The organism is Vescimonas sanitatis (genome assembly GCF_049060325.1).
GTDB lineage: Bacteria > Bacillota > Clostridia > Oscillospirales > Oscillospiraceae > Vescimonas > Vescimonas sanitatis.
In genome coordinates, this window is record NZ_JBMGPW010000002.1 from 114,213 (window position 1) to 170,122 (window position 55,910).

Consider the following 55,910-nt stretch of genomic DNA (forward strand, 5'->3'; position numbering starts at 1 on the left):
TTTATCGGTCCCTGCGCCGCCAAAAAGCTGGAGGCCAGCCGCCGCAGTGTCCGCAGTGATGTGGATTTTGTCATCACCTTCGAGGAGCTGAGGGGAATGTTTGAGGCCAAGGGAATCGATTTCAGCCAGATCCCCGATCTGCCCTCCCACTATGAGGCCAGTGCCCCCGGCGTAGGCTTTGCCGCCGGCGGCGGCGTGGCCAAGGCGGTGGAGGAGGTGATCCACCGCCTGCACCCGGAGGTGGCGGTCAAGACCGCCGCCGCGGAGGGGCTGAACGAGTGCCGGCGGATGCTGCGTATCGCCCGGACGGGCAAGTATGACGGCTATCTGCTGGAGGGCATGGCCTGCCCCGGCGGGTGTATTGCCGGTGCCGGCACTGTGCAGCCGCCGGAGAAATCCCGCCGTGCACTGGAGAAGTATAAGGCGGCGGTATCTATCAGTAACCCGATGGACTCCCAGTATCTGGAGGGGACCCGCCTTCTGTACGAAAACGAGGCGGACTGGGACCGCGTGGGTCGGCATTGACGAATTTGGTGTACAGAAAGAACGAAAGCGCTCCAGATGGGGCGCTTTCGCCCGTTGTGACGAAGATGGCGGCGGCAGCAGACGTGTTCCGCCGCGCTTCGACCGTATGCGGTGTTATAATGGCAGACAGCAGAGTGCCTACCGCCAGCCGGGCGGCGGAGAAATGGGGGTATAACAACGGAAATGGAACGGTATAAGCGTGAGCACAGGCGCTATATCCTGCGCCGCATGGTGTATGAGCTGTTCGGCGTTGGCGGTGAGAACGGTGGACGTCCCATATCTGCGGCGGCCGCGGCGAAGCCGGTATCCGGGGGAGATGCGAGATCCGGCGCGGAGACAACGGCGGGCGGCGCGGGCAGCCGCTGAGTACATAGGAAAACGAGCGCCGTCCGACAGGACGGCGCTCGCTGCTTATGTCTCCGGTTCTATGTAGTCCGGCTGCTCCAGTGTTTCCTCCGGCGTCATATCCTCCGCCGGGGTGGGGGTGGGGAGCTGCGGCGCGTTGGGGGCACGGTCTCCCAGGGCAATGGCGTAATAGTCATAGGTCACCAGCAGTTCCGCGTAGTAGTATTGCAGGGACACACGGTCGTTGATGGCGTTGACATAGCCCTCCGGCACCGTGACGCCGGGGTTGGCGGTGAAGGTGCGGGTAGAGGACTCATACACGCCGGCGGCGGTGGCCCAGCTGTTGCCGGCAGCAGTGGGCAAGATCACCAGCGGGATACTGCCGTAGGCATCGGCGGGGTCGTAGTCCTGATCCAGTACGTCCCGGCCGGACAGCAGACGGGAGTCATATTCCAGTCCGAACAGATTGCTCAGCGTGGGCACGATGTCCACGGCACTGCACGGTTCGGATACGGTAACAGCTTCCTCCATGCCGCCGCACCAGAGGATCAGCGCATTGCGGTAGCGGGAGGTGTCACGCTCCGAGTCTGTAAAGCCCCGCAGCTCGTTGTAATAGTCCGTGTCTGTCTCTGACAGCAGGTAGGGGTAGTGGTCGGCGGCCAGGCAGATGACGGTGTCGCCGGCAATACCGGCCTGCTCCAGCGCGTTTACCAGGTAGGTCAGTGCGTTCTCCAGCTCCAGGTTGGCGGCCACATAGGCCTGGACCTGGGGGGAGGCGTTGGGATAGGCGGCCTGAGCCTTGGCACGGTTTTTGGCGGCCATGGCGTGGCCCCATCCGTAGCCGCCGTGGCCGCTGACGGTCATGTAGTAGGTATGGAAGGGTGTGCCGTTCTGTACATAGGCGTCAATATACTGCGTGATGGTGTTCTGAATCATCTCCAGATCGGAGTAGGGCCAGCTGCCGTCCTCGGTCAGCTGCAGACCGTTGCCCTGACCTTGATAGTCGTAACCAAGGTTGGGATGGGTTTTGTCCCGGCGGTAGTAGTTGTAGATATTGTTGTGGTAGGCGGCGGTGGTGTAGCCCAGAGCCCGGAACTGATTGCCCAGGGCAAAGGGCATACTGTTGTTGGCTGTGGCGTAGAAGCTGACATTGCCGTTGACCCACGTGGGGAGCAGACCGGTCATCACCGCGTACTCGCCGCCGGTGGTAGATTGGCCCCAGCCGGGCTGATAGAAATTGTCGAACACGAAGCCCTCGTGGGTCAGACGGTAGAGGGTAGGCGTCAGCTCCTCACTGATGAACCAGGGAGAAAAGGACTCGGCGGTGAAAAGAATGAGGTTCTTGCCCTGGAACATACCGGTGTACGCGTTCTGCTTGGAGGGCGTCAGCGAGCCGAAGTAGTCGGACATACGGGCCACGGTGCTGCTGGAGGCGTTCTCTGCCAGGGCGGCAAAATCGATGTTCATGGTATTTTCGCCGTAGACCACCGGCGTTGTGACAACAGGGGTGTTATCCGGTACATCTGCGTTCGTGCCAGTGTCCGGCAGCCGGGGACTGGGGTGCCCGAAAATGGCGTAGGTGATCTCCAGACGGACACTGGCGTTGAGCCCGAAGTGGGTCACGCCGGTGTCGGTGGTGAAGTTGTAGGTGTAGGCGTCGTGATAGGTGCCCCAGCGGGCCAGGCCGCTGCCGATGCCGCCGAACAGCAGGCATACGACCAGCAGGAACAGCAGGGACCAGCGGCCCATGCGCTGCTCGGTGACGATGCGCCGGCGCAGCAGAATGCACAGTGCCAGCGGAACAAAGGCCAGCAGGATAAAGGGCAGGCGGGGCAGCACGACATCCGGCAGGACCGTGTCGCCGAAACCGCCCACTACATCGCTGGCCATGTTGCCGATGAACGCCAGGGCGAAGTAGGACTTGAAGTAACTGCGGCAGCAGTACTCCACGCACACCAGCACCGTCCACAGGGCGGTGGCGGCGATAGAGACGATGGTAGCCGCCTGGCGGTGACGGAACAGATTGATGAGCAGACTCCAGGACAGTCCTGCGCCCAGTGCGAACAGCACCACCAGCACAAGCGTCCCGGTAAAGAAGGTGCTCTGCCTGTCGAAGGCCCGCAGCAGCAGCTCGTGGTACAGCAGCGCCGCCGGGAAAAATACCCAGTTCAGCGGGCCGCGGGGCAGAGAACTGGTGTCCAGGCGGGAGGTGGCGGTATGTTTTTTTCTATCTCTCTCGTTCATACAACGTATACGTCCTTTAATGGAGCCCGAGGGGCGCCGTGGTAAGTGTTAGGGTAACACAACGCGCCGTGGATTGCAACCGGCCCGGAGTGCATTTCAGGTCCGCAGAGCAGCGTTTGCGGCAAAAAGCCCTCCTCACGGAGGGCTTTTTCATTCATCGGTTCTGCAAATAGCGCTGTAAGGCATTGCTCTTGTCCAGCCGCCACAGCAGCAGGCCGCCCAAGCCATAGCAGGCCACGGCCTCGCCCAGGCCCACGGTCAGGGCATTGAAGGCGTAGGTGGGCCAGAAAGCAGCGGAGGTACCCGCTTGCTCATAGGCCAGGACAAGGCCGATAAGCACGGTGTTGGCGATCACCGGCGGCAGAGGGGCCAGCCACTTCTTTTGGCACCGGGCGGTCAGCAGGGCGGCCAGCAGGGTGGCGGCGGAGCCGACCACGATGTCCAGCACGCCGTAGGGACTGAGCAGGTTGGCGATCAGGCAGCCCACGCCCAGACCCCAGGCCGTCTCCGGCAGGAAGAAGGGCAGGACGCACAGCGCCTCGGAAAAACGGCACTGGATAGGACCGTAGGTGATGCCGAAAATAGAGCCGAAATAGCTGAGAACGGCGTAGGCGGCGGCGGTCAGCGCCGCGAGGGTCAGTTGCTTGGTGTGTAGCTTCACGGGGTCGTTTCCTCCTGTTCCAACACATACCAGTCGCCCTCCAGCGCGAAACCGGAGGCCACCATGGCATTTTTCAGCAGGTCCGTATTGCCGGAGGGATGGGTGTCCGCATCGGCAATGGCCACCTGCACCGCATCATCCGCACGGGCCAGGACCTCCAGCGTACAGCCCTGCTGCTCCAGCAGCGCGGCCGCATGGTCCAGAGCGCTGTCCATCGGGTCAAAGGGTTGGTCGTGTGCGGAGTTGTTCTTTTGTGCCTGCTCGGTGTATCCGCCGGTGCCGTCAGACGGCGCGGCGCCATCTGGCACATCGCTGCGGTTTCCACCGTAGTAGCTGCTGACCATGTCGTTGTCGGCATTCGTATCGGCGGGGGCGGCGTCATCTGCAGCGTGATCGGTCCGGCCGGCGCGGCCTTGCAGCGCCAGGGGAAACGCCGCGCCCACGATGACCAGACATGCGGCGGCGGTCAGCAACCATTTCTTATAATTGCGTTTGGAATCGGAGGCGGCGCTGCCGCCCTGAGGCGTTCTCTCCACCTGTGCCATAATGCGGTCCGTCAGGTCGGAGGGCGGCAGGGCGTCGCTCGCCAGCGCTTCGCGAAGTAATTTGTCCATCGGGTCAAAGGGCTGCTGTGTCACGGCTGCTCCCTCCTTTCACTGATCTCTGTCTGTAAGACGGCCCCACCGTCAAAAAGGTTCCCGCTGCCGTCCAGCAATTCCCGCAGCCGCATCTTGGCCCGGCTGATGCGGGACTTCACGGTGCCCTCACTGATCTCCAGCGCCGCGGCGATCTCGGCATAGTCCAGCTCCTGCATATACCGCAGCAGCAGGACCTGCCGGTGCTCCTCTGACAGCCGGGACAGCGCACGGCGGACGGCCTGCTGTGCTTCCGCCTGCTCTGCCTGGTCCTGCGGGCTGGGACCATCGTCCGGCAGCTCCAGCTCGGTGACGTCGTCCATGCCCCGATGGCGCTTCTCCCGGCGGAGCCAGTCGATGGCGGCGTTGGTGGTCAGGCGATAGAGCCATGTGGAAAAGCGGCAGGTGCCGCGGAACTCCGGCAGTGCCCGCCACGCGGCAAGAAATACCTCCTGTGTCACGTCGTCTGCCGCCGCTTCGCCGCACATTCGCAGGGCAAGACGGTACACCTGCGTCTGATAGGCCTCCACCAGCAGGCGAAAAGCCTCGCTGTCGCCCTGCTGGGCGCGGCGCAGGATGTCCTGTTCATTGTTCATCGCAGATCCCTCCTGACACCCGCCGCCACCCGGTACAGTTCCTCCAGTGTGGTCAGGCGGACGATTTGTTCTTTGTAGTAATTGGCGTGGCTGACACCCTTAAGGTACCAGCACAGCTGCTTGCGGGCCTCCAGCAGGGCGATGTGCTCGCCCTTGTCCGCAACGGCCAGTTCGATCTGCCGCACGGCGGTGTCCCAGCGCTCCGCCAGCGGCGGCAGGGGAGGAATGGGACGGCCCTCCAGCGCTGCCTGGGCCTGTTGAAACAGCCACGGGTTGCCGAAGCAGCCCCGGCCGATCATGGCCATGTCCGCACCGGTGAACTGTAAAATGCGGACGGCGTCCTCTGCCGAAAAGATGTCGCCGTTGGCGATGACCGGCACGGATACCGCTTCCTTCACCTGGCGGATGGTGGTCCAGTCAGCCTGACCGCTGTACATTTGGGTGCGGGTGCGGCCGTGGACGGCAATGGCGCTGACGCCTGCCTGCTCCAGCATTTTGGACAACTCAACGGCGTTGATACTGCCTTTGTCCCAGCCCCGGCGCATTTTCACCGTCACGGGTACGGGGCTGGCCTTGACCACCGCCTCGGCCAGTCGGGCAGCCTTCTCTGGGTCCTTCATCAGGGCGGAGCCGTCACCGTTGGCCACTACCTTGCCCACCGGGCAGCCCATATTGATGTCGATAATGTCTGCGCCGGATATCTCGGCGGCGATGACGGCGGCTTCAGCCATGCAGGGGATATCGCTGCCGAAGATCTGGGCAGCGGCGGGCTTTTCGTTGGGGGCCAGCTTCAAAAGGCCCCGGCTTTTCTTGTCCTGATAGCACAGAGCCTTGGCACTGACCAGCTCTGTGCAGCTCATGCCTGCGCCCAGCTCACGGCAGATCTGGCGGAAGGCCAGATCCGTAACACCGGCCATGGGTGCCAGGTACAGTTTGGAGTGTATTTCTACGTTTCCGATATACATGAAGGGCTCCTTTGTGTGTACTGCGTTTCTGCCGGATATTGTACCACAGAAATTTGCTATTGACAATCGGAATTAACTGTGTATACTGTACATATACAGTTTGCACAAGGAGGCCTCTTATGCAGCTATACATCGACAACCGCAGCGGCGCGCCCATCTATGACCAGATATACAGCCAGATCAAGGATGCCATATTGTCCGGACAGGTGACCGAGGGCGAGGCGCTGCCCAGCATACGGGCGCTGGCCAAGGATCTGCGTATCAGTGTCATTACCACCAAGCGGGCCTATGACGAGCTGGAGAGCGAGGGGTTCATCTACACGCTGCCCGGCAAGGGGTGCTTCGTGGCGGAGCGCAGCACGGAACTGCTGCGGGAGGAGAATTTGAAGAAGATAGAGGGCCATATGCAGGAGGTCCGCCGTTTGGCGTCCGCCTGCCGGCTGACAGAGAATGAATTGGACGAGATGTGGCGCTTGCAGAAGGAGGAAGCAGAATGAATGCATTGGAGATACGCGGCCTGACGAAGCGGCGGGGTGATTTTGCCTTACAGGGGCTTGACCTGACGCTGCCCGCCGGCTGCATCATGGGTCTGATCGGCGAGAATGGCGCGGGCAAGTCCACCGCCATACGGCTGATACTGAACGGCCTGCGGCGGGATGGCGGTACCATCGCCGTTTACGGAAAGGACAACCGGGCGCTGACTGCATTGGAGCGGGAGGACATCGGCGTGGTGCTGGACGAGGTGGGACTGCCGGAGTACATGAACGCGCAGCAGATCGGCTGCATGATGGCGGGCATTTTCACCCGATGGCAGCCGGAGGTGTACAGAGACTATCTGCGGCGGCTGGCGCTGCCGGAGGATAAGCCCTTCAAGGACTTCTCCCGAGGCATGAGGATGCGGCTGGGGCTGGCTGCGGCGCTGAGCCATCAACCGAAGCTTCTGTTGCTGGACGAGGCCACCAGCGGCCTTGACCCGGTGGTGCGGGACGATATCCTGACCATTCTCTCGGACTTTACCCGGGATGAGGAGCATGCCGTGCTGATATCCAGCCACATCGTCAGCGATCTGGAGAAGATATGCGACTACATCGCATTTTTGCACAGGGGGCGTCTGCTGCTGTGCGAGGAAAAGGACCGGCTGACGGAGGAATACGGCATCCTGCGGGGTACCACAGAGGGCATCGAGCCGGCGGCGGTATGCGGACAGCGCGCCACACCCTACGGCACGGAGTATCTGCTGCGGCGTGATGCGGTGCCTGCCGGCATGGCGCTGGGACAGGTGAATATTGAGGATCTGTTCGTGTTCATGGCAAAGGAGGTGTGAGATGAAGGGATTGTTTTACAAGGAGGCGCGGAGCCTGTGGCACTTCGGCAAGACGTATTTGCTGATGCTGGTGATTTTTCTGGGGCTTGCCCTGTACCAGTCCACGGACAGCAACGGGGGCGCGGTGTGGATGCTGTATCCCATATTCTTCGCCGGGACGCTGCCGGCGTCGCTGATCGGCGACGATGAAAAGAGCGGCTGGTTCTCCTGCTGCGATACGCTGCCCGTGACCCGGCGGCAGATCGTGACGGTCAAGTACATCACCTGCCTTGTCACGGCGGCGGCAGTCTGCCTGCTGGCGGTGCCGGTGGTGCTGCTGCGGCACGATACCGCGGCGGCCATGCCGTTTCTGGCGATGATGGCTCCGGTGGGACTGATCGCCCCCTCGGTCATGCTGCCCACCACCTACAAGCTGGGCGCCACCAAGGGGCGCGTGGTGTATATCGTCATGCTGATGGTCGTGGCGGGGGTCTGTGCGCTGCTGGTAAACCTATCCAAGGAGTCCGGCGCGCCGGCCACGCTGTCTCCGCTGGCGACTATGGCCATCTCGCTGGCTGTGTTTATCGGCAGCTGGGCGCTGTCCGTGAAGTGGTTCAAGGCCCGGGAGCTGTAAATAGAGCAGAGGGCGGCGATTACCCGCCGCCCTCTGAAAAAATTGCAGGAAAAACAGGAAATGGGTGTTGACATTCTGCGCGGTACTTGCTATAATAAGCAAGCTTGAGTTCCAAGACGAAAGCGCACATGGCCAAGTAGTTCAGTTGGTTAGAACGCCAGCCTGTCACGCTGGAGGTCGAGGGTTCGAGCCCCTTCTTGGTCGCCATATATGCTGCTGTAGCTCAGTAGGTAGAGCGCATCCTTGGTAAGGATGAGGTCACCAGTTCAAATCTGGTCAGCAGCTCCAAAAAGTCCTGTTTTCGAGAGAAAACAGGACTTTTTCTTTACTTTTCGGTGGATTTGATTCGTGGGTCAGGGGGCGGGTCAACTTTGACCCACACCCTGACCCACACGCGGAAATGCGCAGAAAGGGCGAAAAAGGAGCGGAAAGGAAGTTCGGCAATCTATCAGATGGCTTTTGCTACTTTTAATGCACAATATGCGTATTCATTCATCTTTTAATCGCCTAAGTGGAACCTCAAACTGTTCTACCATTTGGTACATAGGTTCTTTCCCCTCAAGGAAGTCTTGATAGTCTGGATACTCTTCGTAAAGCTTCAGCTTTTGAAGGACTTCCCGCGCCGTTTTAGCGCCTACACTCCGACTCCAGCCAGCAAAACCTATTGAATAGTTAATTGTTTCGGGCTTAAATGGCCACGGCCTTTTTACTTCTCGCCGCAAATGAATTTTCCCATTCTCCAATTTTGTTGTAATGTTTGCCCCCTCCAGTGCGGCTATAAATTCTTTCATTGTTGGCGAAACATGATTGTCCCATGCCTGTCCAGCCGCCCTCTGTTTTGACGGTTACGGACAAATCACTTGAAAAATATTGCACTGCTATTATGCACCACTGTAACGAGAACGCATTGTATACTCCGTTCCGTTTCGTGTTAGTAGGAAACCAATGGGACTGCCTTGATAAAGGATGTCAATCCACCGCTGATCGGCACTCCCGATGGGGCTGATGACCCCTTCATATTGAAAGGAAACATCTATTTCCACAATCCAAGTATCTTTACTGATTTCAGATGGTCTAAGTACGTATATGTCCGCGCTTTCTCTGTCCATATCAGTCGTTGGCAGTAGGCGCACTTTGAGATCCCTGTACTCCGTAATCGTAAATGTTCGAGCATCGGAAGGAGTCATCAAGTCGTCGAGGAACGATTTTGCTAATTCGACAGCAGCTTCCTCGGGATAGGTAGTGCTTTCTTCAGAATCTAAGGCTCCCTCTCCGCTTACATAAACGTACAGTTTTGTATTCTCGATGGGAATGGAATACGGCGTTTTAGGTTGAGGATCACTGACGGGTACTTGAGGCAGCGGGACATTGGCAGGTATCTGAATTCTGCGCAACACAAGCAATGCAACCAGCGCACACAGCACTGCAGCAACCATCCAGTGGATATGCTTTCTGCGTATATATTGAGCGAATTTACCATCGTGTGCCATTTGCTAACCTCCTTACCTGTTTCTTCCTACCTTCAGAAACGTGATGACCTAGCGATCTCTTTTTTAGTCGATTCCCCTCACATTCATAAAGCGGTAGTTTTAAGCCCACCGCAAAGGACTGCCTTGCGGTGTAAAGAATACTGTGGATTGGATTTCTTTTCTGCACCTCATTATAATAATACAAACCGCGCGGAAGTAAAAGGGGATAAATACAAACAAGCCATTTATTTTCCGCCAAGGCTTTCACTACTTGTTTTGTAAACACACGAACACAAGCAATTAGGCTGAATATTTCATATGTCACCTCCCTACTGATATGCCAACGTGGATGCTCTATTAGTATAGTTGATTTAACATGGCCGATTATTACAACATTTCCCAATTAATTGAAATTTGTCCTGGTTCTCCTGCCCAGATGTCTCTATCAGAGTTAGGCTCTCCTTGGGCGAATATCCCTACAGCACCGAGTGCAGGGTGTGTCCATCTGACACGGAAGAAGATTTGGTTGCTGTTGTCCCGAGTGTGCTACCTGCAACACAGATATTTTTATTGTAACATGGACTGCCGCGCTTTGCAACGAGGGGGTTTGTTAAGTGCCAAGTCAGATTCTTGGCATACCCCGTGTGCTGGTGACCTCGCGGACGCTGCCGCCGCGCAGCTCGTTGTATTCCTCGCGTGTCATATCCACGTCGGCGGCCAGCAGATGGTTGGTGATATTGTGCTCCACGGTCAGGTTGAACAGCAGCTTGGACATGCGGTTTGCGAACACGCCCAGCGTTCCCTTCAGCACGTCAGCCACTGCGTGGGGCAGGAACGCACCGGCGTTCTGCACCTTCAGGTAGCCGTCGTAGAACCGAACAGCCTTCTCTACGAACTCACTTTGGCTGCCGCAGTTAGCCAGTGGCGCGTTTATTTCTATCATTTTCTTTGCTTCCGGCGTAAGCCCAAAAGCGTACTGTTCCTCCTTGAATTTTTTACCGTGACCCCGCAGTTTTTCCCGTAACTGCCGTCACTCCTGCCATACGGAAGGCAAAGGATACTCAGTACGGAGCTATCCTGCGTCATATCTCAAGCATCCCTTGCGATCCTGCGCTGGCGGCTTTTTTGTTCTTGCGTGGGTATAGATATCCAGCGTGGCGGAGAGCTGGCTGTGGCCGAGGATACCCGCTACCGTTGCCATATCCGCACCGCCCGCGATCATCAGGCTGGCAGCGGTGTGGCGCAGGCTGTGGATATTGAGCTGCTCTCGGTCGATATCCCGCCATTGCAGGGCGCAGCACTCGCCGCGCCGCATCCCCGTGGCAATGATAAGCTTGAAGTATGTCTCATACTTGATGCTCTCATTTTCCAGTGCGGCGATGATTTTCTGCGCCGTTTCTTCGTCGGCAATCTTTTTCCCTGTTTTCTTACCTGCGTAGCGCGACATGGAAGTGGTGACAGAACACCTATTTCCATGGAATATGTTTTCTGTTGTGAGCTACGAGTATCATTTATGGCCGGTAGTCTTGCATTACCGAGACTCGCTCTCGAGGAGGAAATAGACGTACCAATCACTGGAAATGTGCTTTCAGGCAATGGCTTTCCTGTTATGTCACGTTTTGGTTAACACAAGTCACTTTCCAACAATCCTTCCAACAAACGCCCCAAATCTACGCAAAACTTCTCGATACATATTAAAACACATCAACACGAGAAGATCCCCCAATCCCTTGCAGCACAGGGGATTGGGGGATCTTACTTGGCATAAATGGGTACACCGTAAACGCATCCACGGCTTTTTGCATAACTAACGTAGCGAATGTGTGCCCTTACGCAAAGTTCTTCCTATGGAACTTGTACGAACGCCATCCAAGTGATATACTTTTTGAAACGCCCCGGAAAGGACTGAGTGTATGGACCGCGCTGCCGACTTGTGGACCTTGGTCAGCAATTTAAAAAATGCCGCTTATGATGAACCGGTACATATTCTGCAAATGCTGGGCGATAAGCTTATCAATGATTGCCGCATCGAGGTCTTTGGCGTGACCATTGAGCCGCTATGGGTAGAGGCCTATTGCTATGACGAAACGCATTTTCCCGACTACAATACCCATCGCAGCCGCAAGCAAAAAAACCGGTTTGGACAGCTGTATTTCCATGAGCGAGGCTACGGCGGTGTGGATATTTGCTTATCAAATTCGGAGGATTTCTGCCTGTCCTTTCTGCTGAAGGCTACTCTCGCCAACGGGCACTTTCTGACACAGACGCAGCTTCCGCGCGTGCTGTTGAGCACCGGCAAAACGAAAGCGGACTTCGAGCATCTGGAGGACATACTCCGCCCTGCGGACGCCCGTCACACCATCTGCCACACGACCCGTGTGAACTTGACCAAACCCTGTTACAGCGACGCCCCGCTGACCTCATTTGCGCTGGACGCAATTCCCAAGTATGATTTCCGGTTTGCCCGGAAAAACCTTCGAGAGAATGTACGGGCGTACCTGCTGGCCTATATGGCCGCGCATCCAGACTGTACCGAACAAGAATGCAGGGCAGAGTGCCGCCGTGTGTTCGGATGGGTGCCCGACCTGGTGCGGACATGGGTGCACAACTGATGCGCAGCTTGTTATTGCTCCGGTTGCCGCAGGAACAGCACACCCAGGGTGCCGGGGCCGCAGTGTGAGGACACAGTACAGCCAGCCTGGGTGACGAATACCTCCTGAAAGGGTGCCAACTCCCGTACCAGCTTCGTCAGCTCCTGTAGGGTGGTCTCCGCCACCTCGCCGGAGTGGGTGATGAAAGCGTGATCAGCCACAACTGTCTTATCCGCCAGCCGTTCGGCGACATACTGGCGGTACACCTTTTCCATGGCGCCGCGGTACTTTTTGCAGACTGCCAGCTTGCCCTCCCGCATTTCAAGGCAGGGCTTCAGCTTCAGCATATTGGCGCCCAGCGCCGTCACACCGCTGCAGCGGCCGCCCTTCCACATAAACTCCAGCGTGTCCAGTACGAAGCTGGTGTCGCTGCAGGGTGCCAGGCGGCGCAGCTCCGCGGCGATGTCCGCCGCCGCCATACCGCTGTCCCGTAGCTTGGCCCCCTGTAGTGCCAGCAGCCCGCCGCCGGTGGAGAGCTGGCGGCTGTCCACCACGTGGATCTGTCCCTGGTCCGTCAGCTCCTGTGCCGCCAGTACCGCGTTCTGGCAGGTGCAGGACAGCTCCGAGCTGATGTCGATGTGGACGATGTCATAGCCCTCCGCTAAAAGCGGGGAGAAAAATGCCTTGAACGCCTCTGGACTGATCGCTGTTGTTTTGGGCAGGGTGCCGTTCCGGCGGTAATCGGTGTACAGCTCCGCCGAGGTGTAGTTTCCGTCATCAGGGAAGACACGCCCGCCACTCTGGATAGTCAGGGGTATGGTGCGGATATGGAAGCGCTCCAGCAGCTGGGGCGTCAGGTCACAGGTGCTGTCGTAGGTGATGCAGACAGGTCTGGGCATGGGGTGTTCCTCCTATTTTTCCTATGGTAACGGCAGTATACCGAAGAAACCTCAACGTAAGCTCAAAAAATCTCGATTTTTGAGAACAGGTGTGATAAAATCCAAAAAAACACAAGGGAGGGACAGCCATGTTCCGCATTTTGGTGGCCGAGGACGATGACAACGCCAGATTTCTGATGTGCGAGGTGCTGCGGCGTGCCGGGTACGAGCCGTGCCCTGCGCGGGACGGTGTGGAGGCGCTGGAGGTGATGGAACACTACCAGTGCGATCTGGCGGTGGTGGATATCACTATGCCGCGGATGGATGGCATTACCTTCACCCAGACGCTGCGGGAGGGGAACTGCGATCTGCCGGTGCTGATGGTGACGGCCCGCGTGACCCAGGAGGACAAGCGCCGGGGGTTCCGGGCGGGGACGGATGACTATATGGTCAAGCCAGTGGACGAGGAGGAGATGCTTTGGCGTATCGAGGCCCTGCTGCGGCGGTATTGCAGCCGGGCAGACCGACGCTTGACGGTGGGCACCACGGTGCTGGACCGCGGCTCCCTGCAGGTCATCACTCCGCAGAGTACGTGGCAGCTGTCCGCTAAGGAGTTTTTGCTGCTGTATAAGCTGCTGTCTTACCCCCGGACGCTTTTCACAAAACGGCAGCTTATCGACGACATATGGGATCTGGACAGTGATGTGGACGAGCACACTGTGGAGGTTTACATCTCCCGACTGCGAGAGAAATTCCGGGACAACCCGGATTTCGAGCTGCGGACGATTCGGGGATTTGGCTATATGGGGATGCCCCGGGAGGACGGCAATGGCCAGAAATAAGGTGAAAAAAGAAAAGCCGCCTGTCCGGCTGCTGGGCACCATGTTCCTGCTGGTGCTGGGGCTGGTGGCGGTGTATGTGGGGATGGCGTTGGGGATATTTACACTGGTGCAGCGGCTGGTGCATCTGGAGGACGCCAGCTATACGCTGCTGTGGCCTATCCTCATCCTTTCGGTCAGCGCCATCCTGGGCGTACTGCTGGCCATATTCATTTTCCGTGGGTATCTGGCGCCGCTGTCACGGTTGATGCAGGCCACGCAGTCGGTGGCGGAGGGCGATTATACCGTGCGGGTGGATATGCGGGGCGCCCGGGGCGAGGTGGCGGAATATATCCGCAGCTTTAATAAAATGGCGGAGGAACTGTCCAGCGTGGCGCTGCTGCGAATGGACTTTGTGAATACCTTTTCCCACGAGTTCAAAACGCCGCTTATCTCCATCCGGGGATTTGCCAAGCTGCTGCAAAACGACGACCTGACACCGGAGCAGCGGCGGACCTATACAGACACCGTGGTGCAGCAGTCCGAACGGCTGGCTGCCATGAGCACCCACGTTCTGGAGCTGGCCCGGTACGAAAACACCGAGATCGTGTCCGACAAGACGCTGTACAGCCTGGATGAACAGCTCCGCCGGTGTGTGCGCCAGCAGGAGAGGGAGTGGCTGAAAAAGAGCCTGACCGTGGAGGGAGACCTGGATCCGGTGGACTATTACGGCAATGAGGAGCTGGTGGAGCACATCTGGTCTAACCTGCTTTCCAACGCTATCCGGTTCACGCCCGCCGGCGGGCAGATCACCGTGGTGCTGCGGCGGGGTGAGGGAGAGGTCACCGTGTCTGTCTCCGATACGGGTATCGGTATGGACGAGGAGACACAGCGGCACATTTTCGACAGGTTCTACCGGGCTGCGCCATACCCGGATGACCGGGGCAACGGCCTGGGCCTCTCCATTGTCCGCCGGGTGGTAACGCTGTGCGGCGGGAGGGTGACGGTGTTCTCCCGCCTTGGAAATGGCTCCACATTTACCGTGACGCTGCCCGCAGAGGAATAACGGTGCGATCCGCCGGATAGTGATGTGTATAAAAAGGCACCTTTGGTTAAACAAGCACCCGCCGCACAAAAGGGAACGACCGCCCATTCGGCGGTCGTTCCCTTTTATCGTGGGGTGGGACAGGCCCCCTGAAATACCGGAAGCCCGGCCCGGCACAAGGTCGGACCGGGCCCCGGCGCTGGAGGGGACCAGCACCCTTCGCTGAGAGGTCCAGGGGGGGTAAACGCACAAAACGCGGGGAATGTCAGTACAGGGGAATTACGTTATCACTGTGTTATGCTGTGTCAGCCGTTACTTGGCAGCCTTCTTGGCTTCCTTGGCGGCCTTGTCAGCCAGGTAGTACATACCGGGAGTGTTGTAGTACTCCTTCTGCAGGTCCTTCACCTGCTTGCACATCAGCAGCAGGCCGATCATGTTCAGAATGACGATAATAGCCATGAAGCCGTCGGTGATCATGTACATGGTGGTCACGTTGGAGAACGCGCAGGCGATGCCGATGAACAGGGGATACATAAACACCCAGATCTTGGAGAACTTACGGCCGAACAGGATCTCAGCCTGGATCTGGCCGAAGAAGCCGGCGGAAATGATCGTGGAGAACACGAACAGGAACACCGTAATGGCGACGAAGATAGCACCGAAGCTGCCGAACACGGACTGGAAAGCAGCCAGGGCCAGCTGGCCGGAGCTCAGACCCTCCTGGGTCCACACGCCGGAGGCCAGAACAGCCAGGGCGGTGATGGTGCAGATAACGATGGTATCCATGAAGACTTCAAAGATACCGAACTGGGCCTGACGGATGGGGTGATCCGTATCGGCGGTGCAGTGACCGGCGATGGTGGAGCCTACGCCCGCCTCATTGGAGTACACGCCGCGGGCAGCGCCCCAACGGATAGCAGCCATGATGGTGGCGCCGGCGAAGCCGCCCACAGCGGCGCGGCCGGTGAAGGCATCCTGGAAGATCATGCCGAAAACAGCGGGGATCTCGCCCACGTTGGCGAAGATGATGATCAGAGCGCCCAGCACGTACAGGCAGGCCATCACGGGCACCAGGATGTCGGTGACGCTGGACACGCGCTTGAAGCCGCCGGCCAGGATAACGCCCACCAGAACGGCGATGATGATGCCGGTGACGGTCTGGTTTGCGCCGAAGACGTTGAACTGCTCAGCAGCGGAAACGCCCTGAGAGGCCAGGGAGGGGACCAGCTCGATCATGAAGAAGAAGGCGTAGCCGACGCCGAACACGACGCCGATCTTCTTGCCCAGACCGCGCAGGTAGTAGGCGGGGCCACCGACCCACTCGCCCACGTCGTTCTTACGACGGTACTTGATGCCCATCGCGACCTCGCAGTACTTGGTGCACATGCCGAGGATAGCCAGGATCCAGATCCAGAACACAGCGCCGGGGCCGCCCAGGGCGATAGCCACGGGCACGCCGACGATGTTGGAAGCGCCGACGGCGCAGGCCAGGGCCGCGAATGCGGCGGAGATGGGACGGACCTTGCCCTCTTCCTTCTTGGCGAACATCTTGCCGAAGGTCTGGCTCATGGCGTAGCCGAAGTGGCGGATCTGGGGGAAGCCCAGATAGATGGTCAGGAACAGACCGCCGCCGCCGATGAGGATCAAAATGGGAATGCCCCAGAACCAGTTACCAAAATCTTGAATAGCTTGCAGTATAACCATACTTTTCTCCTTTCACGCGAAACAATAGGTGATTTTCTCTGTGTTTGCGCTTGTGCGTTTTGCGTTTTGTGCTTGGTGCGTTTTGTGCGTTTTGACAGGGTCTCTCAGCGTAGGGGGGATAACTCAGCTCAGCAGATGCTTCACCGCTTCATAGGTGATGTTGGGAACATTTTGGAACGTCTGCCGCATATCCACGCGCTCGGTGAGCATATGTCCGTCGCGGCCGAAGGTACCGATATTGACAACGGGGACGTCGATCTGACGGATCTTATCCACCGGGTGCGTGTATTTCACGCCGTACTGGGGCATGTTCGTCTCCAGCGCCTGGATAGCCAGGGTGTCGTCGCACACGGCCATAAAGCTGGAGTCGGAGATGTAGGGGTAGAACATACGGGTCTTGATCTGGCGCTGGGCCTCGGGCCGCACCACCTCGATGGCGCTCTCCACCGCGTCCAGCAGAGCCTTTTCCTTGGCCGTGCGGCCGGTCATCTCGATACGGGCACTGAAGATGGAGCCGAAGAACACCACCACGGCGGGGGACTTGTCCTCAGACCACTTCCATGCCTCCTGCACCACACGCAGGCCGAACAGCCGCAGATCCAGCTCAGGATCGTCCTCATGCAGCTTCACGGTGAACTCGTGAATGGCTTTCTTGAAGGCCTCGCCGTGCACGGCGGCCAGCTCGTTATAGAACTCGTTCCAGGTGTAGACACGGGTCTTCCAGGGCAGCTGATGGAAGTCCACCTTGCTCAGCTCGCAGAAGCGCTTGTACTGGGCATTTAGGTACTCCACCGTCTCGTCAAAGGCCTCCACAGCCATCTGCTTGCTCTTTTCCAGCACGATGGAAGGACTCCAGCCGTGGGTGAAGAAGTTGTAGTAACCGAAGGCCGTCAGCGCCGTCTGCACGGTGTAGGGGCCCTTGGTGTCCATCTGCTTCAGGGAGATGGGCGGAATGGCGACCTCACCCTGGGCGATGTCGCACAAGTCAGTGTTCAGGGACATCTTCCGCGTGATGTTGGCCAGCACCAGGTTGGGGTCCAGCGCGCTGAAGGCCTGCCCCACATGGGCCTCCTTGCCGAACACGGCGAAGCAGGGCAGCAGCTTGCCGATGCTGCCGTAGTAGATGTAGCGGTTCTCGTCGCCGGGAGCGTAGTTGGTGGAGTAGTCCGCGTTGATGCACGCCACATACTCGAAGTGCTCTTTCTCCTTCAGCTCCTCCAGCAGGTCCAGGGCGGTGATGATGCCCTTGGAGTTGTCCTCCTCGTCGCACTCGCCGATAGCCAGCAGGTTGCCGTCCAGCTCCTCGGGATGCTCAGAGAAGTACTGGATCAGGTACATATGGCCTGCCACACCGGACTTCATATCCAGCGCGCCGCGGCCGAACAGATACTCGCCGGACTCGATATCGTCAATGACCTCCTGGGGCAGCACGAACGTCTCGCGCAGCTTGGCGGGCAGCTCCTCGCAGCGGAAAGCGTACTCGCGGATGGTGCCGAAATCGTCCACGCCCACGGTGTCGATGTGGCCGATGAGGATGACCGTGCGGTTGGAATTGCCCTTGGTGCCCTTCACATAGGCCAGCGTGCTGTGCCGCACCACAAAGTCGTTCTTGGTCTGGAAGCACTTGACCTGCTCGGGATGTGCCTGGAAGTAGGGCAGGGACATATAGAAGTCCTGTATATAGCGGGCCACGGCGCTCTCGCCGCCCGGCTCCTTGTTGATGCTGGGGATGGCGACCATCTCTTCCGTCAACTGCTTGACCTTGTCAAAAGAATTTAATTTCATGTCTTAGCTCCTTTGTTATGCTGCGCGTATCAGTCGCGGTGATATCTCTCGATGCCGGCCATATAGGTGTTCAGCACCTGGATGTCCTTGATGTCGTTTTCAGGAATGTGGAAGATGTCGCGGTCGATGACCACCATGTCGGCGAACTTGCCGGCCTCGATGGTTCCCATCAGGTCCTGATCGCCGTTGGCGTAGGCCACGTTCTTGCTGTACATACACACCGCGTCATACACGGATACCTTCTCGTTGGGGTGATAGCCGCCCACGGGATAGCCGTCCATATCCTGACGGGTCACGGTGGCATAGATGCCGATCCAGGGATTGAAGCTCTCCACCGGTGCGTCGGAGCCGCCGGCCATGATCAGTCCCGCGTCCAGATACGTCTTCCAGGGATAACTCAGCACGGCGCGTTCCTTGCCTACGCGCTCCTCGATCCAGTGCAGGTCGGTCATCAGGAACGTGGGCTGGATATCCAGCACGATCGGCAGCTTCTTCATGCGCTCGATCAGCTCCGGCGTGGCCATCTGGGCGTGGATGATGCGGAAGGGGAGACGCTTGGCCTGCTCCTCCGGCGTCATGCCGTCCTTCAGCCCCTGCTCAAGGCAGTACTCCACCGCGTCCAGAGTGACCTCCAGCGCCTTGTCACCGATGCAGTGGGTGGCGGGCTGCAAGCCGTGGCGGTATGCCTTGTACATTCTCTTGGCCAGATCCTCGGGGCTGATGACCAGAATGCCGGTGTTGCCGGGATCGTCCGCGTAGTCGGTGTACAGCTTGGCGGAACGGGAGCCCAGGGAGCCATCAGAGAAGCTCTTGAAGCTGCCCATCCGTGCGGCACGATAGGGATCATTCCGCTGCTCGGGTGTCAGGTTTTCCGGGTCGAACATATAGTCCAGGCACACGGCCATACGCACCGGCAGCTCGCCGCGGTCGCTGCGGGCCACATAGTCGGCGAAGTCCTCGTCATAGTGCCAGATCTCCGCGGCGTAGGTGTGCATCATGGTCACGCCCAGGCTGGAAGCCAGCGCCAGACCCTTCTTCATGCACTTCTCACGGGTGGCGGGCACCAGGAACGGGTCGGGGATCAGATTGTCGTAGATCTTGGAGGCCTGCTCACGGAAAATGCCGTTGGGATTGCCGTCAGCGTCCAGCTCCACCAGGCCGCCGGGGCCGTACACGTAGCCGTTGGTAATGTTGGCCTTCTCCAGCGCCATGGTGTTGGCTACCGCCGTGTGCAGGCACACACGCTTGATGACGATGGGGTGATCGGTGCTGGCCTCGTCCAGGTCCAGACGGGTGGGCAGCCGGTCCTCGCAGTCCTTCCACTTGGACTGGTCAAAGTTGGAGCCCTTGATCCACTCGCCCTTGGGTGTCTCTGCCGCGCGGTCACGCAGCAGCTGCAGCGCCTCGGCGCGGGAGGTGGCGCCACCCAGGTCCACCGTGGTATAAGTCTGGCAGAAAGCGAAGAAGTGCAGGTGGGAGTCGCCCATGCCGGGAAGCACAGTTTTGCCCTGCAGATTAATGCACTTTGCGCAGTCAAAGTGCTCCAGCGCCTCTTCCTTTGTGCCCACATAGGCAAATTTGCCGTCCTTCAGCACCACTGCTTCCTTGCAGACGCCCGGCGCTTCCATCGTGTAGATCTTGCCGCCATAAAACAACGTATCAGCTTTGACCTTCATTTTGTACACCTCTCCAATTTCAACGTAGTATTATTGTGATTTTGTACAGTTTTGCGTACGTAAGGTTTACCTTAGTTGCCATTATAACGGAAAATGGACCGGGTGGCAATTTGCCGCCTGTTCCCCCTGCGGAACAATTTGTGCAAATTATGTTTCCTGAGCGGAACGTTTGTTGACATATTTGACGTATTTTGCTATAATCGTTAAAAACCAGTGAAAAAATGAGCCTGAATTGATTTTGAGGAAATCACCTATGGACACTGCAAGAGAGAATATCACAAGAGAAGTCGGCAGCCGCATCCGCTACGCCCGCAAAAGCCGGGGTATGTCGATGGACGAGCTGGCTCAGGCCATCTACAAGACCCGTTCGGCCATCTCCAAGTACGAGAACGGACAGATCTCCGTGGATATTGCCACGCTTTACGACATCGCCAACGCCCTGAAGGTCAGCATCTATGATCTGCTGTACCGCAATACACCGGATATTGACCAGGAGTACAACGCGGAGGTGCCCGCCTTTTTCCGGGAGGTCTCCCAATTATATATGTACTTCTTCGACGGCCGGGTCAACCGCGCCCAGTGCACCGTGATCGATATATTCCCCACGGAGGAGAGCAGCACGGCCGAGGTGCTCATGTACATGAACATCAAGGACCTGGCCCACTACCGGGTCTGTGAGAGCACCTACCACGGCACCCTGACCCACTACGAGGCGTTCAGCGCCATGCTGTTCCAGAATGACGATATGCCCATGGACAAATACCAGATCGGCATTCCCCAGCCCTATATGGACGACGACCGGAAGTGGGTGCTGACCTATGGCATCTCCTGCCGACCGCTGATGCCCTCCGCCGCCAAGCGCCTTCTCAGCAAAACACCGCTTTCCATCGACAAGGCGCTGGTCCAGGAGCTGAAGATATCCAAGGAGGATATCCGCCTGATGAAGCATTATAATATGTTCGTCATGGTGTAGCCGGCATCGCCTTCTGTATATGTATGAACAGTCTTACCCGAAAAGGACGCCCCGGCGTCCTTTTTCCATAGGGAAACGCGTTTTTTGAAAAAATTTTCGGTTTTACTGTCCGCATTTGCTCCGCTGCGCCGTTTACAGAGTGAAGACGCAGGACGGAGACACACTGCCGTCCGCACACAGCTGCAGCGCAGAAGGGAGGAGGGCCTATGCTGCTCTATACCCAGACCATAGAGGATCCCCGGCAGACCCGGCAGTTCGAGGACATATACACTGCCTGCCGGGGCCGTCTGCTGGCCCTGGCCCGCCGGAAGCTCTGCGGCGGCGCGGAGGCCGAGGACGCAGTGCACCAGGCGTTTCTGGCGCTGGCGGAGCACTTTCCGCGGCTGTGCCGCCTGCCTCGCCCCCGGCTGGAGGCGTATCTGGTGGTGGTCACGGAGCGTAAGTGTATCGACTGCCTGCGGCAGCAGGCCCGCCGTGACGGCGTGCCCTTTGACGAGAACACCGTTCTGGTCACGCCGCCGCCCTGCGGCGACCCGGTGGCCGACGCTATGGGGCGCTTGCCGCCCCGCTGCCGCGAGGCGCTGCTGCTGCGCTACGGCTGCGGCTACAGCACCCGTGAGACGGCATCCCTGCTGGGTCTGTCCTTTGCCGCGGCCCAGAAGCTTCTGCAGCGGGCCAAGGCCGCCCTGCGTACAGAACTGGAAAAGGAGGGCATATCTGTATGAGCATTCTGCTCAATGATGAAGCGCTGTGCTGCGGCGCGCGCCGACTGGCGGTGCAGCTGGCGGCGGCACTGCCGGCGCCGGAGGATGGATTTTCCCCGGCCTTTCAGGCGGACATGACGGCGCTGACGCGCTGTGTGACCCGCCGGCAGGCGGTCCGACGATGGGGCCGACGCGCGGCGGCGGCCGCTCTGACGGCACTGCTGACCTTCGGCGCGGTGCTGGCGGCCAGTCCCACCGCCCGCGCGGCGGTCAGCCGCTGGTTCCTGCGAGTGACCAGCGTGACCACGCTTTACGACATTACGCCGTCAGCGGAGGAGCCGACACCGGAAGACTATACGCCCGCGGCCCCGGCGGGTTATACGCTGACAGGTGACTTTACCGGAGGCTATAACGATGAAAAGAGGAATGGTGTCCGGGTGATGCGCTGGACCTCCGCGCAGGGGGATATACTGTTTGAAGCCGTGCCCCTGACCGGCAGTGCACAGATCCGCGCGGAACTCCGGGACGGAAGCACCGGTGGGATATACAATACCGAGACGGGGCAGCGTCCTATGGGGGAAGAAGGAATGCCGGAGGGTTATGATGCGGCGCCGGTGACAGTGCACGGTATCTCCGCGCAGCTGTATCGCTTCGCCCCTGCGGGGCAGAGCGCTTCCCCGGCACGCCGCGGCTATGGCCTGTGGTTCTACCGTGGGGAGGACATGGCGCCGTTCCACTATGTGGCTGTACCGGCAGGCGCATCGGCGCTGGTATGGGTGGATGAGCAGGCCAACTGCTTCTTCCTGCTCACCGGCGGCGAGACACAGAGCGAACTGCTGTCTATGGCGGAGAGCGTGTATCGAAGCGAAAGGAGCGAATGAATATGAAAAAGTATGCTGTGATCGCGGCGCTGCTGGCCCTGCTTACGGTGCTGGCCGCCTGCGGCGTCCAGACCCTGCCCACCGATGAGGATGACGTACCGCCGGTGGAGGGAATCTCCCAGCCCGAGGAGGACGGGCAGACCGTCACAAAGGTGGTCTATGTTCCCATGTGGATGCAGGACTACTCCGTGGTCTACTACGACGCCAACTTGAACCGCACCGTTGAAAAGGGCGGTGATCTGACCGAGGAGGAGATCAACAGCCGGGAGGATATCGATCCCGTGCTGATGTACGGCGATGTGCTGGCCGAGCCAAACACGAAGGTGGAGTACGACCTCCACGGCTTTATCCAGAATATCTACTACCGGGGCGGCGATGGGGAGTATTACCTTGACCCGGCCACCGCCGCGGCCATGCAGCCCTGATGCGCTGAGCGCAAAGGCCCGCCCCGCAGGGGCGGGCCTTTTTGTGCCTCCTTATTGCTGCGCCAGTGCTGCGGCCACAAAGCCGCGGAACAGGGGGTGGGGCCGGTCCGGCCGGCTCTTGAACTCCGGGTGGAACTGGCAGCCCACGAACCACGGATGGTCCGCTATCTCCACCATCTCGACCAAACGGCCATCCGGCGACGTACCCGCCACCCGCAGGCCCACGGCTTCCAGCTCCGGTCGGAACACGTTGCTGCACTCATACCGGTGGCGGTGGCGTTCCCATATCTCCCGCTGGCCGTAGGCCTCCCGGGCCTTTGTCCCCTCCGCCAGCACGCAGGGATACTTGCCAAGCCGCATGGTGCCGCCCTTGGCGGTCACGCCCACCTGGTCCGGCATCAGGTCGATGACCGGATGTGCCGTCACGGCGCTGAACTCTGCGCTGTGGGCATCCGCCCACCCGGCTGCGTGCCGCGCAAATTCGATGACCGCGATCTGCATCCCCAGGCAGATGCCCAGATAGGGGATACCCTTCTCCCGCGCGTACTGCGCCGCCAGGATCATCCCCTCAATGCCCCGGTCACCGAAGCCGCCGGGCACCAATATGCCGCTGCACCCGCAGAGCGTTTCCGTGAGGTTTTCCGCCGTCAGGTGCTGTGAGTCCACCCACTGGATGTCCACCTGTGCGCCGCAGGCGGTCCCCGCGTGGAACAGCGACTCCGCCACGCTGAGATAGGCGTCGTGCAGCTCCGTGTATTTGCCCACCAGCGCGATGGTCACATGGCGCTGCTCCGCCGCGTGTATCTGCGCCACCAGCTCCCGCCAGTGCCGCATATCCGGCTCGCCGGCGCCCAGTCCCAGCTTGCGGCACACCACCCGGCACAGCCCCTCCCGCTCCAGCAGCAGGGGCACCTCATACAGGGTGGACGCCGTCAGGTTGGGGATGACGCAGTCCTCACTGACGTTGCAGAACAGTGCGATCTTCTTCCGCATGTCCTCCGGCAGCGGGCTGTCGGTGCGGCACACCAGGATATCCGGCTGGATTCCCACGCTCAGCAGCTCCTTCACGGAGTGCTGTGTGGGCTTGCTCTTCAGCTCGCCGCTGCCGGGGATGGAGACCACCAGCGGCACGTGGATATACAGCACGTTTTCCCGCCCCTGCTCCGCCGCCACCTGACGGATGGCCTCCAGATACGGCTGGCTCTCGATGTCACCCACCGTGCCGCCGATCTCCGCGATGACCACGTCCGTCTGTCCGTCATCCATGGCGTACAACCGCCGCTTGATCTCGTCGGTCACATGGGGGATGATCTGCACCGTGCCGCCCAGATAGCCGCCCTGCCGTTCCCGGTTCAGCACCGACCAGAAGATCTTTCCGGAGGAAACGGAGCTGTCGCCGGTCAGCGCCTCATCCACGAAGCGCTCATAGTGCCCCAGGTCCAGATCCGTCTCCGCGCCGTCGTCGGTGACGAACACCTCGCCGTGCTGGTAAGGGCTCATGGTCCCCGGGTCTACATTCAGGTACGGATCGAACTTCTGGTTTCGCACCCGCAGACCGCACTGCTTCAGCAGCCGGCCCAGCGATGCCGCGCAGATGCCCTTTCCCAGCCCGGACACCACGCCGCCGGTCACAAAAATATACTTCATCCCGCCATCTCCCCTGTAAAAAATATGCTCCGATGGTACACCCCCATACCTCCGCTGTCAACGGTGCAAAACGCAGATATTTCATCGGAATTATCATATAATATATAGAATTAGGGAGAAATTGTTGCAGAAGCGAAAGTTCTTCTTGCATTGGCGGGCGGATGGTGGTATGGTAGTATTGGACTCACCTTAGGAGAGGTTCCTCACAGGAAAAAATAAGCACCCGGAGGCTTATGCCTCCGGGTGCTTCTGCTTATATCTCGTCGGTGATCTCACCGCCGGACGCTTCCCGCCGGACCACCTTGATCTCACAAGTGCGGTGATTGTCCACCCGCGTCACCAGCACGTCCAGATCCTGGCAGCTGAACCGGTCGCCTACCTCAGGAACCCGGTCGCACTGCTCCATCACCCAGCCGCTGACGGACGTCATCTCCGTCTCCTCATTCAGATGGAAGAACTCGGCAAAATCGTCAAAATCCATGGCCGCGTCCACCAGATAGGTGTCCTTGTCCACCTTGCGGATAAAGACCTCCTCCTCATCGTGCTCGTCCCAGATTTCGCCCACCAGCTCCTCCAGAATGTCCTCCATGGTCACGATGCCGCAGGTGCCGCCGTACTCGTCCACCACCACGGCCACCTGGGTCTTGGCCAGCTGCAATTTTTTCAGCAGCAGACTGATGGGCTCGTTTTCCAGCACGAACATGACCGGGGAGAGTATCTCCTCCAGCGGCTTGTCCGTTACGCCGCAGCCCACATAAAAGTCCTTCTGGTGTATGGTGCCGATAATATGGTCGATGTCCTCCCGATAGATCAGCAGCCGGGAATACTTTGTCTGGGTGAACAGGTCCGCCACCTCTTCCTTCGTGGCGTCCACCGGCAGTGCCGCCAGGTCCACCCGATGGATGAGGATGTCCTGCGCCTCCTGCTCGGAAAAGCCGATGGCGTTCTTCAGCAGGTCGCCCTCGTCCTTGTCGATGCTGCCCTCCTGCTGCACCTCGTTCACCAGCATCAGCAGCTCCTCCGGGGACATTTTGTTGTCCCCATCCAGATGGAACATCCTGGCCAGCAGCTTTTTCCACAGGGAGAACAGCGCGTTCAGCGGCATCAGCAGCCAGATCAGGCACCGCAGAAACGGCGCAGCCGTCATAGCCCAGCTCTCGGCGCAGTCCTTGGCGATGCTCTTGGGGGAGATCTCGCCGAAGATCAGCACCACCACCGTTACCACGATGGTGGACAGCGTAGCACCGGCATCGCCGAAGCTTTTGACGAACAGTGCCGTGGCCAGGGATGCCATGGCAATGTTCACGATGTTGTTGCCGATCAGGATGGTGGACAGCAGCTTGTCATAGCGCTCCAGCAGCCGGCACGCCAGCGCGGCACGGCTGTTGCCTTTTTCCGCCAGCATTTTCAGCCGCGTGACATTGGCCGAGGAGAACGCCGTCTCCGTGGCCGAGAAATAGGCGGACAGCAGCAGGCATACCGCCATAATAATGATATATGTAGTCGTTGACACGATCAATAGCTCCTTTTTCTGTCATCTGTTTCTGCGATCCACACTGGTCTAAAGGCGCAAAAAAGCACGTCTGCCCCGCGTCAGGCGGCGCAGATATGCCGCAAAAAACAGATGGCAGCCCGGCAAGTTCCCGGGATGGTCGCCGCTGTCGGTATCCATATCGCCCTGTATCCTCCTTTTGATATAAATCTTGCCTATTATATACAAAACCACCCACCCTGTCAAGTCCGCCCTTTTCCGCAGAGCGCGGGGCTGGTTGGACAGCAAAAGGGTTTCCCACAGGGAAACCCTTTTGAATGCGCGTGTGCATTACAGCGCCCGCAAAAACTCCGGCTTCAGGTCCCGGCGACCGTCCAGCGCCGCGGCGATCTGCGCCAGCAGCGCCTCCCGGTCACCGTTCAGTGTGCCCTTCAGCGTCAGATAGTTGCTGGCGTGGTTGGCGCGGAACACGGTTCCTTCGCTGTCCACGTGCTGTAAAAACAGCTCTGTTTCCTTCAGTACCTCCAGGGGGCTGAGCAGCGTAAAGCTGCCCTCCCGCACCCAGGCCTCCAGCGGCGTTCCCGGCTCCACCATCAGCGTCAGCAGCCCCAGATAGTCCGGCTTCATTTCGCTGACGGCTCTGGCCGTGTCCGCGGCGTGCTCCCGCCAGTGTGCCACGCTCCCCAGCCCGGAGATGGCCGTCACCGACAGCGCCAGCCCGCACCGCCGGGCCTTCTGCCCCGCCGCCACGATCTCCGCCGCCGTGTGGCCCTTCTGCATCTTCTCCAGCACCGCGTCGCACCCGGACTCCAATCCCATATACACCATCTGCAGGCCCTTGCTCCGCAGCAGGCGCAGCTCGTCCTCGGATTTGATCTGTAGGCTGGTGGGGGAGGCGTAGCATGTTACCCGCTGGCACTCCGGAAACAGCCCATAGACCAGCCCCAATATCTCCACCAGGTCGCCGGTCCTCCGCATCAGTGCGTCCCCATCCGCCAGAAAGACACGCTCCACCCGGCGGTATACCCGCCGTGCCAGCTCGAAGTCCGCCCGGATCTCGTCCATGGGCCGCATGGCAAAGTGCTTGTCGTCGTACATATCACAGAAGGCGCACCTGTTGTGGCTGCACCCGTAGGTCACCTGCACGATCAGGCTGTACGCCTCGCTGGGCGGTCGGTATACCTTTCCCTTATAACGCATGGTCATCACTCCTTTTGCTGTATTATGCCATACTTTGAACGCTTTGAAAAGGGGGCATATTCCAGCCCCGCCCCACATAGGCTGTGACATCTCAACAAACGAGGTGTGCTATGGAGCTGAATTACAACCGCGTGGAGCTGCGGGGCGTGGCCGAGGACGCGCCGGTGCTGTCCCATGTGAACCACGGCTGTGCGTTCTACCGCTTTACCCTGTCCGTCCTGCGCCTGTCCGGTCAGGCGGACAAGCTGCCCGTCATCGTCCCCCGGCCGCTTCTGCTGCTGACGCCGGTGTCTCCCGGCGACGGCGTACATATCACCGGCCAGCTGCGTTCCTTCAACAACAAAAGCGGCCAGGGCAGCCGTCTGGTCATCTCCACCTTCGCCCAGACGCTGACCCATGACGCCGGCGAACCGCTGAACCGCATTTTCCTCAGCGGCGTGCTGTGCAAGCAGCCCGCCCTCCGCCGTACGCCCCTTGGCCGCGAGATATGCGACATGATCCTGGCGGTGAACCGCCGCTACGGCCGCGCCGACTACCTGCCCTGCATCGCCTGGGGCGCCGTGGCCCAGCAGGTGTCCCTGCTGCACACCGGTGCCCGGCTCACCGCCGAGGGTCGGGTCCAGAGCCGTGTCTACTCCAAAACGGAGAACGGCGTCACCACCGACCGCACTGCCTACGAGGTATCCATCATGCGTCCGGCGGAGCGGACGGAATTCCCGGAATGACGCGCTTCCTCCGTCCATTCCCGCCCATTCTGCGGCGCTGTCCGCGCCGAAAAACCGGCATTCTCCCTGTTGCGCCCCGGCTGGTATTATGGTAAAATTCCTGTAAAGAAGTATGTTATAAGGAGAGCCTCCATGCGCCATTCCAGCCATCTGCATCTGCATTTCCACACCCACCACCGCGCCGCCCGTTATGACGTGGACATGACCAAGGGCAGCATCACAAAGCATCTGATCAACTTTGCCCTGCCGCTGATGGTGGGCAATCTTTTTCAGCAGCTCTACAACATGGTGGATACCTGGGTGGTGGGCAACTACGTCAGCAACGAGGCCTTTTCCGCCGTGGGTACCGTCACCCCTATTATCAACACGCTTATCGGCTTTTTCCTGGGATTGTCCAGCGGCGCCGGCGTGGTCATCAGCCAGTATTACGGCGCCGGCCGCGAGGATAAGGTCCGCCAGGCGGTCCACACTTCCCTGGTGCTGACGCTGCTGATGGGCGCGGTCTTCACCGCCGCCGGCATCGCCATGACGCCCCTGATGCTCCGCCTGATGAAGACCCCCGCCGAGGTGGCACCGGAGCAGACCACCTACCTGACCATCTACTTCGCCGGCGTCATGGGACTGCTGCTCTACAACATGGGCTCCGGCATCCTCCGCGCCGTGGGCGATTCACGCCGCCCCTTCTACTTCCTGCTGGTGTCCGCCGTGCTGAACACGGGATTGGACCTGCTCTTCGTGCTGAAATTCGGCATGGGCGTGGAGGGCGTGGCCTACGCCACCATCATCGCTCAGGCGGTGTCCGCCGCACTGACCATCTGGGTACTCATGCGCGCCGCCGGCTGTATCCGCGTGGAGCTCCGCGCCCTGCGTATGACCTGGTCCGTCCTCCGTCAGATCGTGTCCGTGGGTATACCCGCCGCCCTGCAAATGGCCATCACCGCTTTCTCCAACGTGTTCGTCCAGGGCTATATCAACTATTTCGGCCCGGATTGTATGTCCGGCTGGACGGCCTATACCAAGGTGGACCAGTTGGTGATCCTGCCGGTCCAGTCCATCGCCATGGCCGGCACCACCTTTGTGGGCCAGAACCTGGGCGTGGGCGACACGGCCCGGGCCAAGAAGGGCGTCCGCACGGCGCTGTACCTGTCCTTCGTGGTGACGGCGGTGCTGCTGGTGCCGGTGCTGCTGCTGGCCCCGGACCTGACGGCGTTCTTCAACAGCAAGGCCGAGGTGGTGTCCTATGGCGCGTTGCTGCTGCGGCTGCTGTCACCCTTCTATTTCTTCTTCTGCATCAACCAGATCTACTCCGCCGCCCTCCGCGGCGCGGGCAACAGCCAGGTGCCCATGTGGATCATGCTGGGCTCCTTCGTGGTCTTCCGCCAGATATACCTCTACATCGTGGCCAACTATGTCTCCAACGAGATCATCCCCATCGCCATGAGCTACCCCGCCGGCTGGTTCGTGTGCAGCGTGGCCACGCTCATCTACTACCGCTTCTGCAAATTCGACAGCCACCGGCTGGTGGAGGACGTATGATGGACAAGTGTGAGACCTGCGTGTGGTACGTCTATGACGAGGACTATGACGATTATATCTGTGACATGGATCTGGACGAGGACGAGCTGGCCCGTTTCCTGGCCGCCGATACCCGATCCTGTCCCTATTGGCGCCCCGGCGACGACTATATCACCGCGCGAAAGCAATAAAACACACCCCCAGGCGGTCCTGCCTGGGGGATGCGTGCCTGTTCCGCCGAAAAAAACACCACCCATTGGGTGGTGTTTCCTGTTTTCTGCGGTGCCTCGTCAGGCCTCACGCTTGCGGCGGCGCAGCAGCGCCGCGGTGCCGGTGTAGCTTATCAGCGCCGTTACCGCGTAGGGCGGCAGTTCCGCGTCCACCAGCGTCTTTCTGCCAGCAGAATGTAGTAAGCTTTGCGTTCGAGCCTTCACTGACGTTGGGCGAGCTGCTGTAGTTTCAAGTCTGCCCGCTGGGAAGCTTCGACCAGTCCGGCGTATAGGCGTGCTTGCCGGTGTCCGCATACGGCAGCGTAAGCGCGACGGTGTCAAGACCGTCGCGCCAATTCTGAAGCGTGAAGATTTGACTGCGGCAGCGTGGACGGCATCTTCGGAAGCAAGACAAAGGCCGCCGTGCTGGCGTTCCAGAAGGCCAACGGTCTGGGTGTGGACGGTATCGTCGGCCCCCTGACGTGGGCAAAGCTGGGCTAAACGACACGGACGGACGAATTGTCTGCATAGAATAGAACCAATACCGCAGGAGGGGGACGGAAGCTTCCGTCCCCCTCCTTTTTCAACGGTTTCAACGAGCAGGGCGCTCCGCATAAGACTAAAAACAAGGCTAAAACCTGTTTTTGGGCATGAAAAAACTCCCGAAACACAGGCGTTTCGGGAGTTTTGGTTGTCATGCTATACCACTGTAGATTTTTGAACCCCCGGCTCAAAAATGCCATGTGCAAATTGGAATTCTTAGTTCTTTTTTAACTTTTCTCAAACTTTTTTGATGGGTGCTTTCAAGAACTGCCAATTGGTCGCATGAAAAACCGTTATGCGAAACACTCATTTTTTCTCTGGCATCTCGCTCATATCCGCGGCTGCCCCTTCCAAAAGGTCAGTCACGACCTGATTAAGTTGCGCGGCGTTCTTTGAGGAGATGACCGGCGTATTGGACTGTGACTCAATGTCTTTCCTTGTTCGCCCGGCAACCTGTCCGCCAGCTTTAGCAACTTCCAGATTCTCTTGGAAGGTCGTGGGCTTTCGATCCTTTGAAAACTGTGTGGTGGTGGCTTCCGCCAGCATATTCAGCACCAACTCCAGCGTGGTCATGTTATCACGAAGGTTTTCCTTTTTCAAGCCCTTCAGATTTTTGTACTGCCGGGTGGACATCCCCGACCATGCGCGGGAGATCTCATCGGTGAGGATGGCGTACTCCACGCCCTTCTGCACACCGCGGGCATCCCATTCGTCTGTCAGTTCCTTACGGACCTGAATGGCTTGCAGCCGCTGGTTGATCCACTCGCGGGTATAGCCCTTCTTGAGATAGGTTTCCAACGCCCGCTCGATGGTCAACTCCGGGTCTATGGTTTCCTCAATGCGCTCCCGACCAACCTGCGCCAGCCATTGCCGGAATGGTTCAGCCTTTGGTGAGGGAATGGACTGGATGATACGGAGAAGCTGCTCTGTGTCAGCCACATCAGTCATGCGTTTTCGTCCATCCGAGGCGGTCATTTTCAACTGCTTACAATTTGTAAGCAGTTGGCCTGCGCCCTCATTATTCAGCCGCTTCTTTAATACTGCCCAATATGTACTGGCATGACGGGCATCTGGCTGATCTGTCAAAACCGCAACAACATCGACAACGGAAAAGTACCATTCTTCCTTTTCCTCGTCCCACGCCGTGCGGATACGCTTGTCCTCAAATAATTGAATCTTGTCGTTCTGGCTCACTTGTTTTCACCTCAATCTCATCGACTTATATGTTTACGGGGGACATTCTCGGTATAACATAGCCAGGGGACATCAACTCCAATTTTTTATTAATTCTGCTCGAAGATGTTCCAGATTGTATTCCATGATTCCAGCATCAGTTTCTGGGGTGCCTTAATTGAAAATCGTGATGCAACTTCAAATTCTTCAACAGGATCTGAAACTTTTGCAGGCGCACAGTAATAGTGGATTTCCCGGATGGATGGATTTTGGGCAATCGCTCTGTTAATATGCTGATCGTTTTCCCCGCTATATCCAAAAATATCAATGCGTCCAGCATTTGCATTTTGGAGTTGAGATAAGTAAATCTGAAAAATTGTCATAGGGGATTCGAGTGGGAATTGAATTGGAAATGTAAATCCTCCGCCAAGCTTCATTTCTTCTTCCTTTTCTTCTCCGCTAATTCCCCAAATCAAACAGGCATCATCTGGGCCTAATAGAGTGTCAGAGCGCTTCTGTCTATCTTGTTTTTTGTAAAAGAAGCCTCCATGCAGATGCTTTATTTCATCTGTTTGAAGGACATCATCTAAAACGCAATCATAATTTGTTGTGAAAATCATTTTGTAATCAGACAGCCATCTCTTTAATTGCTCTACTTTTGCTTTGCCTAACGTGTCTTTTCCCCACTTACCATTATTATAACAAATTCTACTTGCTGCCCGCTTTAATTCGGCTTGATCTTCTTTCGTGAAATCCCCTCTTTGACAAAAAAGCTCAATTATTTTTAAGAGGCTCTCCACATTGGATATTTCATCATTTTGTGTTTCATATATAAGTCCATATGTTTGGAAGAGGATGGTGGAAACTGTCTGAGCATCATTAAAGCCAAGTTTTCGAAGCTGGTCCTCAATATGCGAAAGTAGTGTTGGATTATATGGTCTATCTGTGATTGGTCCGCCGTACCCTTCTTCGCCGCAAAAACCATCGCCAGAATATCCCCACGATACAGCACTATATTGAACGCTGTCTACTTTATTGCGGAAAGGCGCAAACAATTTATCCGCCTTATCAAAGAGGCGCGGAATTTCCTCTTTGATTTTCTTCATCATAGCTTTGTGTTGATATTCAGGAATAAGGTTAGCTGTTAATCCGTTCCCCACGATCAGAATTTTTTCCATAGTTTCATCACCCCACCTTACCAACACAAGGTTCATTCATCTCAATTTCGTTCTATCCAGCGACAGCTTCAGCAACTGCATCTTAAATTCCGGGGCGATCCATGAGGCAAACTCGCAGGCGATCATCGGATGAGCAAATGTTCCTCCGTTTTTCTCCTGCTTGGAAACGATGCCGATTGCCTTTGTCTGGTCGATCCATAGCTTTGGCGTCAACGTAAATGAGGCAGTTTTCTTTCTCTTTAAAAGTTCTGCATAACCAGTCTCACTATAATTCGGATTATTCTCCTGCTCCCACAGATTCAAAAATGCTAAAGTATTTCCGCTCCTCAGCCAACTCTGTATCACATATCCCGGAGCATCCTCGCTGTGAGCTCGGGCGACCTCAGTCAGAGAAATGTAACCTTCCTCCTGCTTTTTCCCCTGTGATTCCAGGCCTTTCCTCCGTTTTGCTCGTTCCAACACCTCTTGCTTACTTCTTCCATAACCGGCAAGATTCGAGAGCATATATTCGGCAATATCGTTTTCCCGCGCGATTCGCAATATAACTCGATCCCGTTCCTCGCAGGTAATGTTGCCCTCAGCTACAAGGTGTTCCAGCATAAGTCCAATTCCGTACATATCCACCAGATTCAATTTCTTTGCCACACACATCACCTCTCAAGGTCATTGTAGCATAACTTTCAGTGTTGTAAAAGACAAATTAAATCTGAACCATAGCAGGGGAAACATAACGTATGTCTTTCCTCGGTGAACCCTCCTTGTCGTAGTCAATATTACAGCGGGCAGCCTTCTCAAATTGGACATCCAGAAATTTCTCCAGGCCGACAATAGCCACATATTTGCCGTTTGAAAGAAGGTGATCTACCGCAGCGCGGGTCCATTTCGTCTTTCCGGTCGGAGAAGATATTTGTTTTGAGTAAAGCATATCCACCACTTTTCCCAAACTTGCTCCTGCCATATAGAACTCGAAAATCATGGATACGATATTTGCTTCATACTCGTTGACTCTAAGTGTCCCTCCGCTGATCAACACAAAACCATATGGTATTCTCATGTTTTATTCCTCCTAAAAACAAAACTTCCCATGTGTTACCTCGTTCAAGAGATAAAACATAGGAATACAGATTATTTCATTTTCTCTTTTGCCGTTATTCTGCATAGTTTTCGGGCCGAGTTTATGCGATTTACATGCTAAAAAAGCAAAAGCTGTGTATAACTTACGTTATACACAGCTTTTGTCTAATTTGGAGGTGACACCCGGATTTGAACCGGGGAATGAGGGTTTTGCAGACCCTTGCCTTACCACTTGGCTATGTCACCGTGTCAGCGAAAATCATTATACTATATACCGTCGGCCCTTGTCAAGAGTGAAATGCCCGTTGAAACGGGATTTCTTTCATTGCTTTTGATGTTACTTCACGGTCGTCTTTGCTGCAGCCTCAGAAAAAACTGCAAAAAGAAATAGAACAAATGTTGCAATGCGCGAAAGTGTGTGATATAATAGAGCCGGAAGAACAGCGGACGCGGCGCACATACAAAAAACGGACCTGCGCCGACACGGGGCGCATGAAAGGGGCATGGCTATGGCGAAGATGACCAGAATGCAGCAGAAGATCTACGACTACATCGCCCAGGCACTGCGGGAGCAGGGGTATCCCCCCTCGGTGCGGGAGATCGGCGAGGCGGTGGGACTGAAATCGCCGTCCACGGTGCATTTCCACCTGAAGCATATGGAGGAGCTGGGCGTGCTGACCAAGGGGGCCGGCAAGGGCCGGGCCCTGACGCTGGCGCAGCCCATGCAGGGGGAAATGCCTGACGGCGCGCCGGTACAGGAGGAGGCGGCGCCGGCGGCGGACCGCATCCCCGTGGTGGGCAGCGTGGCCGCGGGCAGCCCCATATTGGCGGAGGAGTGCATTGAGGACTATCTGACCTTCGACACCGGCGGACGCGAGGGGGAGTACTTTGCCCTGCGGGTGCGGGGCGAGTCCATGCTGAACGCGGGCATCCTGCCGGACGACCTGGTGGTGGTGCACCGCCAGCCCACGGCACACAACGGCGAGATCGTGGTGGCGCTGCTGGGGGACGAGGCCACGGTGAAGCGGCTGAGCCGCCGGAACGGCGAGGTGTGGCTGCTGCCGGAGAACGAGAACTACCGGCCCATCGACGGCCGCGAGGCCACGCTGCTGGGCAAGGTCACCGCCGTGGTGCGGGAGTATAACTGAACGCAATAAATATCCCCCGGCTAGGCCGGGGGATATTTATTGTTTGGGGGGTGAACTGGGGGCTGTCAGATGACGTGGTATTCCTTCAGGAGCTTTTCGATATCGGTGTTTTCGATCTTACTGAGGGCTTTCTTGACGGCCAGCTTTTCCATCAGGCCCAGCTCCATGTCGGTGGCCTTCTTGCCGTCCCGCAGCTTTACGGTGGCGTTCAGCAGGTCGCGGACGTCATAGACGCTGCCCCAGACCTCGGGCACGCCGCGGTCCACGTTCAGCAGGGTGTAGACGGCCTCCATGCCGGTTCGCATGGAATACTCGGTGGTGAAGATGGTGTCGCGGGGCGTCTCGGCAAACTGACCGAGGAAGGCGAAGTTCACGCTGCCGTCGGGCACCACATTGGGCCGGTCGCCGTAGGCGCGGGGCATGAAGAACGCATCGATATAGGGCATCATCACGGGTACGGTGTTGGCGCTGTTGGACGCCAGATCCTCGATCTGATCCTCGGGCACGCCGATGTGGTACAGCCACTCCATGCAGATCTCCTTGCCGGTGCACGCCCGCATGGGCTTTTTCACATAGTCGCCGGGCTTGTCGGTGAACAGGGAGTATACCCACACCAGGCAGTGGTCCTTGGGCTGGTCGCGGAACTGGGGCTGGCGGTTGATGGTCCAGCTCATCAGCCAGGAGGAGTCCTTGACGGTGACGATGCCGCCGGTGACCACATGGCCGGTGAAGGGGTCGCGCTTGCAGATGTTCTTGATATAGGGGATGATCTTCTGGTCCAAAGTCTCCACGGTGGCGCTCATCCAGTTGGTCTGCTCGGGGTCATGGCAGAACTTGTCGGGATGGCCAAAGGCAGGGTCCTGCGCGGCGATCTTGCGCCACATATCCCAGCCGCCGCCGGGCTTCAGCTCGGTGTTGTAGGCGGCGGGCTTATCCTGACTGCCCATGGAGGAGTTCTCCACGCAGCCGCCGTTGGTGATGAACACCAGATCGTTCTCCGTCAGGTCGATGGCGCCGGGCTCGTTGTTCTCGATGACATCGATGCGCTTGGCCAGCTTGTGGGCGGGATCGGAGCAGTCGAACTCCACGTTGGTGACCTGCACGCCGTAATGGAACCGGACGTTGTGGCTCTCCAGATACTTCACCATGGGCAGGATCATGGACTCGTACTGGTTGTACTTGGTGAAGCGCAGGGCGGTGAAGTCGGGCAGGCCGCCGATGTGGTGGATATAGCGCTGGATATACAGCTTCATCTCCAGCGCGCTGTGCCAGTTCTCAAAGGCGAACATGGTGCGCCAGTACAGCCAGAAGTTGGAGTTCAGCACCTCGTCATCGAAGAAGTCGGTGATCTTCTTGTCCTGCAGGTCCTCGTTGGGGGTGAAGAACAGCTTCATGATCTCCATGGCGCCCTTGTCGGAGATGTCGAACTTGCCGTCGGTATGAGCGTCCTGGCCGCGGTCAACGGTGGCGCGGCACAGGGAGTAGTTGGGGTCCTCCTTGTTGAGCCAGTAGTACTCGTCCAGCACGCTGACACCCTCCGTTTCGATGGAGGGGATGGAACGGAACAGGTCCCACATGACCTCGAAATGGTTGTCCATCTCGCGGCCGCCGCGCATGACGTAGCCCAGATTCTCGAACTTATAGCCGTCGCAGGCGCCGCCGGGGAGATTGCCCTTTTCCAGAATGTGGATGTGCTCGCCCTTCATCTGGCCGTCGCGGACCAGATAGCAGGCGGCGGTCAGGGCCGCCAGACCGCTGCCCACGATATAGGCGGATTTGTTGTCCACGCCCTCGGGCTTTTTGGGACGGGCAAAGGCTTCATAGTTACCGCTGGAATAATACATAAATAAACTCCTTTCAAGTATCCACTGTATGTTTTCCTTTGATGATGAAAGCATACATCCGAATGAATATTTGTTCAATAAGCAGAAAAACCCCGGTGATAAGTTTTTTATCACCGGGGCGGCAGGTGTTCAGTTTTTTATCATTTGGCCTCGTTTGATAAGGGCTTGTCGGTACGCAGACGCGCCAGCGCGGCGTCGACGCTGCCGTGGATGACCTGGTCCAGCTGTTCCACGATCAGGTGGGGATCGCCCTTCATGTCGGATCTGATCCAGTCCAGCATCAGGCCTACGAACATATACTTGTACAGCGTGGCGATGAAGGCCTTATCCTCCGGCCGGACGGACATTCCCCGGGCCTGCTCCTCCACCACGCCCTCCAGCAGGTCGTAGGTCAGCTTGTAGAGATAGTTCTCCACCTGCTCCCGGCTGACGGAGCGATAGACGTTCAGAATGAAGGGCTTATTCTCCTGCACGGCCTCGAAGATCTGCAAAAGGCCCTGCTGCCACGTCTCGTAGGTCTTTTTGCCCGCCAGAGCGCGGCTGGCGTCCTCCTGACAGCTCCACTCCACCAGATCATAGATGTCCTTGAAGTGATAGTAAAACGTCATGCGGTTGATGCCGCAGTCATCGGTGATGTCACTGACAGTGATCTTATGCAGGGGCTTTTCCAGCAGCAGCTTTTTCAGCGACGCCTCCAGCGCCCGCTTGGTGACTTGTGACATGGCATACGCTCCTTTTATGCGTCCAGCCGGACGGACCAGCCGCCCAGGGGGGAGAGGGGGGCCGTCTCCGTGGGGGACAGACCCTGCACCACGCCCTCGGTGGTGACAACGGATACGGACTTAAAGCAGATGGGGGCGAAGGGGGCGGTGTCCAGCAGCTGCTGCCACAGGGCCACCAGGTTCGCGTCAGCGCCGCTGGCCCGATAGGCCTGCAGCAGCCGGTCGGTAGTCTCATCGGACCAGCCGCCGTAGTTGAGGCTGCCCTCGGTGGACAACAGGGCCGTCAGGTCCCAGTCGGCGGTCAGGCGGCATTCACCGTAATAGAGATCAAAGTCGCCGCTTTCCAGCCGGGTGAGGAACGTGTCCCAGGGAACAGCCTCTACGGTGACGGTCAGGCGTGCGGTATTGAGGTACATGGCGATCTCCTGGGCGGCGGAGACCTTGAAGCTGCTCTCCTCGTTGACCAGAAGCGTCAGCGTCAGGGGTGTTTCATCCTCCGCCTGTTCGCCAAGGGCGGCGTTCAGCAGGCGGTTATAGGCCGCGGTGTCGTAAGGCGTTTCCAGCGCGGTATCGTAGCCTGCGTAGGCGGGGGAGGCAGGCAGCTGGGCCGCCGTGCCCTGTCCCAGCAGGCAGGAGGACACCAGCGTTTCGCGGTCGATGCCGGCGCTGAGGGCCCGGCGCAGGGCCGGGGCGGACAGAGCCTCCCGCCGGGTGTTCATGCCCAGAAACTGCATGACGGGGGTGGCTGCTTCAGCGTAGTCGCCGGCACCGGAGACACCGGTGCTGTTGCTGCCGGTGAGATCCAGCGTCAGCAGCTGCACCTCACGGGAAGTGAAGGCGTACAGGGCGGAGTCCTTGTCCTTGCAGTGCTGCAGGCGGATGGTGGACAGCGGCAGAACGCTGCTGTCCTGCCACCAGCGGTTGTTGGCCGTCAGGTAGGCGCCCGTGTCATCCTTGGCAAACAGATAGGGGCCGCTGCCCGTGGGGGCGGTGCGGTTCTCGGTGCCTGCTTTGATGATGGGGATGTCCAGGCGGCTGGGCAGTGTGGCCAGAGGGGCGGACAGGGCGACGACCACCGCGTCCTCCCGGACGTACACAGAGGTCACGTCCCGCAGCCGGGCGGCATAGCGGTCAGAGGTGCGGGCGCGCTCCAACGTGGCGGCCACGTCCGCCGCCGTGACGGCGGAGCCGTCAGAGAAAGCCGCATCGGCCTTGATGCGGATGGTCCAGGTGCGCTGGGCGGCATCATATGTCCAACTGTCCGCCAGGACGGCCTGGGGCCGGAACTGCTCGTCCAGGGCGAACAGCCCCTGGTACATGAGGGACTCAACGGTCTGCTGCATGGTGTCCGTGGTGCGGACGGGGTCCAGGGTGCCGCCGGCGATATAGGGCAGGGTAAAGGCGGTCAGCGGCTCCGGCTCCGGTTCCTCGTTTTCATTCTGATAGAAGTCGGACAGCTCCCCCAGGGGATCCTCGGTGACCTCCCAGTCGGCGCAGCCGGCGGCCAGCAGCATGGTCAGCGCCAGCAGCAGGCACAGCAGTGCACGTTTCATAGCGTATCCTCCCGCAGAGCGATCAGCGCGGCCTGCTCGCCCCGGCGCAGGCCCATCTTCCGGTGGCTCCAGTACAGGTCCGGGCGGCAGGCGGTGCAGTGATCGCAGATGTCGATGCGCGTAACGCCCTCGCGGCGCAGCCACAGGGCGTTGACGGCCTTCAGGTCGATGTGCCACTTGCTGCCGTTCCATGCCATGAACGGCTCCGCCGCCGCACCCAGTGCGGCCCGCAGGGCCTCCGGTACGTCGCCGTCCGTCTCGAAGCAGCACGGCCCGATGGCCGGCCCGATGGCGGCGCGGAGGTCCGCCGGGTCGCAGCCGTAATCCTCGGCCATGACGCGTACCGTCTCCGCGGCGATGCCGGCGGCGGTGCCCCGCCAGCCGGCGTGAGCGGCGCCGATGACCCGGCGCACCGGGTCGTGGAGCAGCAGTACGTTGCAGTCGGCGGAGAACACGATCAGGGGGATGCCCGGCACGTCCGTCACCAGGGCGTCGGCGCTGTCGTAGTCCTGCGGCTGCCACAGGCCCTTGCCGCAGTCCGCCGCCGTGACGCGGCGCACATCGCTGCGGTGCACCTGACGGCTGAGCACCGCCCGCTGCACATCCGTGTCCAGCGCGGTGCACAGGCGGCGGAAGTTCTCCTGTACATTGGCCAGGTCATCGCCCCGGCGGTCATCCAGGTTCAGACTGTCCCAGGGGGTGGGGGAGACACCGCCCTTACGGGTGGAAAAGCCGTGGACGATGGCACCGTTGTCCAACACATCAGAGGCCAGATAGACCAGGTCGTTTTTTGTGTGGATGTGGAACATAGTGTCTCCTTCCGGAGGGGGACGGGGCGTCGGGGACGCCGCCCCCTACATTAAGATGGGACGGGCGGCGGCTTCAGCCACCGCCCGCCATTTTGCAATGCCTCGCAGAGTTTGCGTCCGCAGACGCAAATCAAGTCGAATTCATTTTCGGCCTGCAAACGTGCGCGTGCGCGACTTTGACGCGCACGTCGTGCGCTGCAGCAGGCCGCAGCCCGCTCAAACGACAGCCCAGCGAAGCGGGTGTCGTTTGAAGTTACTCAGGAGTGGTACTCCTTGCAGGTGCACTTCTTCCATTTCAGCCCGCTGCCGCAGGCACTTTGGCGGCCCAAATCTTTGATTTGGCTGGCGCCATGCGACCGTAGGCAGCGTACAGGGGAGAAGCATAGGCCGAAATCAGGAGTGGTACTCCTTGCAGGTGCACTTCTTCCATTTCAGCCCGCTGCCGCAGGGGCACAGGTCGTTGCGGCCGACCTTGACCACCTTGGTGGGGCGCTTCTTCACGGTGCCGTCGCCGCCCACGTTCTCGGTCATGCCGCTGGCCACGCGCTCGCGCTTGACTTCCTCGTTCTGGCGCAGGCGAACGGAGTACAGACGGCGCACCGTCTCCTCCTTCATGGCGTCGATCATCTCCTCGAACATCTCCAGGGACTCCTTCTTGTAGGCGTCCACCGGGTTGGTCTGGGCGTAGGCCCGCAGACGGATACCCTGGCGCAGGTCCTGCATGGCGTCGATATGGTCCATCCAGTATTCGTCCACCACCCGCAGCAGCACCACGCGCTCCAGCTCACGCATGACGGGCGGTGTGATCTCCTGCTCCTTTTTCTCATAGAAGTCGGCGGCGGCCTTGGTGAACATATCGATGAAATCGTCCTCGGTAAGGGTGGGGAGCTGGCTCTCGTCGATCTTTACGGTGTACTTGGTGAAGTACACGCCCTCCACGCCGCGGAGAAGCTCCTTGCACTGGACCATGTCCAGGTGCTCCTGGCCCATGAAGGCGCTGCGGACCTGGTGGCCGATGGCGCTCTCCATCATGCCCATGATGATGCCCTTGACGTCCATGCCGTCCAGCACCTGCTTGCGCTGGCCATAGATGATCTCGCGCTGCTTGTTCATCACGTCGTCGTACTCCAGCACGGACTTACGGGCCTGGAAGTTGCGGCTTTCCACCGTGGTCTGGGCCTGCTCGATGGCGCGGGAGAGCATCTTGTTCTCGATGGGGGTGTCCTCGTCGATGTTCATGCGCTCCATCATGCCGGTGACGCGGTCGCCGCCGAACAGGCGCATGAGGTCGTCCTCCAGGGAGATGTAGAACCGGGTCTCGCCGGGATCGCCCTGACGGCCGGCACGGCCGCGGAGCTGGTTGTCGATACGGCGGGAGTCATGGCGCTCGGTGCCGATGATGAACAGGCCGCCGGCGGCGCGGACCTTGTCGGCCTCGCCGGCGATCTCCGCCTTGTGCTGGGCCAGCTTCTCGGCGAACAGCTTCCGGGCATCCAGGATCTCCTGGTTATCCGTTTCGGCGTAGCCGGTGGCCTCGGCAATGAGCTCGTCGGTGAGGCCGGCCTTGCGGAGGTCGTTCTTGGCCATATACTCGGCGTTGCCGCCCAGCATGATATCGGTACCGCGTCCGGCCATGTTGGTGGCCACGGTGACGGCGCCGAACTGGCCCGCCTGGGCCACGATCTCAGCCTCGCGCTCATGGTTTTTGGCGTTCAGCAGGTTATGCTTGATGCCCTCGCGGGTCAGCATCTTGCCCAGCAGCTCGTTCTTCTCGATGGATACGGTGCCCACCAGCACCGGCTGGCCCTTGGCGTGGCACGCCTTTACCTGCTGGATGACGGCGCGGTACTTGCCGTTCTCGGTCTTGTACACGCTGTCCTCGTTGTCGATACGGGCGATGGGGCGGTTGGTGGGGATCTCGATAATGTCCAGCGCGTAAATGGTGGCGAATTCCTCCTCCTCCGTCAGCGCCGTACCGGTCATGCCGGACAGCTTGCGGTAGAGGCGGAAGTAATTTTGGAACGTGATGGTGGCCAGCGTCTTACTCTCACGCTGGACGGACAGGTGCTCCTTGGCCTCGATGGCCTGGTGCAGGCCCTCGGAGTACCGGCGGCCGAACATCAGGCGGCCGGTGAACTCGTCTACGATGACCACCTCGCCGTCCTTGACCACATAGTCCACGTCGCGCTTCATGATGCCGTGGGCCTTGATAGCCTGGTTGATGTGGTGGGCGATGGTGCTGTTTTCCGGGTCGGACAGGTTGTCCAGATGGAAGAACTCCTCCGCCTTTTTGATGCCGCGGGCGGTGAGGGTGCAGCTCTTGCCCTTCTCGTCCACCACATAGTCGGCGTCGATGTCGGTGGCTTCCTCCTCCTTGTCGTCTGTCTCCACCACCACAAATTTCTTCAGCCGGGCGGCGAACATCTCGGCCATATCGTACAGCTGGGTGGACTTCTCGCCCATACCGGAGATGATCAGGGGGGTACGGGCCTCATCGATCAGAATGGAGTCCACCTCGTCCACGATGGCGAAAGCGTGGCCCCGCTGGACCTGCTCGTTGGCGTACAGGGCCATATTGTCACGCAGGTAGTCGAAGCCCATCTCGTTATTGGTACCGTAGGTGATGTCCGCCTGATAGGCCTTCTGGCGTTCCTCCTTCTTCATGTCGTGGATGATCAGACCCACGGTAAGGCCCATGAAGCGGTGGACCTTGCCCATCCACTCGGAGTCACGCTTGGCCAGGTAGTCGTTGACGGTGACGATGTGAACGCCCTCACCGGTCAGCGCGTTCAGATAGGCAGGCAGGGTGGCCACCAGCGTTTTGCCTTCGCCGGTCTTCATCTCGGCGATGCGGCCCTGGTGCAGCACGATGCCGCCCACCAGCTGGACGGGATAGGGGCGCATACCCAGCACGCGGTCCGCGGCCTCCCGCACGGCGGCAAAGGCCTCCGGCAGGATGTCGTCCAGCGTCTCACCGTTGGCCAGACGCTCCTTGAACTCCGGGGTCTTGGCCTGAAGCTCGGCGTCGGTCAGCTGCTTGTACTCGTCCTCCAGTGCGGTGATCTTGTCCACGATGGGGTAGATGCTCTTCAGCTCCCGCTGGCTGTAGGTGCCGAAGACCTTGGTAAACAGTCCCATATATTCTGTATCCTTTCTAAGTAAAAAGATAATCGTACATAATTATACCAGTAGAGTATACCACACTCTTTTGTCTAATGCAAAAAGATTTTCTGTGAACAGTTATCGGTCAGTCGTGCCGCTTTGCGGTTGTGCAGCGCGGAAAAGTGTGGTATACTGACGATACTATCAAAGAGAAGGAGTTTTCGCCATGAAGCTGCGTTTTTACGGCGCTGACCGGTGCGTTACCGGCAGCTGCCATTGTCTGGAGGTCAACGGCAAGCATATCCTGGTGGACTGCGGCCTGCAGCAGGGCCGGGACGAGATCGACAACACCGCGCTGCCCTTTCACCCCGGCAGCATTGATGTGGTGCTGGTGACCCACGCCCATATCGACCACTCCGGCCGCATCCCCATGCTCATCAAAAACGGCTTTCAGGGTAAGATCATTACCACCCGCCTGACCGCCGATCTGCTGGACATTATGCTCCAGGACTCCGCCCATATCCAGGAGCAGGACGCGGAGTATCAGAACCGCAAGAACAAGCGCGCCGGACGTCCGGAGGTAGAGCCGATCTACACCGTGGCCGATGCCCTGCGGGTGCGGGAGTTTATCCAGACCTGCGAATACGGCCAGGACATTCCCGTGGTGGAGGGCGTGACGGCGCAGTTCATCGATGCTGGCCACCTGCTGGGCAGCGCCAGCATCAAGCTCACCTGCCATGAGGGTGATGAAACGCGCACCGTGGTGTTCTCCGGCGATATCGGCAATGTGGATCAGCCCATCATCCGCGATCCCCAGTTCTTCGACAGCGCGGACTATGTGCTCACCGAGTCTACCTACGGCGACCGCAATCACACCGAGGTGTGGAGCTACACCGGCCAGCTGGCGGAGATCATCGACGAGACGCTGGGCAAGGGCGGCAACGTGGTCATCCCCTCCTTCGCCGTGGGCCGCACCCAGGAGCTGCTGTATTTCATCCGCGAGATCAAGGATAAAAATCTGGTCACGTCCGTCAAGGACTTCCCGGTGTACGTGGACAGCCCGCTGGCCAAGAAGGCCACCACCATCTTCTGCGGCGATCTGCGGGGCTATCTGGACGAGGACGCTCTGGCGTTGGTGCAGGACGGCACCCATATGTTCAGCTTCCCCGGCCTGCACCTGACCGAGACGGTAGACGAGTCCAAGCTGCTGAACGTGGACAAGACCCCCAAGGTCATTATCTCCGCTTCCGGTATGTGCGACGCGGGCCGTATCCGCCACCATCTGAAGTATAACCTCTGGCGCGCCGACAGCGCCGTGGTGTTCGTGGGATTTCAGTCCCCGGGCACCCTGGGCCGCAACCTGCTGGACGGGGCCGACAGCGTCAAGCTCTTCGGCGAGGATGTGGCCGTCCGGGCCAAGATCGTCAACTTCCCCGGCCTCAGCTCTCACGCCGACCATGACCATCTGGTGGACTGGATCAAGCACTTTGATCCGGCGAAGACTACCCATGTGTTCGTGGTCCACGGTGACCGCGAGGTGGCGCCCGTCTACGCCGAGACGGTAAAGGGGCTGGGCTTTGCAGCCCACGCGCCCCAGTATACCGAGGAGTATGACCTGATCGCCGACAAGCAGCTTGCCCCCGGCTACCTGCCGGAGCGCAAGACCCGCGCCTATGAGGGCGCGCCCAAGGCCACGGCGGCGTACCAGAAGCTGGTCCAGCTGGGCGATATGCTCATCGGTCTCATCCGCCGCAGCAAGGGCCGGGACAACAAGACGCTGGCCGCCTTTGCCGATGCCATCGGCAAGGTCATCAGCAAGTTCGAGTTCTGAGCCGTGCCGGAGAAGAACAAGACTTACCGCGCCCGCATCGAGGGGTATACCTCCGAGGGCTTGGGCGTGGCCCGCATCGACGGGCAGGCGGTGTTCGTCCACCGGGCGCTGCGGGGCGAGGACTGTGATGTGCTCATCCTGAAGGCGCTGAAAAACGCCGCCTTCGGCAAGGCGGTGCGGGTATACGCGCCCTCGCCCCACCGGGTGGAGCCGGACTGCCCGTACTATGGGCGGTGCGGCGGCTGCGACTTCCGCCACATGGATAGGGAAGAGGAGCTGGAGGCCAAGCTCCAGCGGGTGCAGGACGCCCTGCGCCGCATCGGCGGCAGCGATGTGACAGTGGAGGGTATCCTCTCCGGTGCGCCGCTGCACTACCGCAACAAGAGCCAGTATCCTGTGGACGCCGGTGGACAGGTGGGCTTTTACAAGGCCCGCAGCCATCAGGTGATCCCGGTGGACTGCTGCCGGATACAGAAGCCCCAGGCCGACGCGGCGGCGGAGGCCCTGCGGCGGTACATCCGGGAGTGCGGCGTGCCCTGTTACGATGAAAGGACCCGGCGGGGTCTGGTGCGGCACCTGTATGTCCGCACGAACAGCGCGGGGCAGTCATTGGTCTGCGTGCTGGTCAACGGGAAGAAGCTGCCCCGCGAGGACGCGCTGGTGTCGTTTATGCGGCAGGCGCTGCCGAATGCCGTGGGCGTGGTGCTGGGCGTGAACACCCAGCCCACCGGGGCTGTACTGGGCAGTGAATACCGCACCCTGTGGGGCGCGGACGTGCTGGAGGATACCCTGTGCGGCCTGTCCTTCCGGCTGAGCGTGCCGTCCTTTTATCAGGTGAACCATGACATGGCGGAGGTGCTGTACGATACCGCTGTGGACTTCGCGGGACTGACCGGGCACGAGACGGTGCTGGACCTGTACTGCGGCGCGGGCACCATCACCCAGGTGATGGCCCGGCGGGCGGCGAGGGTCATCGGCGCGGAGATCGTGCCGGAGGCCATTGCCGATGCCAAAGAAAACGCAAAACGCAACGGCATCGGAAATGTGGAGTTCCTCTGCGGCGACGCGGCGGACGCGGCGGCGGACTTCGCCGCCCGGGGCCTGCGCCCGGACGTGATATGCGTGGACCCGCCCCGCAAGGGGCTCAGCCCGGAGGTGGTCGCCGCAGCGGCATCGATGGCGCCGCAGCGTATCGTCTACGTCTCCTGTGATCCGGCGACGCTGGCGCGTGATGTGAAGCTGTTTGCACAGGAGGGCTATGCCGCCGTCCGCGCCGCGGCGGTGGATATGTTCCCCGGTACGGCGAATGTGGAGACGGTATGTTTATTGTCCAAACTTCAAAGCAAGGAACATATCGAGATCGAAGTGAAGATGGACGAGCTGGATTTGACTTCGGCGGAGAGTAAGGCAACCTACGAGGAAATCCGGGAATACATTTTCGAGCATACCGGACTGAAAGTCAGCTACCTCTATATCGCACAGGTGAAGCAGAAATACGGCATCATTGAGCGTGAAAACTACAATAAGCCGAAATCCGAAAACGCCAAGCAGCCCCAATGCCCGCCGGAGAAGGAAAGAGCCATTACGGAAGCACTGAAGCATTTTGAAATGATTTAGCTGATGATACAAAAGGACAAGCATCTAAAATGGATGCTTGTCCTTTTATATCCGATGTATTATGTTATTGCAGCATGACTTCCTGATACCTGCGATTTTCACTTAAAAGGCGCTGGCATTGCAGATCATCCAAGCCTTTATCTGCCGCAACCGTCAAACCGAATAGATTTTCACTCATAGCTTCTCCATTCCGCAGGGATAGGCGCTCCGCGCTGTCTGCTGCTCTTTAGTTACGACCCGATAAAAGCTGTATCCGCCGGAGAGATGGGCACAGGTAAAACCATACTGCGTCAAAAGCCGGCAGGCCAGATAACTGCGAAGCCCTGTCTGGCAATTCACATAAACAGGCTTACCACGGGCTAACTCGTCCAAGTGCTCCCGCAGATCGTCCAAGGGAATATTCCGAAAGCCATCCAGATGGCCCCGCTGATACTCCCACGCCGTGCGGACGTCCAGCAGCGTCGCACTGCCATCGCAAGGCAAGTCTTCAACCTCATTCCAATGGAACTGCCGCACTTTCTCGCTCTCCAAATCCTCGATCATAAAACCGGCCATGTTTACCGGATCCTTGGCGGAGGAATAGGGCGGCGCATAGGAAAGATCAAGCTCCGTCAGTTCCAGAGCGGTCATTTTTGCGCGAATGGCCGTTGCCAGTACATCAATGCACTTGTCCACACCGTCGCCGCCAACGATCTGTGCACCCAGCAGCCGCAGGCTTTCTTTTTCATACAGTACCTTCATTGCCATAGACTGTGCGCCGGGGTAATAGGTGGCGTGGGATGCTGGGAACAATACGACTTTGTCGTAAGTGATCCCTGCTGCCTGCGCTGCCTTTTCATTGATCCCCGTGGAGGCTGCTGTCAAGCCAAACAGCTTCAGAACAGACGAGCCCTGAGAGCCGTGAAAGCGGCTGTTTCCGCCGTAGATATTGTCAGCGGCAATGCGTCCCTGCTTGTTGGCAGGCCCCGCCAGCGAGATCAACGTTTTCTGCCCGGTCACGAAATGGGTGACCTCTACGGCATCGCCCACAGCGTAGATGTCCGGCACGGAGGTTTCCATCCGCTCGTTGACAGCGATGCTGCCCCGGATGCCCAGCTCAAGTCCGGCCTCTTTTGCCAGATGGGTGTCCGGCGTGACGCCGATGGCCAGCAGCACCATGTCGGAGCGCAGCGGCTCACTTTCCTCCAGCAGCGTCAGCACGGAATCTCCGTCCTGCCGGAATCCGGTGACGGTTTCACCCAACCGCAGAGCCACGCCGTGTCTGCGCATTTCCGCATGGACAAAGCTGGCCATATCCCTATCCAGCGGCGCTAATAGCTGCTTTGGACGTTGGACGATGGTGACGGAAACGCCCATTTCTGCAAGGTTTTCCGCCATTTCCAGACCGATAAAGCCGCCGCCAGCCAAAACAGCGGTTTTCGGTTTCTGATCCTCTACAAAGCGCCTAATGCGGAGGGTGTCCTCCACGGTGCGCAGGGTAAATACCCGCTCGCTGTCCACGCCGGAAAGCGCAGGAACCGTCGGCTTTGCGCCGGGGGCGAGGAGCAGCTTGTCATAGGTTTCCGTATAGCTCTTTCCGCTGTTCAGTGCGCGGACGGTGACGGTTTTTTCTGCGGGATTGATCGCAGTTACTTCCTGCTGTACCCGCACATCAATGCGAAAGCGATCCCAAAAGCTCTCCGGAGTTTGGAGTGTCAGTTCTTCCTGATCTTTGATCACACCTCCCACATAATACGGCAGGCCGCAGTTGGCATAGGACACATAGCCGCTGCGCTCGACCATCACGATCTGCGCGTGTTCATCCAGACGGCGGATGCGGGCGGCGGCAGAAGCACCGCCCGCCACACCGCCTACAATCACAACTTTCATCTTGCGTCTTCCACCATTGCGGCGATCTCCGACTTAGGCCGATAGCCAACCGATTTGGCAACGGCTTTCCCATCCTTGAATACGACCAGCATCGGGATGCTGGATACCTGAAAACGCATCGCCAGCTCCATCTGCTCATCCACATTGACCTTTCCCACCTTGAGCGTACCGCTTGTTTCTTCGGCAAGCTCATGCAGTACGGGAGAGAGCATTTTGCACGGTCCGCACCAGTCCGCATAGAAATCCAGCAAAACGGGCTTATCGGAATGCAGTACCTCATTTTCAAAATTCGCAGCAGTAATTTTCAGTTCAGTCATGAGAATGACTCCTTTCGTTGATCTTTTGTGATTCTTTGTTTTTCAGCTTGCAAATACCCTGCGTCATGGTTCCCATGGGGCAAAACGCACACCATGTGCGGGGCTTGTAGAGCACCATAACGATCAGACCTAGCAGCAGAGAGGTCAGCATGAGGCTGTAAAAGCCAAAGCTGAACTGCGCCACCCAGTCAGTGACCGTCCCGGCTGTGTAAGTTGTGTAAGTCCAGTCCCACGGCACACGGAAGGTCCAGAACAGCTTAATGGCCTCCCGCAGGGACGCAGCACCAGCAGCGACCAGATAGGTCTGGAACACCATGTTGCCGAACATCGTCAGGAAAAAGATCAAAAAGCCATAACGGAACCATTTGGAGGACATCCAGCGGGGCGTGGGCTTGCAGCGGGAGCATTTAAGGTCTGTCCCCAGCTTGCTGAACAGTTGACCCCGTCCGCAGAGGTGGTTGCAAAAGAATTTGTTTCCGCCAAAGATGGCTAAGAACAGCGGTAGAAGAAAATCGATCATGCCCAGCCATGCAAACAGGATATTGAAAAAGCCCAGTGCAAAGTAGATGATGGCATATACCCACAGGTAATCGTACCAATGCTTTGCTTTCATGCGTCAGCCCTCACTTTCACTTCAATGCAGCCGACGGGACAGAGCTTTGCGCATTTGCCGCAGCCTACGCAGCGCTCCGCCTCCACGGCGGCGTAGCAGCCGCGGCGCACCTTGACGGCCTCCAATGGACAGGTATTTTCACACACACCGCAGGCGACGCACCGCGTTTTATCTACGGCGGCCAGTTTCTTCGACAGCATAGCGTTCCTCCCTTAATCCTGCAAGGATTTGTAATAGAGCATACAGTGGCAGAATCCCTCGAAGCCCGGATCTGCAATTTGATTCTTAAACTCCTGGCACATACAGTTGGTCGCCTCTGTGCGCTCCCTGCGGCAGGGACAGTATCCGCCAGTGCGCTTGAGCCCTTCTCTGATGGTATTGACGATCTCCTGATCGGGATTGAGCTTGATTTTCATGTTCGCCACCTCTTTCTTGTTTCTTGATCGTGGCTTTATCATACCGCAGGACAAAGCCTTTTTCTGTGACGAGGTCACATTGATAAAAAAATCCGGTGCTTTTTGAGCACCGGATTTTTAAGAGGATGAATTATGCTTTCCACAGACTGTGGAGGTTGCAGTAGGCGTAGACCGCTTCGACTTCATCGCCCTCGCAGAGAGCGAAGCAGACCTCCGGATTCTCGCCGGGACGCAGTTCCTTGCGCTGGTTGCCCTGTTTGGTGTGGAGAGAGACCCACTCGATGTAGTGTTCCGGCAGCATGGGATGCTCCACGGAGCCGACCTTGACATGGACGATGCCGTTTTCCACAGTCCAGACAGGGACGTGCTTCTCCACGGCGGCGTCGGTGGTGCCGGGGATGATCTCGCTCATCGGCTCACCGCAGCAGATGACGGGAACGCCCGTGTCCTTGACCTTGGCAATGATGTTGCCGCAATGCTTGCAAATGTAAAACTTCTGCTCCATGATTCGTTCTCCTTTTCTCTTTAATAGTTTTCCGCGTGAATTTCAAAGTAGCTCTGGGGATGGTTGCAGGTGGGGCAGACCTCGGGTGCCTTCTCGCCGACGACGATGTGACCGCAGTTGCGGCACTCCCATACCTTGACCTCACTCTTGGCAAAGACCTGCGCCGTCTCCACATTGTGCAGCAGGGCACGGTAGCGCTCCTCATGGTGCTTTTCAATGGCGGCTACCAGGCGGAAACGCTGGGCCAGCTCATGGAAACCTTCCTCGTCGGCGGTTTTGGCAAAGCCGTCGTACATATCCGTCCACTCGTAGTTCTCGCCCTCAGCGGCGGCGAGAAGATTTTCGGCAGTGTCGCCAATGCCGTTCAGCTCTTTGAACCACAGCTTGGCGTGTTCCTTCTCATTATCAGCGGTTTTGAGGAACAACGCCGCGATCTGCTCGTAGCCTTCCTTCTTGGCCTTGGATGCAAAATAGGTGTACTTGTTGCGCGCCTCGGACTCACCGGCAAAGGCAGCCATCAGATTTTTTTCGGTTTGAGTACCTGCGTATTTCGTTTCTTTCATGGTCGACGCTCCTTTCAGCTTTTCTGCTTTTATTGTACCAAATTTATGATTTCTTTCTGTGACAAGGTTACATTTTTTTTATTTTAGGCGATTTAGTCTGTTCTTATCCCGCAGCGTGATTGCGCCTCGTCTTAGTTCCACAAGCCCGTCCTCCGAGAAGCTCTTGAGCATCCGCGCCACCGCCTCCCGCGCCGAGCTGATGTGCTGGGCGATCTGCTCATGGGTCATGCGTATCGTGTCGGAGCCGGTACGCTCCGCTTCGACAAGGAGAAATTCTGCCAGTCGCCGATCCAGCCCCTTGAACATGATCTGCTGCATCGCCCACATCACATCAGAAAACCGTTTCGTTGCCAGTTCATAGAGGAAGCAGCGGACATGAAGATTTTTCTCTTTGAGCGCAGCGATGACATTTGCAGGGATAATCAGAACCTCCGTATCCATTCCTGCGGTCATTTGCGTATCAAAGGTGATCTGACTGATCACACAGGAGGCAGAAAGCACGCATAGTTCGCCCGGATACAGGCGGAACAGCGTTACCTCCCGCCCCTCCTCGGAGAGAAGATAGGTGCGGATCTCGCCGGAAAGGACGAACAGCATTCCGAGACATTCGTTGTCGCTGCTGTGTATGAACGCGCCCTTTTCATAATGACGGACAAAGGCACTTCGGTGCAGCGTTTCTTGCTCCTGCTCGGTCAACGATGACCAGAACGGGAGCTGTGTCAGTGTGCGTTCCATATCAATGGCAGCTATGCTTGCCGCAGCCGTGGTCACCGCAGGTGTGACCAGCCTCTCCGTGCTCGTGGTCATGGTGGTCACAGTGAACATTGGGATCGTAGCCCAAACTTCCGCTGAGCAATGCGCTCACCGCCGCATCAGCGTCCCCGCTGACACCGCCGTAGAGCTTGATACCCGCTTCGGCCAGAGCTGCCTGCGCACCGCCGCCAATGCCTCCGCAGATCAAAGTGTCCACGCCGTTCTGCATCAGGAAGCCTGCCAGTGCGCCGTGACCGCTGCCGTTGGTATCAACAACTTCCGCATGCGTGATTTTGCCGTCCGCAGCTTCATAAAGCTTGAACTGTTCCGTGTGACCGAAATGCTGAAAGATTTGACCGTTTTCATAGGTAACTGCAATTTTCATAATGGAATCTCCTTCGCATTTTTTGTTGGATTTTTCTGTGTTGGCTCTCTGCATCCGGCAGCAGCGGCCGCAGTGGACTGCCTCCTGTCCTCCGCAGATGCGGTAGTTTCCTCCGGTGATGTGCAGCGGTTTCCCGTGGACAAGACACGCTGCGATCTTGCGCCGTGCGACTTCGTAAATCTCCTGCACGGTAGAGCGGGAAATGTCCATCTGTGCGGCACACTGCTCGTGGGTTTGCTGCTCCAGGTCAACCAGTCGAATGACCTCGTATTCGTCCAGCGTCAGCAGGATCGGCTCGGTATCCTTGTACCCGTTGGGGCGGAAGGTATCGACTTGTGGTGCGCCACAAATCCGACGGCACCGTGGCGGTCTTGGCATGGGCACACCCTCCTTCGTTTTCGGTATATACCGATTATAGCACTTTGGGAAGGAAAAAGCAATATTCTTTTCAAAAGCCCCCGTCCCGCCGCAGCGACGCTCCCCGTTTCAGCGTTTCTTCCGTTTTCTCTTGCCATGGGTCATGGTCGTTTTCCCGCGCCGGCTGATGGGAGTTTTCAGGTGCTTGGACAGCTTTAGAACCTCGATCAAGTTGACAAACTGTTCCATTGTGATGGCATCGTAATCAATCCCCAATGTAGCAAGCAATGCTTTTGCTTTCTTTTCCTCGGAGCTTCCATCAAAGTTCATCGCATCCTGCAACAGGTTCTGCATATTTTCTGCAAAGGAGATTTCATCCGCAGTCATGGAGTCGGGATGATGCTGCTCACGAATATCGCGGAGGATATGAGTTTGAGTTTGAGCAATGATGCACATATCGAGACGGTCGCGCGGCTGGAACGCTGTGTATAACAAAAGAAAACCCGCCCGTGGGGTCTTCCCGCGGGCGAGTTTTTCGTTATAATACAAAGATCCACCGGAAAAACCGGTGGAAAACCCATTGACAATATGGAAAAAAATTGGTATAATGACTTGCTTTATATTGGGAAAGTGGCGGCATAGCCCCACTTTCATCTATGTGCAGTATACCATCTCCGCCGGCAAAGCACAAGGGGTTGTGGTCAAAATGAACCAACAGACCCGTGCGTATCGCGACGGAGCGCCCCCGCGGCCTCACAGGTCAGCGGCTGCGGGAGGGAAATAAGAACAGAAAGGCGTGATCGTAGAGATGGCGAAAGACAAGTACTACGGCAAGACCCTGCGAAAGAACTTTGCCCGCCACGAGGAAGTCATGGCAATGCCCAACCTGCTGGAGATCCAGAAGAAGTCCTATCAGTGGTTCCTGGATACCGGCCTGCGCGAGGTGTTTGCCGATGTGGCCTCTATCGTGGACTATGCCGGTAATCTGGAACTGAGCTTCATTGATTACAGCATGGACGAAAAGCCCAAGTACGACGTGGAGGAGTGCAAGGCGCGCGACGCCACGTATGCCGCCCCCATGAAGGTGCTGGTGCGCCTGCACAACAAGGAGACCGGCGAGATCAAGGAGAACGAGATCTTCATGGGTGACTTCCCCCTGATGACCCACGGCGGCACCTTCGTCATCAACGGCGCCGAGCGCGTGGTGGTCAGCCAGATCGTCCGTTCCCCCGGCATCTATTACGGCAAGGAGATCGATCTGAAGACCGATCTGCCGCTGCTGACCAGCACCGTCATCCCTTACCGCGGCGCGTGGCTGGAGTACGAGACCGACACCAGCGAGGTGTTCTGGGTCCGTATCGACAAGAACCGCAAGCTGCCCATCACCTGCCTGATCCGCGCCCTGGGCCTGAAGACCGACGCGGAGATCCTGGAGCGCTTCGGCGATGACCGCCGCATCGTGGCTACCCTGGAAAAGGATACCTGCAAGACCTATGAAGAGGCCATGCTGGAGATCTACCGCAAGCTCCGCCCCGGTGAGCCCCCCACGCTGGACTCTGCCGAGACGCTGCTGCAAAACCTGTTCTTCGACCCGCGCCGCTATGACCTGAGCACCGTGGGCCGGTACAAATTCAACAAGAAGCTGACCTTCTGGACCCGCGCCAAGGGTCAGAAGCTGGCCATGCCCGTGGCCGATCCCGCCACCGGCGAGATCCTGTTCGAGGACGGCCATGTGCTCACCGCCGACGACTGCACCCTGCTGGACACCGTGGGCGTGCCTGAGGTCAGCGTCACGCTGGACAGCGGCGACACCATCCGCATCTTTACCAACAAGATGTGCGATATGCGCCACTATGTGGACTTTGATCCCCGTGAGCTCTGCGGCATCAAGGAGCGCGTGCGCTTTGATGTGCTGCAGGAGCTGCTGGGCAAGTACAGCGGCGACGAGCTGGTGAAGCAGTGCCGCCTCCACGCCGACGATCTGGTGCCCAAGCACATCATCGTGGACGACATCTTCGCGTCCATCAACTACATGAACGCCCTGGCCCACGGTCTGGTGACCAAGGACGATATCGACCACCTGGGCAACCGCCGCCTGCGCTGCGTGGGTGAACTGCTGCAAAACCAGTTCCGCATCGGCTTCAGCCGCATGGAGCGCGTCATCCGTGAGCGCATGACCATCCAGGATCTGGATATCGTCACGCCCCAGAGCCTGATCAACATCCGGCCTGTCACCGCGGCCATCAAGGAGTTCTTCGGCTCCAGCCCCCTGAGCCAGTTCATGGACCAGACCAACCCCCTGGCCGAGCTGACCCACAAGCGGCGTCTGTCCGCCCTGGGCCCCGGCGGTCTGAGCCGTGAGCGCGCCAACATGGAGGTCCGCGACGTCCACTATTCCCACTACGGCCGTATGTGCCCCATCGAGACCCCTGAAGGTCCCAACATCGGCCTGATTTCCTATCTGGCCACGTATGCCCGTATCAACGAATACGGCTTTATCGAGGCACCCTTCCGCGCCGTGGATCACGAGACAGGTCACGTCTCCGACGACATCACCTACATGACCGCCGACGTGGAGGATCAGTTTGTGGTGGGCCAGGCCGCCGAGCCGGTGGACAAGAACGGCTGCCTGACCAACGAGCGTATCACCTGCCGCCACCGCGACGAGATCGTGGAGGTCCCCCGCAGCGGCGTGGACTATATCGATGTCTCTCCCCGCATGATGGTGTCCATCGCCACGGCGATGATCCCCTTCCTGCCCAACGACGACGCCAACCGCGCGCTGATGGGCGCCAACATGCAGCGTCAGGCCGTGCCGCTGCTGAAGCCGGAGGCCCCCATCGTGGGTACCGGCATGGAGCACAAGATCTGCCTGGACTCCGAGGTGGCCGTGCTGGCCGAGGGCGACGGTGTCGTCACCAAGGTGGATGCCACCAACGTCTCCGTCAAGTATGACAGCGGCGAGACGAAGGACTATAAGCTCATCAAGTTCCTGCGCTCCAACCACGGTACCTGTATCAATCAGAAGCCTATCGTCTCTGTGGGCGAGCGTGTCCACGGCGGCGACGATCCCACCGTCCTGGCCGACGGTCCCGCCACCGATCAGGGCGAGATCGCCCTGGGCCGCAACATCCTGGTGGGCTTTATGACCTGGGAGGGCTACAACTACGAGGACGCCGTCCTGCTGAACGAGCGCCTTGTCAAGGAGGACGTCTACACCTCCATTCATATCGAGGAATACGAGATCGATGCCCGCGATACCAAGCTGGGGCCGGAGGAGATCACCCGCGATATCTCCAACGTGGGCGAGGACGCGCTGAAGGACCTGGATGAGCGCGGTATCATCCGCATCGGCGCCGAGGTCCACGCCGGCGACATCCTGGTGGGTAAGGTCACGCCCAAGGGCGAGACGGATCTGACCGCCGAGGAGCGCCTGCTGCGCGCCATTTTCGGCGAGAAGGCCCGCGAGGTCCGCGATACCTCCCTGAAGGTGCCCCACGGCGAAAGCGGCATCGTGGTGGACGCCAAGGTGTTCACCCGCGAGAACGGCGACGAGCTGAGCCCGGGCGTCAACGAGGTCGTCCGTGTCTACATCGCCCAGCGCCGCAAGATCCAGGTGGGCGACAAGATGGCCGGCCGTCACGGCAACAAGGGCGTCGTTTCCCGTGTGCTGCCCCAGGAGGATATGCCCTTCCTGCCCGATGGTACCCCGCTGGATATCGTGCTGAACCCCCTGGGCGTGCCCAGCCGTATGAATATCGGTCAGGTGCTGGAGGTCCATCTGGGCTACGCGGCCAAGACTCTGGGCTGGAAGGTGGCTACGCCCATCTTCGACGGCGCCACCGACAAGGACATTGCGGAGGCTCTGGAGCTGGCCGGCCTGGATCCCGAGG

55 protein-coding genes and 3 tRNA genes (2 of these 58 cut by a window edge) are annotated in these 55,910 nt (G+C 58.8%); 22 read left to right on the plus strand and 36 right to left on the minus strand.

From position 1 onward, the window contains the following. Together ACOMDU_RS03415 and ACOMDU_RS03420 are read left to right on the plus strand one after the other, a co-directional pair. Nucleotides 1-525: the 3' portion of a 4Fe-4S dicluster domain-containing protein gene (locus ACOMDU_RS03415; protein WP_421129040.1), read on the plus strand. Its footprint begins 1,017 nt before the window's first position; 525 of the gene's 1,542 nt are visible here — the last part of the coding sequence; the start codon falls outside the window, past its left edge; the stop codon is at nt 523-525. 183 nt (nt 526-708) lie between these two features. After that, complete coding sequence (locus tag ACOMDU_RS03420) at nt 709-891, plus strand: hypothetical protein (RefSeq protein WP_421129041.1); 183 nt, start codon at nt 709-711, stop codon at nt 889-891. Between the two features lie 45 nt (nt 892-936). Here ACOMDU_RS03420 and ACOMDU_RS03425 read toward each other — a convergent pair whose 3' ends face one another. The 5 genes from ACOMDU_RS03425 to dusB form a co-directional block, all read right to left on the minus strand. Further along, nucleotides 937-3,114, minus strand: coding sequence for an LTA synthase family protein (locus ACOMDU_RS03425; RefSeq protein WP_421129042.1), 2,178 nt, complete (start codon nt 3,112-3,114; stop codon nt 937-939). Nucleotides 3,115-3,268: 154 nt separating this feature from the next. After that, nucleotides 3,269-3,775, minus strand: a complete 507-nt coding sequence (locus ACOMDU_RS03430) for a QueT transporter family protein (RefSeq protein ID WP_421129043.1) — start codon at nt 3,773-3,775, stop codon at nt 3,269-3,271. Next, nucleotides 3,772-4,413, minus strand: a complete 642-nt coding sequence (locus ACOMDU_RS03435) for a hypothetical protein (protein WP_421129044.1) — start codon at nt 4,411-4,413, stop codon at nt 3,772-3,774. Before ACOMDU_RS03435 ends, ACOMDU_RS03430 begins: the two co-directional genes overlap by 4 nt. Next, nucleotides 4,410-5,006, minus strand: a complete 597-nt coding sequence (locus tag ACOMDU_RS03440; RefSeq protein ID WP_421129046.1) for an RNA polymerase sigma factor — start codon at nt 5,004-5,006, stop codon at nt 4,410-4,412. Before ACOMDU_RS03440 ends, ACOMDU_RS03435 begins: the two co-directional genes overlap by 4 nt. Then, nucleotides 5,003-5,971, minus strand: a complete 969-nt coding sequence (gene dusB / locus ACOMDU_RS03445) for a tRNA dihydrouridine synthase DusB (protein ID WP_421129047.1) — start codon at nt 5,969-5,971, stop codon at nt 5,003-5,005. Before dusB ends, ACOMDU_RS03440 begins: the two co-directional genes overlap by 4 nt. A 119-nt stretch (nt 5,972-6,090) precedes the next feature. On the opposite strand from dusB, the gene ACOMDU_RS03450 reads away from it, so the two are divergent. From ACOMDU_RS03450 to ACOMDU_RS03470, 5 genes are all read left to right on the plus strand, one after another. Beyond that, nucleotides 6,091-6,468 (plus strand): GntR family transcriptional regulator, encoded by a 378-nt coding sequence (locus ACOMDU_RS03450; protein ID WP_421129049.1) that lies wholly within the window; start codon nt 6,091-6,093, stop codon nt 6,466-6,468. Further along, nucleotides 6,465-7,295: an ABC transporter ATP-binding protein gene (locus tag ACOMDU_RS03455; protein ID WP_421129051.1), complete on the plus strand. Its 831-nt coding sequence runs from the start codon at nt 6,465-6,467 to the stop codon at nt 7,293-7,295. The genes ACOMDU_RS03450 and ACOMDU_RS03455 overlap by 4 nt, the downstream gene beginning before the upstream one ends. Before the next feature lies 1 nt (nt 7,296). Then, a complete protein-coding gene (locus ACOMDU_RS03460; RefSeq protein WP_421129053.1) occupies nt 7,297-7,908 on the plus strand; it encodes an ABC-2 transporter permease in 612 nt (203 codons plus the stop codon). A 130-nt stretch (nt 7,909-8,038) separates the two neighbouring features. After that, nucleotides 8,039-8,115, plus strand: a tRNA-Asp gene (locus ACOMDU_RS03465). A gap of 5 nt (nt 8,116-8,120) precedes the next feature. Further along, nucleotides 8,121-8,196: transfer RNA gene (locus tag ACOMDU_RS03470), tRNA-Thr, on the plus strand. Nucleotides 8,197-8,396: 200 nt separating this feature from the next. Here ACOMDU_RS03470 and ACOMDU_RS03475 read toward each other — a convergent pair. The 4 genes from ACOMDU_RS03475 to ACOMDU_RS03490 all read right to left on the minus strand — a co-directional run bounded on the left by ACOMDU_RS03475 (nt 8,397) and on the right by ACOMDU_RS03490 (nt 10,824). Then, complete coding sequence (locus tag ACOMDU_RS03475) at nt 8,397-8,699, minus strand: hypothetical protein (RefSeq protein ID WP_421129054.1); 303 nt, start codon at nt 8,697-8,699, stop codon at nt 8,397-8,399. 90 nt (nt 8,700-8,789) lie between these two features. Then, a complete protein-coding gene (locus ACOMDU_RS03480; RefSeq protein ID WP_421129056.1) occupies nt 8,790-9,398 on the minus strand; it encodes a hypothetical protein in 609 nt (202 codons plus the stop codon). 601 nt (nt 9,399-9,999) lie between these two features. Further along, nucleotides 10,000-10,320: a hypothetical protein gene (locus tag ACOMDU_RS03485; RefSeq protein WP_421129057.1), complete on the minus strand. Its 321-nt coding sequence runs from the start codon at nt 10,318-10,320 to the stop codon at nt 10,000-10,002. A gap of 129 nt (nt 10,321-10,449) precedes the next feature. Next, on the minus strand, nt 10,450-10,824 hold the full coding sequence (locus ACOMDU_RS03490) for a site-specific integrase (RefSeq protein ID WP_421129058.1): 375 nt from the start codon (nt 10,822-10,824) through the stop codon (nt 10,450-10,452). Nucleotides 10,825-11,290: 466 nt separating this feature from the next. On the opposite strand from ACOMDU_RS03490, the gene ACOMDU_RS03495 reads away from it, so the two are divergent. Next, complete coding sequence (locus tag ACOMDU_RS03495) at nt 11,291-11,989, plus strand: hypothetical protein (protein ID WP_421129059.1); 699 nt, start codon at nt 11,291-11,293, stop codon at nt 11,987-11,989. Between the two features lie 11 nt (nt 11,990-12,000). Here the strand turns inward: ACOMDU_RS03495 and ACOMDU_RS03500 are convergent, their stop codons facing one another. Continuing rightward, nucleotides 12,001-12,867 (minus strand): DegV family protein, encoded by an 867-nt coding sequence (locus ACOMDU_RS03500; protein ID WP_421129060.1) that lies wholly within the window; start codon nt 12,865-12,867, stop codon nt 12,001-12,003. Nucleotides 12,868-12,995: 128 nt separating this feature from the next. Between ACOMDU_RS03500 and ACOMDU_RS03505 the strand changes: the two genes are divergently transcribed. Both ACOMDU_RS03505 and ACOMDU_RS03510 read left to right on the plus strand, forming a co-directional pair. Continuing rightward, nucleotides 12,996-13,688: a response regulator transcription factor gene (locus ACOMDU_RS03505; protein ID WP_421129061.1), complete on the plus strand. Its 693-nt coding sequence runs from the start codon at nt 12,996-12,998 to the stop codon at nt 13,686-13,688. Continuing rightward, nucleotides 13,675-14,730 (plus strand): ATP-binding protein, encoded by a 1,056-nt coding sequence (locus ACOMDU_RS03510; RefSeq protein ID WP_421129062.1) that lies wholly within the window; start codon nt 13,675-13,677, stop codon nt 14,728-14,730. The genes ACOMDU_RS03505 and ACOMDU_RS03510 overlap by 14 nt, the downstream gene beginning before the upstream one ends. A 291-nt stretch (nt 14,731-15,021) precedes the next feature. On the opposite strand, the gene ACOMDU_RS03515 is transcribed toward ACOMDU_RS03510, so the two are convergent. From ACOMDU_RS03515 to ACOMDU_RS03525, 3 genes are all read right to left on the minus strand, one after another. Next, nucleotides 15,022-16,413 carry an alanine/glycine:cation symporter family protein gene (locus tag ACOMDU_RS03515; protein WP_421129063.1) on the minus strand — a complete coding sequence of 464 codons (1,392 nt, stop codon included), beginning with the start codon at nt 16,411-16,413 and terminating at the stop codon, nt 15,022-15,024. Nucleotides 16,414-16,536: 123 nt separating this feature from the next. Continuing rightward, entirely contained in the window at nt 16,537-18,198 is a 1,662-nt protein-coding gene (locus ACOMDU_RS03520) for a M20/M25/M40 family metallo-hydrolase (protein ID WP_421129064.1), read from the minus strand. A 29-nt stretch (nt 18,199-18,227) separates the two neighbouring features. Then, entirely contained in the window at nt 18,228-19,874 is a 1,647-nt protein-coding gene (locus tag ACOMDU_RS03525; RefSeq protein WP_421129065.1) for an amidohydrolase, read from the minus strand. A gap of 253 nt (nt 19,875-20,127) precedes the next feature. Here ACOMDU_RS03525 and ACOMDU_RS03530 point away from each other — a divergent pair, with 253 nt between their 5' ends. From ACOMDU_RS03530 to ACOMDU_RS03545, 4 genes are all read left to right on the plus strand, one after another. Next, entirely contained in the window at nt 20,128-20,847 is a 720-nt protein-coding gene (locus tag ACOMDU_RS03530) for a helix-turn-helix domain-containing protein (RefSeq protein ID WP_022135172.1), read from the plus strand. Between the two features lie 206 nt (nt 20,848-21,053). After that, on the plus strand, nt 21,054-21,572 hold the full coding sequence (locus ACOMDU_RS03535; protein ID WP_421129067.1) for an RNA polymerase sigma factor: 519 nt from the start codon (nt 21,054-21,056) through the stop codon (nt 21,570-21,572). After that, nucleotides 21,569-22,432 carry a hypothetical protein gene (locus ACOMDU_RS03540; RefSeq protein WP_421129068.1) on the plus strand — a complete coding sequence of 288 codons (864 nt, stop codon included), beginning with the start codon at nt 21,569-21,571 and terminating at the stop codon, nt 22,430-22,432. The genes ACOMDU_RS03535 and ACOMDU_RS03540 overlap by 4 nt, the downstream gene beginning before the upstream one ends. A 2-nt stretch (nt 22,433-22,434) precedes the next feature. Next, on the plus strand, nt 22,435-22,857 hold the full coding sequence (locus ACOMDU_RS03545) for a hypothetical protein (RefSeq protein ID WP_421129069.1): 423 nt from the start codon (nt 22,435-22,437) through the stop codon (nt 22,855-22,857). Between the two features lie 51 nt (nt 22,858-22,908). Here the strand turns inward: ACOMDU_RS03545 and ACOMDU_RS03550 are convergent, their stop codons facing one another. The 3 genes from ACOMDU_RS03550 to ACOMDU_RS03560 all read right to left on the minus strand — a co-directional run bounded on the left by ACOMDU_RS03550 (nt 22,909) and on the right by ACOMDU_RS03560 (nt 27,196). Further along, on the minus strand, nt 22,909-24,504 hold the full coding sequence (locus ACOMDU_RS03550; protein ID WP_421129070.1) for a CTP synthase: 1,596 nt from the start codon (nt 24,502-24,504) through the stop codon (nt 22,909-22,911). Between the two features lie 253 nt (nt 24,505-24,757). Next, entirely contained in the window at nt 24,758-26,017 is a 1,260-nt protein-coding gene (locus ACOMDU_RS03555) for a CNNM domain-containing protein (RefSeq protein ID WP_421129071.1), read from the minus strand. Nucleotides 26,018-26,326: 309 nt separating this feature from the next. Continuing rightward, nucleotides 26,327-27,196, minus strand: coding sequence for a radical SAM protein (locus ACOMDU_RS03560; protein WP_421129072.1), 870 nt, complete (start codon nt 27,194-27,196; stop codon nt 26,327-26,329). Nucleotides 27,197-27,306: 110 nt separating this feature from the next. Here ACOMDU_RS03560 and ACOMDU_RS03565 point away from each other — a divergent pair, with 110 nt between their 5' ends. From ACOMDU_RS03565 to ACOMDU_RS03580, 4 genes are all read left to right on the plus strand, one after another. Beyond that, entirely contained in the window at nt 27,307-27,921 is a 615-nt protein-coding gene (locus tag ACOMDU_RS03565) for a single-stranded DNA-binding protein (RefSeq protein WP_421129073.1), read from the plus strand. Between the two features lie 132 nt (nt 27,922-28,053). Next, a complete protein-coding gene (locus tag ACOMDU_RS03570) occupies nt 28,054-29,457 on the plus strand; it encodes an MATE family efflux transporter (protein ID WP_421129074.1) in 1,404 nt (467 codons plus the stop codon). Next, entirely contained in the window at nt 29,457-29,627 is a 171-nt protein-coding gene (locus tag ACOMDU_RS03575) for a DUF6472 family protein (protein ID WP_022135626.1), read from the plus strand. The genes ACOMDU_RS03570 and ACOMDU_RS03575 overlap by 1 nt, the downstream gene beginning before the upstream one ends. A gap of 405 nt (nt 29,628-30,032) precedes the next feature. Continuing rightward, entirely contained in the window at nt 30,033-30,146 is a 114-nt protein-coding gene (locus ACOMDU_RS03580) for a peptidoglycan-binding domain-containing protein (RefSeq protein ID WP_421129076.1), read from the plus strand. A gap of 348 nt (nt 30,147-30,494) precedes the next feature. Here ACOMDU_RS03580 and ACOMDU_RS03585 read toward each other — a convergent pair whose 3' ends face one another. The 5 genes from ACOMDU_RS03585 to ACOMDU_RS03605 all read right to left on the minus strand — a co-directional run bounded on the left by ACOMDU_RS03585 (nt 30,495) and on the right by ACOMDU_RS03605 (nt 33,859). After that, nucleotides 30,495-31,382: a BRO-N domain-containing protein gene (locus tag ACOMDU_RS03585; RefSeq protein WP_418539792.1), complete on the minus strand. Its 888-nt coding sequence runs from the start codon at nt 31,380-31,382 to the stop codon at nt 30,495-30,497. Nucleotides 31,383-31,471: 89 nt separating this feature from the next. Beyond that, nucleotides 31,472-32,539 (minus strand): hypothetical protein, encoded by a 1,068-nt coding sequence (locus ACOMDU_RS03590; RefSeq protein WP_418539789.1) that lies wholly within the window; start codon nt 32,537-32,539, stop codon nt 31,472-31,474. 36 nt (nt 32,540-32,575) lie between these two features. Continuing rightward, the gene (locus ACOMDU_RS03595) at nt 32,576-33,184 is read right to left on the minus strand and encodes a KilA-N domain-containing protein (RefSeq protein ID WP_421129077.1); all 609 of its coding nucleotides are present in this window, start codon (nt 33,182-33,184) and stop codon (nt 32,576-32,578) included. 55 nt (nt 33,185-33,239) lie between these two features. Continuing rightward, a complete protein-coding gene (locus tag ACOMDU_RS03600) occupies nt 33,240-33,593 on the minus strand; it encodes a recombinase family protein (RefSeq protein WP_418539784.1) in 354 nt (117 codons plus the stop codon). A gap of 191 nt (nt 33,594-33,784) precedes the next feature. Continuing rightward, nucleotides 33,785-33,859, minus strand: a tRNA-Cys gene (locus tag ACOMDU_RS03605). A 263-nt stretch (nt 33,860-34,122) separates the two neighbouring features. Between ACOMDU_RS03605 and lexA the strand changes: the two genes are divergently transcribed. Further along, a complete protein-coding gene (lexA, locus tag ACOMDU_RS03610) occupies nt 34,123-34,761 on the plus strand; it encodes a transcriptional repressor LexA (protein ID WP_421129078.1) in 639 nt (212 codons plus the stop codon). A gap of 65 nt (nt 34,762-34,826) precedes the next feature. Here lexA and ACOMDU_RS03615 read toward each other — a convergent pair whose 3' ends face one another. From ACOMDU_RS03615 to secA, 5 genes are all read right to left on the minus strand, one after another. Further along, nucleotides 34,827-36,605 (minus strand): oleate hydratase, encoded by a 1,779-nt coding sequence (locus tag ACOMDU_RS03615; protein WP_421129079.1) that lies wholly within the window; start codon nt 36,603-36,605, stop codon nt 34,827-34,829. Between the two features lie 140 nt (nt 36,606-36,745). Then, complete coding sequence (locus tag ACOMDU_RS03620; protein ID WP_421129080.1) at nt 36,746-37,327, minus strand: TetR-like C-terminal domain-containing protein; 582 nt, start codon at nt 37,325-37,327, stop codon at nt 36,746-36,748. Nucleotides 37,328-37,341: 14 nt separating this feature from the next. After that, on the minus strand, nt 37,342-38,880 hold the full coding sequence (locus tag ACOMDU_RS03625; RefSeq protein ID WP_421129081.1) for an ABC transporter substrate-binding protein: 1,539 nt from the start codon (nt 38,878-38,880) through the stop codon (nt 37,342-37,344). Next, nucleotides 38,877-39,689, minus strand: a complete 813-nt coding sequence (gene pgeF / locus ACOMDU_RS03630) for a peptidoglycan editing factor PgeF (protein ID WP_421129082.1) — start codon at nt 39,687-39,689, stop codon at nt 38,877-38,879. The genes ACOMDU_RS03625 and pgeF overlap by 4 nt, the downstream gene beginning before the upstream one ends. 393 nt (nt 39,690-40,082) lie before the next feature. Further along, nucleotides 40,083-42,827: a preprotein translocase subunit SecA gene (gene secA, locus ACOMDU_RS03635; protein ID WP_421129083.1), complete on the minus strand. Its 2,745-nt coding sequence runs from the start codon at nt 42,825-42,827 to the stop codon at nt 40,083-40,085. A gap of 190 nt (nt 42,828-43,017) precedes the next feature. Here secA and ACOMDU_RS03640 point away from each other — a divergent pair, with 190 nt between their 5' ends. Then, nucleotides 43,018-44,622, plus strand: a complete 1,605-nt coding sequence (locus tag ACOMDU_RS03640) for an MBL fold metallo-hydrolase RNA specificity domain-containing protein (protein ID WP_421129084.1) — start codon at nt 43,018-43,020, stop codon at nt 44,620-44,622. A gap of 3 nt (nt 44,623-44,625) precedes the next feature. Continuing rightward, nucleotides 44,626-46,239, plus strand: coding sequence for a 23S rRNA (uracil(1939)-C(5))-methyltransferase RlmD (gene rlmD / locus ACOMDU_RS03645; protein ID WP_421129085.1), 1,614 nt, complete (start codon nt 44,626-44,628; stop codon nt 46,237-46,239). A 174-nt stretch (nt 46,240-46,413) separates the two neighbouring features. Here rlmD and ACOMDU_RS03650 read toward each other — a convergent pair whose 3' ends face one another. From ACOMDU_RS03650 to ACOMDU_RS03695, 10 genes are all read right to left on the minus strand, one after another. Next, nucleotides 46,414-48,108 (minus strand): FAD-dependent oxidoreductase, encoded by a 1,695-nt coding sequence (locus tag ACOMDU_RS03650; RefSeq protein ID WP_421129086.1) that lies wholly within the window; start codon nt 48,106-48,108, stop codon nt 46,414-46,416. After that, entirely contained in the window at nt 48,105-48,425 is a 321-nt protein-coding gene (gene trxA, locus ACOMDU_RS03655) for a thioredoxin (RefSeq protein WP_421129087.1), read from the minus strand. Before trxA ends, ACOMDU_RS03650 begins: the two co-directional genes overlap by 4 nt. Beyond that, nucleotides 48,418-49,038: a 4Fe-4S binding protein gene (locus tag ACOMDU_RS03660; protein ID WP_421129088.1), complete on the minus strand. Its 621-nt coding sequence runs from the start codon at nt 49,036-49,038 to the stop codon at nt 48,418-48,420. Before ACOMDU_RS03660 ends, trxA begins: the two co-directional genes overlap by 8 nt. Further along, nucleotides 49,035-49,238 carry a 4Fe-4S binding protein gene (locus ACOMDU_RS03665; RefSeq protein ID WP_421129090.1) on the minus strand — a complete coding sequence of 68 codons (204 nt, stop codon included), beginning with the start codon at nt 49,236-49,238 and terminating at the stop codon, nt 49,035-49,037. The genes ACOMDU_RS03660 and ACOMDU_RS03665 overlap by 4 nt, the downstream gene beginning before the upstream one ends. Nucleotides 49,239-49,250: 12 nt before the next feature. Beyond that, complete coding sequence (locus ACOMDU_RS03670; protein ID WP_421129092.1) at nt 49,251-49,496, minus strand: ferredoxin-thioredoxin reductase catalytic domain-containing protein; 246 nt, start codon at nt 49,494-49,496, stop codon at nt 49,251-49,253. Between the two features lie 88 nt (nt 49,497-49,584). Then, nucleotides 49,585-49,959 (minus strand): desulfoferrodoxin family protein, encoded by a 375-nt coding sequence (locus ACOMDU_RS03675; protein WP_421129093.1) that lies wholly within the window; start codon nt 49,957-49,959, stop codon nt 49,585-49,587. A gap of 20 nt (nt 49,960-49,979) precedes the next feature. Then, a complete protein-coding gene (gene rbr, locus ACOMDU_RS03680; RefSeq protein ID WP_421129094.1) occupies nt 49,980-50,522 on the minus strand; it encodes a rubrerythrin in 543 nt (180 codons plus the stop codon). Nucleotides 50,523-50,600: 78 nt separating this feature from the next. Continuing rightward, nucleotides 50,601-51,329, minus strand: a complete 729-nt coding sequence (locus ACOMDU_RS03685) for a Crp/Fnr family transcriptional regulator (RefSeq protein WP_421129095.1) — start codon at nt 51,327-51,329, stop codon at nt 50,601-50,603. Continuing rightward, nucleotides 51,259-52,038: a DUF134 domain-containing protein gene (locus ACOMDU_RS03690; protein WP_421129096.1), complete on the minus strand. Its 780-nt coding sequence runs from the start codon at nt 52,036-52,038 to the stop codon at nt 51,259-51,261. The genes ACOMDU_RS03685 and ACOMDU_RS03690 overlap by 71 nt, the downstream gene beginning before the upstream one ends. A gap of 108 nt (nt 52,039-52,146) precedes the next feature. After that, complete coding sequence (locus ACOMDU_RS03695) at nt 52,147-52,566, minus strand: hypothetical protein (protein ID WP_421129097.1); 420 nt, start codon at nt 52,564-52,566, stop codon at nt 52,147-52,149. Nucleotides 52,567-52,825: 259 nt separating this feature from the next. Between ACOMDU_RS03695 and rpoB the strand changes: the two genes are divergently transcribed. Next, nucleotides 52,826-55,910, plus strand: partial view of a DNA-directed RNA polymerase subunit beta gene (rpoB, locus tag ACOMDU_RS03700; protein WP_421129098.1) — the 5' portion only. Its footprint extends 593 nt past the window's final position; the window shows 3,085 of its 3,678 coding nt (coding positions 1-3,085); its start codon is at nt 52,826-52,828; its stop codon lies off the right edge, out of view.

Excerpts from the sequence above, each read along its gene's own strand:
- ACOMDU_RS03420 (WP_421129041.1), top strand. The coding sequence starts at position 709 with ATGGAACGGTATAAGCGTGAGCACAGGCGCTATATCCTGCGCCGCATG.
- ACOMDU_RS03425 (WP_421129042.1), bottom strand. The coding sequence starts at position 3,114 with ATGAACGAGAGAGATAGAAAAAAACATACCGCCACCTCCCGCCTGGAC.
- ACOMDU_RS03440 (WP_421129046.1), bottom strand. The coding sequence starts at position 5,006 with ATGAACAATGAACAGGACATCCTGCGCCGCGCCCAGCAGGGCGACAGC.
- dusB (WP_421129047.1), bottom strand. The coding sequence starts at position 5,971 with ATGTATATCGGAAACGTAGAAATACACTCCAAACTGTACCTGGCACCC.
- ACOMDU_RS03450 (WP_421129049.1), top strand. The coding sequence starts at position 6,091 with ATGCAGCTATACATCGACAACCGCAGCGGCGCGCCCATCTATGACCAG.
- ACOMDU_RS03455 (WP_421129051.1), top strand. The coding sequence starts at position 6,465 with ATGAATGCATTGGAGATACGCGGCCTGACGAAGCGGCGGGGTGATTTT.
- ACOMDU_RS03460 (WP_421129053.1), top strand. The coding sequence starts at position 7,297 with ATGAAGGGATTGTTTTACAAGGAGGCGCGGAGCCTGTGGCACTTCGGC.
- ACOMDU_RS03475 (WP_421129054.1), bottom strand. The coding sequence starts at position 8,699 with ATGAAAGAATTTATAGCCGCACTGGAGGGGGCAAACATTACAACAAAA.
- ACOMDU_RS03480 (WP_421129056.1), bottom strand. The coding sequence starts at position 9,398 with ATGGCACACGATGGTAAATTCGCTCAATATATACGCAGAAAGCATATC.
- ACOMDU_RS03485 (WP_421129057.1), bottom strand. The coding sequence starts at position 10,320 with ATGATAGAAATAAACGCGCCACTGGCTAACTGCGGCAGCCAAAGTGAG.
- ACOMDU_RS03490 (WP_421129058.1), bottom strand. The coding sequence starts at position 10,824 with ATGTCGCGCTACGCAGGTAAGAAAACAGGGAAAAAGATTGCCGACGAA.
- ACOMDU_RS03495 (WP_421129059.1), top strand. The coding sequence starts at position 11,291 with ATGGACCGCGCTGCCGACTTGTGGACCTTGGTCAGCAATTTAAAAAAT.
- ACOMDU_RS03500 (WP_421129060.1), bottom strand. The coding sequence starts at position 12,867 with ATGCCCAGACCTGTCTGCATCACCTACGACAGCACCTGTGACCTGACG.
- ACOMDU_RS03505 (WP_421129061.1), top strand. The coding sequence starts at position 12,996 with ATGTTCCGCATTTTGGTGGCCGAGGACGATGACAACGCCAGATTTCTG.
- ACOMDU_RS03510 (WP_421129062.1), top strand. The coding sequence starts at position 13,675 with ATGGCCAGAAATAAGGTGAAAAAAGAAAAGCCGCCTGTCCGGCTGCTG.
- ACOMDU_RS03515 (WP_421129063.1), bottom strand. The coding sequence starts at position 16,413 with ATGGTTATACTGCAAGCTATTCAAGATTTTGGTAACTGGTTCTGGGGC.
- ACOMDU_RS03520 (WP_421129064.1), bottom strand. The coding sequence starts at position 18,198 with ATGAAATTAAATTCTTTTGACAAGGTCAAGCAGTTGACGGAAGAGATG.
- ACOMDU_RS03525 (WP_421129065.1), bottom strand. The coding sequence starts at position 19,874 with ATGAAGGTCAAAGCTGATACGTTGTTTTATGGCGGCAAGATCTACACG.
- ACOMDU_RS03530 (WP_022135172.1), top strand. The coding sequence starts at position 20,128 with ATGGACACTGCAAGAGAGAATATCACAAGAGAAGTCGGCAGCCGCATC.
- ACOMDU_RS03535 (WP_421129067.1), top strand. The coding sequence starts at position 21,054 with ATGCTGCTCTATACCCAGACCATAGAGGATCCCCGGCAGACCCGGCAG.
- ACOMDU_RS03540 (WP_421129068.1), top strand. The coding sequence starts at position 21,569 with ATGAGCATTCTGCTCAATGATGAAGCGCTGTGCTGCGGCGCGCGCCGA.
- ACOMDU_RS03545 (WP_421129069.1), top strand. The coding sequence starts at position 22,435 with ATGAAAAAGTATGCTGTGATCGCGGCGCTGCTGGCCCTGCTTACGGTG.
- ACOMDU_RS03550 (WP_421129070.1), bottom strand. The coding sequence starts at position 24,504 with ATGAAGTATATTTTTGTGACCGGCGGCGTGGTGTCCGGGCTGGGAAAG.
- ACOMDU_RS03560 (WP_421129072.1), bottom strand. The coding sequence starts at position 27,196 with ATGCGTTATAAGGGAAAGGTATACCGACCGCCCAGCGAGGCGTACAGC.
- ACOMDU_RS03565 (WP_421129073.1), top strand. The coding sequence starts at position 27,307 with ATGGAGCTGAATTACAACCGCGTGGAGCTGCGGGGCGTGGCCGAGGAC.
- ACOMDU_RS03570 (WP_421129074.1), top strand. The coding sequence starts at position 28,054 with ATGCGCCATTCCAGCCATCTGCATCTGCATTTCCACACCCACCACCGC.
- ACOMDU_RS03575 (WP_022135626.1), top strand. The coding sequence starts at position 29,457 with ATGGACAAGTGTGAGACCTGCGTGTGGTACGTCTATGACGAGGACTAT.
- ACOMDU_RS03590 (WP_418539789.1), bottom strand. The coding sequence starts at position 32,539 with ATGGAAAAAATTCTGATCGTGGGGAACGGATTAACAGCTAACCTTATT.
- ACOMDU_RS03600 (WP_418539784.1), bottom strand. The coding sequence starts at position 33,593 with ATGAGAATACCATATGGTTTTGTGTTGATCAGCGGAGGGACACTTAGA.
- lexA (WP_421129078.1), top strand. The coding sequence starts at position 34,123 with ATGGCGAAGATGACCAGAATGCAGCAGAAGATCTACGACTACATCGCC.
- ACOMDU_RS03615 (WP_421129079.1), bottom strand. The coding sequence starts at position 36,605 with ATGTATTATTCCAGCGGTAACTATGAAGCCTTTGCCCGTCCCAAAAAG.
- ACOMDU_RS03620 (WP_421129080.1), bottom strand. The coding sequence starts at position 37,327 with ATGTCACAAGTCACCAAGCGGGCGCTGGAGGCGTCGCTGAAAAAGCTG.
- ACOMDU_RS03625 (WP_421129081.1), bottom strand. The coding sequence starts at position 38,880 with ATGAAACGTGCACTGCTGTGCCTGCTGCTGGCGCTGACCATGCTGCTG.
- pgeF (WP_421129082.1), bottom strand. The coding sequence starts at position 39,689 with ATGTTCCACATCCACACAAAAAACGACCTGGTCTATCTGGCCTCTGAT.
- secA (WP_421129083.1), bottom strand. The coding sequence starts at position 42,827 with ATGGGACTGTTTACCAAGGTCTTCGGCACCTACAGCCAGCGGGAGCTG.
- ACOMDU_RS03640 (WP_421129084.1), top strand. The coding sequence starts at position 43,018 with ATGAAGCTGCGTTTTTACGGCGCTGACCGGTGCGTTACCGGCAGCTGC.
- ACOMDU_RS03650 (WP_421129086.1), bottom strand. The coding sequence starts at position 48,108 with ATGAAAGTTGTGATTGTAGGCGGTGTGGCGGGCGGTGCTTCTGCCGCC.
- trxA (WP_421129087.1), bottom strand. The coding sequence starts at position 48,425 with ATGACTGAACTGAAAATTACTGCTGCGAATTTTGAAAATGAGGTACTG.
- ACOMDU_RS03660 (WP_421129088.1), bottom strand. The coding sequence starts at position 49,038 with ATGAAAGCAAAGCATTGGTACGATTACCTGTGGGTATATGCCATCATC.
- ACOMDU_RS03665 (WP_421129090.1), bottom strand. The coding sequence starts at position 49,238 with ATGCTGTCGAAGAAACTGGCCGCCGTAGATAAAACGCGGTGCGTCGCC.
- ACOMDU_RS03670 (WP_421129092.1), bottom strand. The coding sequence starts at position 49,496 with ATGATAAAGCCACGATCAAGAAACAAGAAAGAGGTGGCGAACATGAAA.
- ACOMDU_RS03675 (WP_421129093.1), bottom strand. The coding sequence starts at position 49,959 with ATGGAGCAGAAGTTTTACATTTGCAAGCATTGCGGCAACATCATTGCC.
- rbr (WP_421129094.1), bottom strand. The coding sequence starts at position 50,522 with ATGAAAGAAACGAAATACGCAGGTACTCAAACCGAAAAAAATCTGATG.
- ACOMDU_RS03685 (WP_421129095.1), bottom strand. The coding sequence starts at position 51,329 with ATGACCACGAGCACGGAGAGGCTGGTCACACCTGCGGTGACCACGGCT.
- ACOMDU_RS03690 (WP_421129096.1), bottom strand. The coding sequence starts at position 52,038 with ATGCCAAGACCGCCACGGTGCCGTCGGATTTGTGGCGCACCACAAGTC.